42 protein-coding genes and 1 tRNA gene (1 of these 43 cut by a window edge) are annotated in these 57,671 nt (G+C 54.5%); 24 read left to right on the top strand and 19 right to left on the bottom strand.

Annotated features, from left to right (window positions below):
• Positions 1-256, bottom strand: partial view of a hypothetical protein gene (locus LEP6406_RS27630; protein WP_008317070.1) — the 5' portion only. It extends 47 nt beyond the left edge of the window; the window shows 256 of its 303 coding nt (coding positions 1-256); the start codon lies at positions 254-256; its stop codon lies off the left edge, out of view.
• Between the two features lie 526 nt (positions 257-782).
• On the opposite strand from LEP6406_RS27630, the gene LEP6406_RS0211250 reads away from it, so the two are divergent.
• The 3 genes from LEP6406_RS0211250 (at position 783) to LEP6406_RS0211240 (ending at position 5,778) form a co-directional block, all read left to right on the top strand.
• Positions 783-2,249, top strand: coding sequence for an aminotransferase-like domain-containing protein (locus LEP6406_RS0211250; RefSeq protein WP_008317068.1), 1,467 nt, complete (start codon positions 783-785; stop codon positions 2,247-2,249).
• 218 nt (positions 2,250-2,467) lie between these two features.
• Positions 2,468-5,653 carry an efflux RND transporter permease subunit gene (locus tag LEP6406_RS0211245; protein WP_008317066.1) on the top strand — a complete coding sequence of 1,062 codons (3,186 nt, stop codon included), beginning with the start codon at positions 2,468-2,470 and terminating at the stop codon, positions 5,651-5,653.
• A 53-nt stretch (positions 5,654-5,706) separates the two neighbouring features.
• Positions 5,707-5,778: transfer RNA gene (locus LEP6406_RS0211240), tRNA-Gly, on the top strand.
• A 553-nt stretch (positions 5,779-6,331) separates the two neighbouring features.
• On the opposite strand, the gene LEP6406_RS0211235 is transcribed toward LEP6406_RS0211240, so the two are convergent.
• The 3 genes from LEP6406_RS0211235 to LEP6406_RS0211225 are packed head-to-tail and all read right to left on the bottom strand — an operon-like array spanning position 6,332 to position 8,470.
• Complete coding sequence (locus LEP6406_RS0211235) at positions 6,332-6,982, bottom strand: SDR family NAD(P)-dependent oxidoreductase (protein ID WP_008310504.1); 651 nt, start codon at positions 6,980-6,982, stop codon at positions 6,332-6,334.
• 35 nt (positions 6,983-7,017) lie between these two features.
• Positions 7,018-7,569 carry an antibiotic biosynthesis monooxygenase gene (locus LEP6406_RS0211230; protein WP_008310503.1) on the bottom strand — a complete coding sequence of 184 codons (552 nt, stop codon included), beginning with the start codon at positions 7,567-7,569 and terminating at the stop codon, positions 7,018-7,020.
• Between the two features lie 4 nt (positions 7,570-7,573).
• Positions 7,574-8,470 (bottom strand): SMP-30/gluconolactonase/LRE family protein, encoded by an 897-nt coding sequence (locus LEP6406_RS0211225; RefSeq protein ID WP_008310502.1) that lies wholly within the window; start codon positions 8,468-8,470, stop codon positions 7,574-7,576.
• A 257-nt stretch (positions 8,471-8,727) separates the two neighbouring features.
• On the opposite strand from LEP6406_RS0211225, the gene LEP6406_RS0211220 reads away from it, so the two are divergent.
• From LEP6406_RS0211220 to LEP6406_RS0211200, 5 genes are all read left to right on the top strand, one after another.
• Positions 8,728-9,654, top strand: coding sequence for a LysR family transcriptional regulator (locus tag LEP6406_RS0211220; protein WP_008310501.1), 927 nt, complete (start codon positions 8,728-8,730; stop codon positions 9,652-9,654).
• A gap of 858 nt (positions 9,655-10,512) precedes the next feature.
• On the top strand, positions 10,513-11,937 hold the full coding sequence (locus LEP6406_RS0211215; RefSeq protein ID WP_008310500.1) for an ABC transporter substrate-binding protein: 1,425 nt from the start codon (positions 10,513-10,515) through the stop codon (positions 11,935-11,937).
• Complete coding sequence (locus LEP6406_RS30255) at positions 11,934-14,564, top strand: hybrid sensor histidine kinase/response regulator (protein ID WP_008310499.1); 2,631 nt, start codon at positions 11,934-11,936, stop codon at positions 14,562-14,564. The genes LEP6406_RS0211215 and LEP6406_RS30255 overlap by 4 nt, the downstream gene beginning before the upstream one ends.
• Entirely contained in the window at positions 14,554-15,846 is a 1,293-nt protein-coding gene (locus tag LEP6406_RS0211205) for a sensor histidine kinase (RefSeq protein ID WP_008310497.1), read from the top strand. Before LEP6406_RS30255 ends, LEP6406_RS0211205 begins: the two co-directional genes overlap by 11 nt.
• 361 nt (positions 15,847-16,207) lie before the next feature.
• The gene (locus tag LEP6406_RS0211200) at positions 16,208-16,777 is read left to right on the top strand and encodes an RNA 2'-phosphotransferase (protein WP_008310495.1); all 570 of its coding nucleotides are present in this window, start codon (positions 16,208-16,210) and stop codon (positions 16,775-16,777) included.
• A 395-nt stretch (positions 16,778-17,172) separates the two neighbouring features.
• On the opposite strand, the gene LEP6406_RS32065 is transcribed toward LEP6406_RS0211200, so the two are convergent.
• From LEP6406_RS32065 to LEP6406_RS33830, 4 genes are all read right to left on the bottom strand, one after another.
• Positions 17,173-19,506 (bottom strand): C39 family peptidase, encoded by a 2,334-nt coding sequence (locus tag LEP6406_RS32065; RefSeq protein WP_008310493.1) that lies wholly within the window; start codon positions 19,504-19,506, stop codon positions 17,173-17,175.
• Between the two features lie 336 nt (positions 19,507-19,842).
• On the bottom strand, positions 19,843-21,279 hold the full coding sequence (locus LEP6406_RS0211185; RefSeq protein ID WP_008310491.1) for a hybrid sensor histidine kinase/response regulator: 1,437 nt from the start codon (positions 21,277-21,279) through the stop codon (positions 19,843-19,845).
• Positions 21,276-22,451 carry an ATP-binding protein gene (locus LEP6406_RS33835; RefSeq protein ID WP_202807523.1) on the bottom strand — a complete coding sequence of 392 codons (1,176 nt, stop codon included), beginning with the start codon at positions 22,449-22,451 and terminating at the stop codon, positions 21,276-21,278. The genes LEP6406_RS0211185 and LEP6406_RS33835 overlap by 4 nt, the downstream gene beginning before the upstream one ends.
• On the bottom strand, positions 22,367-23,800 hold the full coding sequence (locus LEP6406_RS33830; RefSeq protein WP_202807522.1) for a sensor histidine kinase: 1,434 nt from the start codon (positions 23,798-23,800) through the stop codon (positions 22,367-22,369). Before LEP6406_RS33830 ends, LEP6406_RS33835 begins: the two co-directional genes overlap by 85 nt.
• 522 nt (positions 23,801-24,322) lie before the next feature.
• Between LEP6406_RS33830 and LEP6406_RS0211170 the strand changes: the two genes are divergently transcribed.
• The 3 genes from LEP6406_RS0211170 (at position 24,323) to LEP6406_RS0211160 (ending at position 27,286) form a co-directional block, all read left to right on the top strand.
• Positions 24,323-25,117, top strand: a complete 795-nt coding sequence (locus LEP6406_RS0211170) for an IS5 family transposase (protein ID WP_027268711.1) — start codon at positions 24,323-24,325, stop codon at positions 25,115-25,117.
• 647 nt (positions 25,118-25,764) lie between these two features.
• Positions 25,765-25,902, top strand: coding sequence for a hypothetical protein (locus LEP6406_RS32820; RefSeq protein WP_155834676.1), 138 nt, complete (start codon positions 25,765-25,767; stop codon positions 25,900-25,902).
• Positions 25,903-25,978: 76 nt separating this feature from the next.
• Positions 25,979-27,286 (top strand): NF041680 family putative transposase, encoded by a 1,308-nt coding sequence (locus LEP6406_RS0211160; protein WP_008311722.1) that lies wholly within the window; start codon positions 25,979-25,981, stop codon positions 27,284-27,286.
• Positions 27,287-27,525: 239 nt separating this feature from the next.
• Here the strand turns inward: LEP6406_RS0211160 and LEP6406_RS0211155 are convergent, their stop codons facing one another.
• Together LEP6406_RS0211155 and LEP6406_RS27610 are read right to left on the bottom strand one after the other, a co-directional pair.
• The gene (locus LEP6406_RS0211155; protein ID WP_008312627.1) at positions 27,526-30,744 is read right to left on the bottom strand and encodes a UvrD-helicase domain-containing protein; all 3,219 of its coding nucleotides are present in this window, start codon (positions 30,742-30,744) and stop codon (positions 27,526-27,528) included.
• Positions 30,731-33,466, bottom strand: coding sequence for a PD-(D/E)XK nuclease family protein (locus LEP6406_RS27610; protein WP_008312625.1), 2,736 nt, complete (start codon positions 33,464-33,466; stop codon positions 30,731-30,733). The genes LEP6406_RS0211155 and LEP6406_RS27610 overlap by 14 nt, the downstream gene beginning before the upstream one ends.
• A gap of 431 nt (positions 33,467-33,897) precedes the next feature.
• Between LEP6406_RS27610 and LEP6406_RS0211145 the strand changes: the two genes are divergently transcribed.
• Positions 33,898-34,986 carry a Gfo/Idh/MocA family protein gene (locus LEP6406_RS0211145; protein WP_008312623.1) on the top strand — a complete coding sequence of 363 codons (1,089 nt, stop codon included), beginning with the start codon at positions 33,898-33,900 and terminating at the stop codon, positions 34,984-34,986.
• 99 nt (positions 34,987-35,085) lie between these two features.
• Positions 35,086-35,904, top strand: coding sequence for a hypothetical protein (locus LEP6406_RS0211140; RefSeq protein WP_008312621.1), 819 nt, complete (start codon positions 35,086-35,088; stop codon positions 35,902-35,904).
• 135 nt (positions 35,905-36,039) lie between these two features.
• Here LEP6406_RS0211140 and LEP6406_RS0211135 read toward each other — a convergent pair whose 3' ends face one another.
• The 3 genes from LEP6406_RS0211135 to amt form a co-directional block, all read right to left on the bottom strand.
• Positions 36,040-36,492 carry a hypothetical protein gene (locus tag LEP6406_RS0211135; protein ID WP_008312619.1) on the bottom strand — a complete coding sequence of 151 codons (453 nt, stop codon included), beginning with the start codon at positions 36,490-36,492 and terminating at the stop codon, positions 36,040-36,042.
• 19 nt (positions 36,493-36,511) lie between these two features.
• Complete coding sequence (locus LEP6406_RS0211130; RefSeq protein ID WP_008312617.1) at positions 36,512-36,916, bottom strand: NIL domain-containing protein; 405 nt, start codon at positions 36,914-36,916, stop codon at positions 36,512-36,514.
• An 85-nt stretch (positions 36,917-37,001) separates the two neighbouring features.
• Positions 37,002-39,680: an ammonium transporter gene (gene amt, locus LEP6406_RS0211125; protein ID WP_008312615.1), complete on the bottom strand. Its 2,679-nt coding sequence runs from the start codon at positions 39,678-39,680 to the stop codon at positions 37,002-37,004.
• A gap of 1,192 nt (positions 39,681-40,872) precedes the next feature.
• On the opposite strand from amt, the gene LEP6406_RS0211120 reads away from it, so the two are divergent.
• The gene (locus LEP6406_RS0211120) at positions 40,873-42,495 is read left to right on the top strand and encodes a 2-isopropylmalate synthase (protein WP_008312613.1); all 1,623 of its coding nucleotides are present in this window, start codon (positions 40,873-40,875) and stop codon (positions 42,493-42,495) included.
• A 301-nt stretch (positions 42,496-42,796) separates the two neighbouring features.
• Here LEP6406_RS0211120 and LEP6406_RS0211115 read toward each other — a convergent pair whose 3' ends face one another.
• Entirely contained in the window at positions 42,797-43,135 is a 339-nt protein-coding gene (locus LEP6406_RS0211115) for a DUF565 domain-containing protein (protein ID WP_008312611.1), read from the bottom strand.
• Positions 43,136-43,524: 389 nt separating this feature from the next.
• Between LEP6406_RS0211115 and cysK the strand changes: the two genes are divergently transcribed.
• From cysK to LEP6406_RS27600, 4 genes are all read left to right on the top strand, one after another.
• Entirely contained in the window at positions 43,525-44,511 is a 987-nt protein-coding gene (gene cysK, locus LEP6406_RS0211110; protein ID WP_008312609.1) for a cysteine synthase A, read from the top strand.
• Between the two features lie 976 nt (positions 44,512-45,487).
• Positions 45,488-46,156 carry a FeoA family protein gene (locus LEP6406_RS27605; protein WP_008312607.1) on the top strand — a complete coding sequence of 223 codons (669 nt, stop codon included), beginning with the start codon at positions 45,488-45,490 and terminating at the stop codon, positions 46,154-46,156.
• Positions 46,157-46,263: 107 nt separating this feature from the next.
• On the top strand, positions 46,264-48,597 hold the full coding sequence (gene feoB / locus LEP6406_RS0211100) for a Fe(2+) transporter permease subunit FeoB (RefSeq protein WP_008312605.1): 2,334 nt from the start codon (positions 46,264-46,266) through the stop codon (positions 48,595-48,597).
• A gap of 38 nt (positions 48,598-48,635) precedes the next feature.
• Complete coding sequence (locus LEP6406_RS27600) at positions 48,636-48,908, top strand: FeoC-like transcriptional regulator (RefSeq protein ID WP_008312603.1); 273 nt, start codon at positions 48,636-48,638, stop codon at positions 48,906-48,908.
• A 190-nt stretch (positions 48,909-49,098) separates the two neighbouring features.
• Here LEP6406_RS27600 and LEP6406_RS27595 read toward each other — a convergent pair whose 3' ends face one another.
• On the bottom strand, positions 49,099-49,944 hold the full coding sequence (locus tag LEP6406_RS27595) for a helix-turn-helix domain-containing protein (protein WP_008312601.1): 846 nt from the start codon (positions 49,942-49,944) through the stop codon (positions 49,099-49,101).
• Between the two features lie 81 nt (positions 49,945-50,025).
• On the opposite strand from LEP6406_RS27595, the gene LEP6406_RS0211085 reads away from it, so the two are divergent.
• From LEP6406_RS0211085 to LEP6406_RS0211065, 5 genes are all read left to right on the top strand, one after another.
• Positions 50,026-50,391, top strand: a complete 366-nt coding sequence (locus LEP6406_RS0211085) for a DUF2834 domain-containing protein (protein WP_008312597.1) — start codon at positions 50,026-50,028, stop codon at positions 50,389-50,391.
• Between the two features lie 107 nt (positions 50,392-50,498).
• On the top strand, positions 50,499-50,939 hold the full coding sequence (locus LEP6406_RS0211080) for an MAPEG family protein (protein ID WP_008312595.1): 441 nt from the start codon (positions 50,499-50,501) through the stop codon (positions 50,937-50,939).
• 37 nt (positions 50,940-50,976) lie between these two features.
• Positions 50,977-51,099 carry a hypothetical protein gene (locus LEP6406_RS34775; RefSeq protein WP_008312593.1) on the top strand — a complete coding sequence of 41 codons (123 nt, stop codon included), beginning with the start codon at positions 50,977-50,979 and terminating at the stop codon, positions 51,097-51,099.
• 223 nt (positions 51,100-51,322) lie between these two features.
• The gene (locus tag LEP6406_RS0211070; protein ID WP_008312591.1) at positions 51,323-53,989 is read left to right on the top strand and encodes a cyclic nucleotide-binding domain-containing protein; all 2,667 of its coding nucleotides are present in this window, start codon (positions 51,323-51,325) and stop codon (positions 53,987-53,989) included.
• Between the two features lie 118 nt (positions 53,990-54,107).
• The gene (locus tag LEP6406_RS0211065) at positions 54,108-54,914 is read left to right on the top strand and encodes a hypothetical protein (RefSeq protein WP_155834675.1); all 807 of its coding nucleotides are present in this window, start codon (positions 54,108-54,110) and stop codon (positions 54,912-54,914) included.
• Between the two features lie 208 nt (positions 54,915-55,122).
• On the opposite strand, the gene LEP6406_RS27590 is transcribed toward LEP6406_RS0211065, so the two are convergent.
• Positions 55,123-55,422, bottom strand: coding sequence for a DUF5615 family PIN-like protein (locus tag LEP6406_RS27590; RefSeq protein ID WP_008315195.1), 300 nt, complete (start codon positions 55,420-55,422; stop codon positions 55,123-55,125).
• Positions 55,423-55,514: 92 nt separating this feature from the next.
• The gene (locus tag LEP6406_RS0211055; RefSeq protein ID WP_008315198.1) at positions 55,515-55,841 is read right to left on the bottom strand and encodes a DUF433 domain-containing protein; all 327 of its coding nucleotides are present in this window, start codon (positions 55,839-55,841) and stop codon (positions 55,515-55,517) included.
• 305 nt (positions 55,842-56,146) lie between these two features.
• Between LEP6406_RS0211055 and LEP6406_RS0211050 the strand changes: the two genes are divergently transcribed.
• Complete coding sequence (locus LEP6406_RS0211050; protein WP_036028345.1) at positions 56,147-56,464, top strand: helix-turn-helix domain-containing transcriptional regulator; 318 nt, start codon at positions 56,147-56,149, stop codon at positions 56,462-56,464.
• Between the two features lie 2 nt (positions 56,465-56,466).
• Here the strand turns inward: LEP6406_RS0211050 and LEP6406_RS27585 are convergent, their stop codons facing one another.
• Entirely contained in the window at positions 56,467-56,841 is a 375-nt protein-coding gene (locus LEP6406_RS27585; protein WP_008315256.1) for a hypothetical protein, read from the bottom strand.
• On the bottom strand, positions 56,838-57,383 hold the full coding sequence (locus LEP6406_RS0211040) for a DUF6036 family nucleotidyltransferase (RefSeq protein WP_027269053.1): 546 nt from the start codon (positions 57,381-57,383) through the stop codon (positions 56,838-56,840). The genes LEP6406_RS27585 and LEP6406_RS0211040 overlap by 4 nt, the downstream gene beginning before the upstream one ends.
• Between the last annotated feature and the right edge of the window lie 288 nt (positions 57,384-57,671).

The raw sequence follows: 57,671 nt of genomic DNA, 5'->3' as shown, positions 1-57,671 counted from the left end.
CGGTGTGAAAGGTGTGCCGGACCTGATCCACAGGATCGTAGGCAATGAATAGGGGCTGTCCCTGGCGATCGCGCCCCACAGAAATGCGCGGTTCTCTAGAGCCACATAGAGAGGTCAGCAGGGATCGGCCTGCTTGGCCCAGCCGTTGCTTGGCAGCATCCCACACCGGATTGACAGAGCGATCGTTACTGTGATCCGGTTGGTCATAATCCGCCGGGATGAGTTCGAGTTGAGCGTAGAGAGCGTTGGGTTTCATGGAGCCATCCTCTGAAAGATAAGGACGGCACGAATCGATTCGGCCTATGGCAATTCTCTCCAATAATTCCCTACCCGAACAGAGGCAGTTAGGGTAAATTGTGTTGGTAACAGTTGGGATTTAATCAACTGTTCTGGTCTTAGGCCCGCTTAACTGTTCTCCTAAGGAAGCAGTTTTAGGGGACAGTTCACCGATTACGCGCCAAATTCGCCCCTGCGGCTCTTCCCTGTCACCTGTCACCCCCTGCATTGGGCGCGGTTTCCGCGCCCCTACGGCGACATCCTGCATTGGGCGCGGAAACCGCGCCCCTACGGGATCAATTCAATTCAAAACGAAACGAAACGACTGGATTACCCGGTACGGGGCAGGGCGGGTTTTGCCAGCCCATTCCTGAACCACCCACCCAATCCCGGCTAAACCCGCCCCTACGAGACATTCCATCCATTCAAAACTCAAAACTCAAAATTCCCCCCACCCCATCACCCCATCACCCCATCACCCCATCACCCCATCACCCCACTCCCCCATGGCCCTCCTCCCCATTACTTTGGCTCCCAATCAAGTCCTCTACGAACAAGTAGCTGAGCGTCTGCAACGGTTGATTCTAGATGGCACGCTGAAACCAGGAGATCGGCTACCTTCGGTGCGGAAACTGCGATCGCAATTATCCGTTAGTACCTCCACCGTGATGGAAGCCTATCGGCTCTTGGAAGACCGGGGGTTAATTTCCGCACGGCCCCAGTCGGGGTATTACGTCAAGGCAACGGCCTTGAGTTTGCCCCAGGAACCCGCCGCCACCGCCCCGCCCCGTCAAGCTTGTGATATCGACATTTCTTTAGCCTTTCAGGTGATCAGCGCCATGCGCGATCGCACCTTAGTTCAACTAGGGGCTGCCTTGCCCGCCCTGGAACTGTTGCCCCTGGCCCAGTTGAATCGACTCATGGGCAAGATAATGCGGGAGCATTCCACCGTAGCCCACTCCTACGGAATGCCCCTGGGTTGCCCAGAACTGCGGACAGAGTTTGCCAAACGTATGTTAGATGCGGGCTGCTCAGTGCCCCCCGACCAGATGGTGATCACCAATGGGGCCACCGAGGCGATTTACCTCTGCCTCAAAGCCTTGACCCAACCAGGGGATACCGTCGTGATCGAATCCCCCACCTACTTTGCAGTTCTAGAAGCCCTGAAATCCTTAGGACTCAAAGCCCTGACCCTGCCCACCCACCCCCGCGACGGAATCAGTTTGTCCCATCTAGCAGAAGCGCTACAAACGGGAGAAGTCAAACTGTGTTTTCTGGTGTCCAACTTTAGTAATCCCCTCGGCAGTTGCATGGACGATACCCAGAAAAAGCGTTTGGTCGCCCTGCTCAATCAGTACGATATTCCCCTGATTGAGGACGATGTGTACGGTGATCTATACTTTGCTGGCCCTCGCCCTAAGGCCATCAAAGCCTTTGACACAGAAAACCGAGTTCTGTACTGCGCTTCGGTCAGTAAAACCCTGTCACCGGGATTACGGGTTGGCTGGTGCATTGGGGGGCGCTACCATGCCGAAGTGTCGCGGATGAAATCGATTTTGAATGGCAGCAATGCCATGGTTCCCCAACTGACGGTGGCAGCCTTTCTCGCCAATGGCGGCTACGATCGCCACCTGCGTCAATTACGACGTGCCTACCAAGACCAAACTGCCCAAATGCTCCAGGCCATTTACGATTATTTTCCCGCCGAAACCTGTGTCACTCGCCCCACAGGAGGGCATGTACTGTGGTTGGAGCTGCCCCAGGGGTTTGATGCCCTCCGGCTATATCACAAAGCCCTTGAACACTACATTGCTATTGCCCCTGGGGTAATGTTCTCGGCATCAGGGCAATGTTATAGCAACTGCTTCCGCCTGAATACAGCTGTAGTCTGTTCAGAGAAGGTGGATCAGGCCATGCAAATCCTGGGCCATTTGAGCAAAAAGCAGCTTGCTGAGAATCTTTTAGGACGTTAAGGACGGGCAATTAAATACCATCCCACTACCGTTAGGGCGGGTTTAGCCGGGATTGGGTGAGTGATTCAGGAATGGGCTGGCAAAACCCACCCCTACGGTCCTTCCCTGTCACCTGTCACCCCCTGCCTTGGGTGCGGAAACCGCGCCCCTACAAGACATGTAATTCAAAACTCAAAACTTTCTGTCACCATCCCCCACCCACCCATCCCCCACCCCTCATGTCCTTGAACATCTCCGGCTGGTCCATCCGTCGTCCGATTCCCACCCTGGTGCTATTCCTGGTCCTGACCCTGGCGGGATTGGTGTCCTTTGGCCAGTTGGGGGTGGATCAAAATCCCAATATCGACATCCCGGCGGTGATTGTGACGGTAAACCAGAGTGGTGCGGGGCCGCAGGAGTTGGAAACCCAGGTTACCAAACCAGTGGAAGATGCGGTGGCGGGATTGGGAAACATTGATGAATTGCGCTCCACTATCACCGACGGCTCCTCGACAACGGTGATTAACTTCACCCTGGGTACGGATACCGACCGGGCTATGAATGATGTGCGAGATGCGATCGCGCGTATCCGGTCCGACCTACCCGCTGGGGCTCAGGATCCAGTAGTGCGTCGCCTCGACTTCGGTGGTGGCCCCATCCTCACCTACGCCGTCACCTCCAATCAGCGATCAGTCGAAGAGCTCAGCGACTTAGTCGATCGCACCATCAGCCGCGCCATCCTGGCCGTCCCCGGCGTAGCCCAAGTCGATCGCATCGGCGGCGTAGATCCAGAGGTGCGGGTGGATCTCGATCCCCGCCAGCTTGACGCCCTAGGCATTACCGCCACCCAAGTCAATGACCAGATCCGCGCCTTTAATATCAACCTGCCCAGTGGCCGTGCCACCGTGGGCCAACAGGAGCAAGGAGTGCGGACCCTGGGCAGTGCCCCCACCGTAGAAGCCCTCGCCAGCTATCCGATTCAGCTTGCCAGTGGCGCTACGGTCCCGCTGAACACCCTGGGCACCGTAGACGGCAGTTTCCGCGAGATCCGCCAAGCCGCCTACTTCAACAATCAGCCCGTAGTGGCCTTTTCGGTGCGGCGCAGTACCGGCAGTGTCCTCGTATCCGTAGAGGAGGGGGTGACGGCAGAGGTGGCGAAATTGGCAGAGTCCCTGCCGGAGGACATTGAATTTCAGCTCATTTTCACCCGCGCCACCGAGATCCGAGACTCCTACCAGTCTTCCATCGATGCGCTGATTCTAGGCTGTGTGCTAGCAGTGGTGGTGGTCGGGGTATTTCTCCGGGACTGGCGCGCCACCTTGATCACGGCGACCGCCCTGCCCCTGTCCATCATCCCCACCTTTTTGGTCCTTGATCGCCTCGGCTACACCCTCAACAGCATGACGCTGCTGGCCCTGACCCTGGCGGTGGGAAACTTGGTGGATGATGCGATCGTAGAAATTGAAAATGTGGAACGCCACATCCGCATGGGCAAGCGCCCCTTCCAGGCGGCCCTAGACTCGACGGCAGAAGTGGGGCTGGCGGTGGTGACCACCACGGCAACCATTGTGGCGGTGTTTATCCCCGTCGCCTTTATGGGAGGGATTCCCGGTCAGTTTTTTCAACCCTTTGGGGTGACGGTGGCCACGGCGACGGTCTTCTCCACGGTAGTGGCCCGCTTGATGACGCCGATGATGTCCGCCTATCTGCTCAAGTCCAAGCCCGCCCTCCAACCTGACTTCGATGGCTATGATCCTGACTACAGCAATGGCAATGGTCACCAGAGTCAGGGGCATAACGGTCAGGGGTACACCTCTACCCGCCCTCGACGATCCTGGCGACCCTATCAAACCCTGCTGAATGCGGGGCTCCGTCACCGTCTCACGACGGTTGCCCTCGCCTTGGTCTTCTTTGTCGGTAGCCTGATGCTGGTGCCTTACCTACCCACCAGCCTCTTTGAGTCAGGGGACACGGGGTTGTCCACGGTGACGGTGGAGCTTCCCCCCGGCTCCACCCTGGCGGACACCCGCCGAGTCACGCAACGCCTTGCCACCAATTTGCAGTCCAATCCAGCGGTGCAGAATATTCTCTCCACGGACGGAGACGACGGCAGTGTCAATGGAGCCACGGTTTACATTCTGCTGAAGCCCGTGGCGGAACGGGACATCTCCCAGCGAGACTTTGAGCAGCAGGCCCGCCAGATCTTTCAGGACATTCCAGGGGCTCGCATTAGTTTTCAGAGTCAAGGGGCATCGGGCTCTGGCAAAGATGTGACCATCATTTTGAAAAGTGAGAATCCCACGGCACTGTTGGGGGCAGCTAATGATCTCACCCGCCAGATGCAGGAGGTACCGGGGTTGGTGGAGGTCTCTTCCAGCGCCAGTTTGGTGCAGCCGGAACTCTTGATTCGCCCCGACCCGCTGCGGGCCTCGGATCTGGGGGTGTCGGTGCAAGCCATTGCCCGCACTGCCTTCCTCGCCACCCTGGGAGACAATGATGCCAATCTGGCGGAATTCACCCTGGGCGACCGCCAAATTCCCATCCGAGTCCAACTGGACCCGGTGTACCGCAACCAGATTGATACCCTAGAGCAACTGAAAGTTCCCAGCCAGGATGGGCGCTTGGTGCCCCTGGTGGCGGTGGCGGATATCAACTTTGGCAGTGGTCCGGCCCAAATTGATCGCTTTGATCGGGCGCGTCAGGTTTCTGTCGGTGCAAATCTCCAGGGCATTACCTTAGGCCAGGGACTGGCGGAGGTGGACACCCTTCCTGCCTTCCAAAACCTACCTGCTGGCGTCACCCAGGAACCCGCTGGTGATGCGGAAATCATGCGGGATATCTTCAGCCGTTTTTTACTGGCCTTGGGCACCGCCGTGTTGATGATCTATGCGGTTCTGGTGTTGCTTTACAACAGTTTTCTCTACCCCCTGACCATCATGGCGGCATTGCCCCTGTCCATCGGCGGTGCTTTGATGGGGCTGCTCATCACCCAGAAGCCCCTGGGCCTCTTTGCCCTGATTGGGATTGTGCTGCTGATGGGGCTGGTGACCAAGAATGCGATTTTGCTGGTGGACTATGCTCTGATTGCTAAGGCAGAGGGCAAGTCTCGACGGCAGGCGGTGATGGAGGCAGGTATTACCCGGCTGCGCCCGATTCTCATGACCTCTATCTCCACCATGGCGGGGATGGTCCCCATTGCCCTGGAACTGGGGGCGGGGGGAGAGACCCGCAGCCCTATGGCGATCGCGGTAATTGGCGGCTTTACCACCTCCACACTGCTGACCCTGGTCGTCGTGCCGGTGTTCTTTACCTATGTTGATCAATTCCAAAGCGCTATCGGCAGGCTGTTTCGGCGCTTTAGGGACGATTCCCCCGACCCGCTGGCGGCAGATCCTGCCTCTTCCCAAACCCCAAGCCTCAAATAGCCGACCGATCCCCCCCTGAGTGCACCTCGAAGACCGTATAATGTGAACTCAATGCGGGTGTAGTTCAGTGGTAGAACGTCAGCTTCCCAAGCTGAATGTCGTCGGTTCGAGTCCGATCACCCGCTTCTAAGTGTTTCAGCCTCAAATGCTCTGCCAGAAAGGGCTTCAGCCATCAAGGTGTTGATTCCTTTTTGGAAAATGACCGTGTGGCGTGGCTGCCCTCAGCTGAGGTGGAGGTGATTGTCGGCGGTGGAACTGCTTACTTTATTCGGCCAGCGAGACCTTTTACCAGTAAGGGACGTGCGTCTAAATAAAGTACCGGAACCGTTGAGCACTGGTAGGGTGCATAGCGCTAATTTGACCCCAAGCAGTTTCAGCCCGTCGCCGAGGCGATTGAGGGGGTCGTGCACAGGTCATCCATCGAGCCTTCGGGTGTGCCCTCAACCCCAGCTACATTCACTCCCTGCTTTACCCCCGAGGGGCACGAAGAGGTGTTTGCTTGAGAGCTGATTTGACTTATAGCGGTTCCCTAATGTATGAGGTACACCTCAACTTAATGACACTTTGGCGAACAAGGGGCTTAAGCCCCTTGCCTGTACTTAACCCGAGTGAGAACCGCTATAAGAAGCCTGAATCCCTTACAAATCGATGGTTTTAGCGAGTGGCAAACTCATTGGATTAGTAAAGGGTTTCATAGTCCAAATCATCACCGATATGGCGTTGCCAATACTGCTCTGCAATGCGATCGCTACTGTACTTTGGGTCATCTCCATTAACAGTGCCGCAGATGGTGACCGTTCCCACTTTGATGGGAGAACCTTTGAGGGCTGCATGGAGAGTATTGACCAGGACGCGAAGTCCAGCTTTGCCGATAGACAGCGACACAAAATCGGGCTGGGGGTACAGGGCAAAGCCACCCCCCGTAAACAGAATGGTGCCTTGTTGCTGGCTTTGCATGGCCGGTAACACCGCTTGGATGCAGGCCATTGCCCCGGCCACATTAGCCCGAAAATCATTCACCAGTGTTTCATAACGGGTCTGCAACACATTTTCCATCCGTGGAACAGCGGCATTATAAACAAGCACTTCGGGGGTTCCCCACTGGTCTTGAATCTGGGTAAATGCGGCGGTTAGCTCCGCCTCATCTCCGGCATCCGCCAGGAAATAGTGGGACGTTATCCCTTCCGTTTGCAGTGTTGATTGGTAACTCTGAAGCTTTTGCTCATTGCGGGCCACCATGATAATGGCAAACCCTTCTTGGGCAAACCGTCGAGCGATTGCCATGCCATTGCCTTCGCCCATACCGACAATAACGCACCATTTAGCCATGATATTCTCTCCGTATTGAGTTATGAATTGAGTCATCAACGTCTGGGATACAACCATCCCGCCAATAGCTTGGTCAGCCTGGGCATCACCACATAGGTCATTAAGGTGGTGGTGATAAACACTAAAATCAGCAGTCGCAGTAAAGGGGGCAACACCGCTAGCCCAGCCAAGGGCAACAGGGCAAGTAGCTGGTTAATGGAAAAAATCGCAATCCCAGAGACCAGCACCATTTTGTAGCGGGGCGGCGGCGGTATCCCTGGCTTGGCAGGCAGGGTAAACCAAGTTTCCAACCCAGTGATAATCGAGAAGTGTCCGGCATCTACCGTCAGTTCCTGTGCCTGGGTCAAAAACCGCTGACGCATCGCTGAATGCTCCCACCGCTTCAGATGCTCTAGCCGATCAAACTTGAAGACAATGCGGTACTCTCCATCTCCTGCTTCACTGGGACGGAACACCGATGCGCCCAAATAGCCCTCGAAGGTGCTGGCAGTGCTGATAATGCGCTCTAGCAAGACCTCAAACTCCCGATCTTTGCCCGGTCTCACCCGCTGTACCACATCCACCGTCACGGGAGGATCAGGCTGCATGATGCTAGCCCTCACTTAACAGCGGTGTACCGCTGACACCAACGGCTAACCGCACCACCTGGGCCGACTCTACTCCCGTTGCTGGGGGCAAGAACATGCCACCGTTGTTGACGACATATAAGTCTGTGCCATGGAAGGCCACGGCGGTGCAGCCCGTTACCCCTTGTTCAGCCTGGGCCACGATGGTGGTATTACCGTCGCGATCAATGCGAATTACGCTGTTGTAAACATGGGTGGCTCCGTACAGATTGCCATCGCGATCAAAGGCAAAGTCATCAATGTTGGTGTCCGTTATCAAGACTTCCGGTTCTTGGGGATTTAGCGCTGCATCCAGAGGAATCTGTAAGAGCAACATCTGTTGGGTGTTAGATGCATAGAGGGTGTGACCCAATCGTTTTAAACCATTCACTGCCGGAAATGTACTCGTCTCATCACTCCGAGCCAGGAGAGGATGTTCTAGCCATAGTTCGACGGCTTTTGTCACAATATCGAACGACCAGATCGCCCCCCGATAGGAATCAGCGATGAGATAGCAATGAGCAGATAACGGTGTGATGCCATTGAGAAAGATGGCATCGGGTAGGGGGGTCAAAAATTCCACCTCGCCGTCTGACAATATCGCCACAAAAGGGATTCCTGCCCCATTCCAGCCGTTGATCAATAATCGATTCGGGGAAACCCAGGCAATGCCGCTGACCTTACCGCTGAGTTGGGCATACAGAGTCAGGTTGCCATCTGGGGCGAGTTTAATGACCTCACCAATTTCGTGATTGGTGATATAAATGTCGCCGGATGGAGCAATCGCTAAATTTTCTAGAAACGTATTGACTGGAAACGTGGCAATGGATTGTGCTGCAACTAGGGCGGTGGGGGTGTTGGCATAGATGGGAGGTAAGGTCATGGGGTTACTCTAGATTGGATGACCATTGGGTTTAAGGCCCTAATCGTTTGGTAGGTTTTCGCTCAATACCTCTTTTGCCAGGTGGGGATGACCCTTGTCGAACAATGCTTCCATTCAGCCATGGGCGGTTTTCACCTTTTGATTGCCTGCGTCAGTCATAGTGGTTTCCTCGTTACCAATCTAAATTTTTTGCCTACAAATTAAGATAGTGGCACAATCGTGATAAATCAAATTGATTGTAGAGATTCAAGTTATCAATGAAATCAATCGACCTGAGTGGGATCGATCTCAATCTCTTGGTGGCCTTTGAAGCGCTCTATGCTGAACGCAGCGTCACGGGGGCGGCCCAACGTGTTCATGTGGGGCAGCCTGCTATGAGTGCGGCTTTGGGGCGATTGCGATCGCTGTTTGCTGATGATCTGTTTGTGCGGGTCAAGCGAGAGATGAAGCCGACCGCAAAGGCTGTGGCAATTGCTCCTCAGGTCGCTATAGCCCTAAATACGATTCGAGCCACTCTGGCAGATCTACAAGCCTTTGATCCTGCCCAATCACAAAAAGCGTTCACCATCGCCACGTCGGATTATTTTGCCAGCTTGGTTTTGCCTGAGCTACTGGTGATTTTGCGTGATCAGGCTTCCCAGGTCGATCTACGTCTGCTTCCCGTAGATAAATCATCCATTGTAGATTTATTGGAGGATGGTCTAGTTGATGTAGCCTTGGGAATATTCACTGATTTGCCACCCTATATTTTGCAGGAAAACTTACTCTTGGAGCGATTTATCGGCATCAGTCGAGCAGGGCATCCGGCCTTGGAAAAGGGTGCAATCAGCCTAGAAAATTTTGTCGCCTTCCCCCATGCCCTGTTTACCTTACGGCGAGATGCCATCGGTGCAATTGACCAGGCCCTAGCGCAACAGGGATTGAAACGCCGCATTGCCCTTACCGTTCCCTATTGGCTTGCTTTACCAAATGCGATCGCAGCGTCTGATCTACTCGTGGCAATTCCCGCTTGTTTGGAGATGCACCTGAGCAGGCACTATCCCCTACAACCTTTTGAAATTCCTCTCAATCTATCCCCTTGGTCAGTGTCCATGGTGTGGAGTCAAATCAGCGATCGCGACTCTGCCAATCTCTGGTTGAGACAGATGATTCGGCAAACTTGCCAGAAGATTCCAACAGCTTAAGATAACGAAATCCAACTTCCGTGGGTCATCCCGCCGCCGCCCAATCAACCCAGCCCCTCACTGCCGTACCAGGATGCATCCTGGTACGGCAGTGAGGGGCTTAGGAGAGCCATGGGAAAACACGCACTCGGTTTCTCCAACGCTAGTACACATAACTTAGACGGTTACAGAGCACCGAGCCCCTTGACCGCTGGCTGAAGGAAATCGTAAGTCTTTCAGGCAGGCTACGCTAAGGCTGGGCTTCTGCCGTTCCCTAGTGGTCTGTCAATTCTAAATTTGTAGGTTGGGTGCAGCGTTAGCGAAACCCAACATGGCCCGCTACTGTTGGGTGACCCTTCGTTCCACCCAACCTACACAGGCTCACTGGGCTTCTGCCGTTCCCTAGTCCCTTTGGGGCGGCAAAGCCAACGAATCTGCCCAGGAAACTGGGTGTCTGCATAGAAACAACGACTTAGCAGGCTTTTCAGGCCGCCCAGTACTCGCTTGGGGTTCGCTCCAGGTTTCGGATGGGCTGCCCATAGAGGAGAGGTCTCAGGGCTCTCACCGCGCCCTAACATCAAGGGTTTGTCCGTCAATCAGCCCTGCCACAAGTTTGTCACATTCTTTTTTTATGGTTGGCTATAGGTGTCTTGCTCCTAAGGCATCTTACTACCAAGCTATTAGAGGTCTAGCGATTAGTCCATATAAAAATAAGAATTAGTTATTGAAAATAGGGTGGCCATCTTTCCCGTCCGTGCAGGTGAGAACCTGCACTACGATTTTCCCTAATTCACGGAGGATCTTTATAGTTTTCTGTGATGGGCTGGGAACACTATAGATACTCAGCTTTTGACATCATCCCCTTTACGATTTTATGCCATGATCACTCGGCGCGATTTCACTCGACTTTCTCTATTCGGAGTTGGGTTAGGGCTAGCGAATTGTACTGCTCCCACCCACAACTCCCCCGTCAACTCAATTACTTCTCAATCCGACGCTGACTTAACAATTTGGTGGGAACAGGGGTTTTTACCTGAAGAAAACGAGGGCGTAGCTCAGGTTGTTCGGGATTGGGAAAAATTGTCTGGCTTGACCGTCAATTTGAAGTTTTTACCCATTCCCATCATCGATCAACAACTGACCCAGTTATTGACAGAGCCGGGTAACCCCCAAATCCCAGATGTCATTTATTCCGTTGGAGTGGATGCCAACCTTGCCCCTAAGCTGGCTTGGCAAGATCAACTACTTGATCTATCAGAGGTGATTCTGCCGATCAAAGACCGTTATACACCTGTCGCCCTTTCCCAGGTGAACTATCGGAATCAGCTACGGGGAGAGCGAGGTTATTACGCAATGCCCCTGTGGCAAGCAGAAGACTACATTCATTACTGGGGTAATTTGGTTGAATCCATTGGCTTTAGTCGAGCTGATGTGCCGATGGCCTGGGATCCCTTCTGGAAGTTTTGGCAGACCGCACAAACCCAATTGCGATCGCAGGGATATCCCGACATTTATGGTGTGGGATTATGCATGTCCTCCATTGGGTTTGACACCTATACTTCGTTGATGATGTTCCTCGACGCCTACAATGTCGAGGTCGTTAGCCCCGATGGCGAATTTTTGCTTGACGTTCCTGAAAATCGCCAGCGCATGATTGCGGCCCTAGACGAATTCACCCGATTTTTCCAAGAAGGCTATGTCCCCCCTGCCGCACTGGAATGGACCGGAGGCGGTAACAACGATAGCTTCATCGATGGCAGCATTTTGATGACGCTGAATCTGACCCTATCGATTCCGCTAACGCAGAAATTATCGGCCAATCAATATAATCAGGATGCCAACGAACGATATCAGCAAATGGTCACTATTGGGCGACCTCAAAAACCTGATGGCACCGACCTTTTGACCAGAAAAGGGATTAAACAAGCCATTGTCCCCAAAAGTTGCCCACACCCAGAGGCCGCCAAAGATTTCCTGGCCTATTTAACTGAGCCCGCAACCATCAATCAGTTAATTACAGTCTTCAAAGGACGAGTTATGCCTGTGATGCCACAGATATTTGAAAACTCCCTTTGGAGTGATACCTCGGATCCACACCTTGAAACTGCCCTCAAAATTTATAATCGCCCCAGTTTGATCCCTTACGAAGTTACCCACTCTGCCTTTAGTGAGGTGCAAGGCCAACAACTTTGGGCCAAAACTGTTCTCAAAGTCTTGCAGGAAAAAGCATCCGCCACCGAAGCCAGTGATTGGGGCATCAATCAAATCAAAAGTATTTGGACAGAATGGGAGAAATCAGCATGAAACGTTGGTTAAATCAAAGTTTATTAACCCAATTAGTTAGCTACTTCTCGTTGCTTTCAATCGTTACAGTTAGCACTGTTGCAGTAGGCTCCTACTTTCAGGCTCGCGCATCCTTAGAAACGGAAGTGATTAACCGACTGACAGTGGCTGCGCAGCTCAAAGGTTATGAACTCGATAAATGGGTCGACAATCAATTGCGCGATATTGTATGGGTTGGCCGAGAACAAAAAGTTCAAACAGCAATTAATACGTTGCTCACGACCGAGCCCGAGCAGCCAGCCTATCAAGAAGCTTACACGGTGCTCACCCAATATGTAGCTGAGTTAACGGAAATCAAACCCAACCTGCGCAGTATTCGGATTACCCGTAACAGTGGGTTTGTGGTCTTTGCCTCCGATGATCCAAGCCTCGAAGGTCGTTACCGCCCCCTGGGTGATCCTGCCACCTACTTTACCCGTGACCGCCTGAATGTGGTGGTTCCCAATTTCTATATCTCTTCCAAGACCCAAAAAGCAGCCGTGACTGTGGCTACGCCGATTCTGGACAGCCAAGGTGAGCGCATGGCGGCTCTTGTGGTTGATTTAGATCTCGAAGAAGTAGATGCCCTGATTCGAGATAATACGGGTTTAGGTGAAACCGCAGAAACCTATCTGGTGAGTCGTGCGAGAGGCAAAACAGTCTTTGTCTCAAAGCAAACAGCACCAGAGACAGAGGAAACCGTAGCCATCGAGAACATCGATAGTGATGGCATCGAGCGCGCTATTAACCAACAAAGTGGATTTGGTCGCTATACCAATTATCAAGGGGTTCCTGTAGTGGGCGTTTATCGCTGGCTACCCGAACAAAACTTGGCCTTGATGGCTGAAATTAGTCAAGCTCAAGCCTTCTTGCCCGCACAAAAACTGGCTGGCAATATTCTACTGATTGGGTTTCTATCTTCCGGGTTGCTTTTGGTTGCAGTTTATGTACTATCTCGGCGTATTACTCGTCCGATTTTGGCCATTGGAACTGCCGCGACCCGTCTGGCCGCAGGGGATTTAACCCAAACCGTACCCGTGCTAACAGAAGATGAGGTAGGCAAGTTAGCGCAAACCTTTAATCAAATGGCAAGTCAACTCAATTCGTCGTTTGCGACCTTGGAGCACCGTGTAGCAGAGCGCACGGCTGAACTAGCTACAGCTAAGGAGCAAGCTGATGCGGCAAACCAGGCAAAAAGTGATTTTTTGGCCAATATGAGCCACGAATTGCGCACCCCACTGAATGGAATTTTGGGCTATGCTCAAATTCTAGGACGTTCTAAAGTAATCCCTGATAAAGAGCGTCATGGGGCCAATATTATCCACCAATGTGGTTCTCATCTACTGACGCTCATTAATGACATTTTGGATCTGTCTAAAATTGAAGCTCGTAAACTGGATCTAGATCCAACTTCACTTCACCTGCCATCTTTGCTTCAAAGTGTGGTGGAAATGTGCAAGATTCGGGCTGAGCAAAAAGGGATTGAGTTCATCTACCAGCCCAGCTCCCGTTTGCCTGATGGTGTTAAAAGCGATGAAAAACGGTTGCGCCAAGTGCTCATTAATTTATTGGGCAACGCCATTAAGTTTACTGATCACGGTGCAGTGACTTTACGGGTTGATGTGCTGGACTGCTCGGATACCCAGGCTTCTTTGATTTTTCAGGTGATTGATACAGGGGTCGGTATTGATGAGACCGATTGCGCCAAGCTATTTCAAGCCTTTGAACAGGTAGGCGATCGCCAAAAGCAATCTGAGGGTACGGGCCTTGGCCTTGCCATTAGCCAGCGGATTGTTCAGCTCATGGGGGGGCAGATTCAGGTCAAGAGCCAGTTGGGGGTTGGCAGTGAGTTTTTCTTTACGATCAATCTACCGCTAGTCGTGGATTGGGCAGAGGAACAAAGGGGATTGGAAGGGTGCGATCGCATTATCGGCTACACCGGAGCCCAACGGACAATTTTAGTCGTAGATGATCGCTGGGAGAATCGGGCGGTCTTGCAGAACCTCTTAGAACCTCTTGGCTTTAGAGTGATCGAAGCGCAACAAGGCCAAGAAGGATTAGACTGTCTCCAATCCGAGCATCCCGATCTGGTCGTGACCGATCTATCCATGCCCGTGATGGATGGATTTGAATTCTTAAACCAAGTTCGAGGCAGCGAGACCTTGAAGCAGACTAAGGTCATTGTCTCCTCTGCGTCAGTTGCCCAGCTCGATCAACAAATGGCGATTAATAGTGGGGGTGACGACTTCTTGGCCAAGCCTGTCGATGTTCAGGAGTTGTTTCAGTTGTTGTCTAAGCACTTAAGCATAGAGTGGATTTATGAACCCCAGAGCAAGGCATCAGAACTGGTGATCTCCCCATCCCAGGCGTGGGTTGATCCTCCTCGTGAAACGCTAGCCACATTGTTGAAACTTGCCCAACAAGCCAATCTCAAAACTCTACGCGAGCAGTTGGAGAATTTAGTCCAAGCCGATCAAATGTATACCCCCTTTGCCGAACCCCTCCTCCAGCTTGCCAAACGCTTTCAGGCAGAAGAAATTGAGGACTTGCTGCAACAAAATTTGGACAAACTAGATAATGCAAACGGAGGCACGACCCATGCCGGATAGTGCCAAAATTTTAGTGGTGGATGATACCCCCGCTAATTTAGAGATCGTCACAGAAACACTGGCTGATGCAGGGTATCTCATCTCTACAGCAATCAGTGGCGATCGCGCTTTGAAGCGTCTACAAACCTACATTCCAGACTTAATTTTGCTGGATGTACAAATGCCGGGAATCGATGGATTTGAAACCTGCCAGCGATTGAAGGCCGATCCGGCAACCGCCTATATCCCTGTTATTTTCATGACGGCCATGGCGGATACAGCCAGCAAGGTTAAAGGTTTTTCGATTGGTGCCGTCGATTACATCACCAAACCATTTCAAGAAGCAGAGCTTTTAGCACGGGTGAATACCCATCTGCAACTCAGCTTATTAACCCAACAACTCGAAGATAGGATCCAAGAACGAACTGCCGAGTTGCAAGCTGCCCTAGACCAGCTCTCACAATCTCAGCTACAGCTTATCCAAAGTGAAAAAATGGTCTCTCTGGGAAATCTGGTCGCCGGAGTTGCCCACGAGATTAATAATCCAATTGGCTTTTTGAGTGGCAGCATCAAAAATGTCAAAGACTATGTCGAAGACCTACTGGGACATTTGCACTTATACCAACAGTGTGATTCCCAAATGGCACCGCTCATTCAAGAACATGCCGACGAGATTGATTTAGACTTTCTCTGTGAGGACTTACCAAAAATATTGGCTTCGATGCACGGTGCTACAGCTCGAATTCGCTCTATCAGCAACGGTCTAAGGACATTTTCTCGCGCTGACAAGGAATATAAAGTACAGGCTGATCTACACGAAGGAATTGAAAGTGCACTGCTGATCCTTAAGTATCGCATCAAGGCTAATAGTCGTCGTCCAGCCATTCAGATTCTGAAAGACTATGGTGAGTTACCCCCGATTGAATGTTTTCCGGGACAGCTCAATCAGGTCTTTATGAACATCCTAGCGAATGCTATTGATGTGTTCGATGAGGCGGCTCAACATTCCCCCTTTACCGGGTCAAGCGCTAAGCCTCAAAAAATTGAGATCAGTACCGCAGTAGTGCCAAATTCCAACCGAATAGAAATTTGGATTCGTGACAACGGCTCTGGGATGACACCTGAGATCAAGTGCCGTATCTTCGACCACCTCTTTACCACAAAAGATGCAGGCAAAGGCACTGGATTAGGACTGGCTATCGCCCATCAAATTGTGGTGGACAAACACGGTGGAGCATTGGAAGTCCATTCAGAGGTAGGACAAGGTACTGAGTTCTGCATTCGGCTTCCCATCGTAGATTGAGCAGCCAAGTCTTTATAGTAAGGTTGCAGATGGAGAACATCAGACCGTTGCGGTCTGTAACCATTGGGGTATGGGTAACATCTGGGATATTGCCAACATCGCCCCTTCCTTAGCATCGCCAAAGAGCTTGGCTATATAGCAATCCTATTTGATTTCTGAAGACCTTCGTAGCGTGGGTGAAGCGAAGCGTAACCCACGGAGCAAGAGGCTTACTCAAGGCTCATGCAGGATCGCTATATCATGGACTAACATCTGAATATTTATCTTACTAGGGGCTAGGGCACATCCCACTTTCGGCATAGGTGCAAGCCTCGGTTTGCAAACTTACCCAACTACCTTGCGCTAACGAGGCGAGCACAGATTGGACAAGCGACACACGAAAATCAGCAAGTTCCTGAGCTACGTGCTGCGTCATCGGCCTGACGAGATTGGCATCAATTTAGATAGCGCTGGCTGGGTCGCCATCGACTGGCTTCGCGCCGCGAGCGCGGCTCATGGCACCGAATTTACAAGGACAGAGCTCGACTACGTCGTCGAACACAACGACAAGCAACGCTTCGCCATTAGCGACGATGGGTTGCGTATCCGGGCAAGCCAAGGTCACTCGATCGACGTTGCTCTCGGGTATGAGTCCCGAATGCCGCCCGAGCTGCTCTACCATGGCACGGCTGAACGGCACCTGCCGGGAATTAGACTGCACGGGCTGGTGAAAGGCGAGCGACATCATGTGCACCTGTCTGACGACCGTGGAACTGCGCGAAGCGTCGGACAACGGCACGGCAAGGTTATTGTCTTGGAAGTGCGGGCTGGTGAAATGGTGCGTGCAGGCTTCTCATTCTATATCTCTGCAAACGGAGTGTGGCTGACAGAGGCAGTTCCATACGAGTACCTTCTCGAGCCAGACCCAGGTACCCACGGACAGCCGAACTAGCGGTTGCACCGGAGCACGCCACCTGAGACGTTACGTTGCGTTCAATGCCGTCGTGCGTGCCCGGTAAACCTGATCATTGAGCATACAGGAGCAGAACCCGTGAGAACCCTATTAAATTCAGACGTTAAAGATATGGCAGAACGAAGTGTACTCTGCTGGCTGGTCACCGTAAACGAGAGCGGACAGCGGACAGATGAATGTATTACCCAAGGAGATTTTTTCCATGGTGGACGACGATCACATTGTCATAGCAAACATTATCGCGCTGACATTAACTTACCTTACTTAAATGATAAAAAATCACGTGGGCATTCTCAATTCAAGATACCCACGTGATGATCTTTATTTAAATCGGGCTATCGGTTCGCCCCATTGACTCAGAGTTTCGACAGTCCCTACAGTCCCAATGCATTCCAAGTTTGTAGCCCGATAATGCCATCTACTCTCAACTGGTGATTCTGTTGAAAGGCTTTCACCTTACGTTCAGTGTTAGGCCCGAAGATACCATCAATCGTTTCCTCTGGTGAGAAGTAGCCCTTATCTTTCAATGCCTGCTGTACTCGTCGTACATCTTCTCCAGACATATGCGGTGCGACTAGCCTCAGTATTCGGAAACTACTGGGTTCAGCTCGGCCATGACCACCTTTCTCCATCACCGCCTGATCAATCCGACATCCACGCACTGAGAAGGGCAATACTAGATCCCAGTTGCTGACTTGGATGAGTTGGTTAAAAGCATCCATGCGATATACCGTATTTCTGAGCAGTGGATTGCTGTGGTTCCCCAACCAATGGCGACGGGTCTTGATATAGGCTTGAACCCAAGCCTTTTCTCCAATTTGGCTGACAGTGCCATGGCTTTGATTGGTCCGATCGCGCATTGCCCCCCAGGAGCCATGGATAAAGCTATCGTAAACCACTGCTTTGCCCAAGGCTGTTTGGATGCCGATATTTCTGGCAGCATTAACCGCTGGTGTCCAATAGGCGCGATCAAAGAAGTTATCCTGGGTTGATCGCATTACAGGATCAGTCCCTGCTTTTCTGAGAATTACCGTGATTTCTCTGAGATCACTGCTGCCAGAATCACATTTCAGTGTTGCTGATTTTTTGGCTAGCTTCTCAAGATATGGAAGTAGCTCATCTGCAAACGCAGCCCCATCCGCCTCACAATATGCCTTGACTAAGAGGTACAGATTGCCACTGTTGATTGTTGTTTGCGACCGCCCATAGGTTAACCCACCTAGATCATGCCGATGACATACAACAGAGCTATAGTCTCCAAGGGCATTACCTGTCTCAAAAACATTGACAATTGCCTGGGATGCCCGCTTTGAAAGCTCTGCTGGCGTCAAGCTAGAGGCAACAGGCACTTCAGTGGGGACAGTATTGGCTTGGGTCAACACTGGGAGCTGGTAGGTGCGCTTAGGATCGGCAGGTAAGTGTGCCCAGGTGACATCATTACTGCGGCTACAGCGACGACACAATGCGTAGGAGTAATGCAAGTTCTCCCCTGATTTATTTTGATAGCCGTTAGTAAACCACTCGCCCCATGGATCGTTAACCCAAAAACCAGTCTCGTCATACCCTCGTAGGACGATAATATGGCCACTGCTGGTGAAGTATCCACTCATAATGACGGGATTGCCATTGGCAAGATGAGTCTTAATCTCCTGCCAGGAAGTCTGGGTTGAGAACTTGGTACTCAGGCCATAGTCTTTCATCAATTGACTCAATTGTTCGTGTAACAGTCTGTCACCATGGTTACGCCCACCCTCTGTAACTTCTAAGTAAAGCTGGTCTTCAAGTTGCACATCAGATTTTGGTCGAACACCAAAATAGGCCAAAATCATAGCTACACAAGTGACGTTGCAGGTACTTGAGGGGTGATACTTGTTATCTCGCTGACTATACCAAGGGACCGAGAGATTCACCTGCTTAGGAAGGGCATCACCAACTCTATACTGTCCAACAAGTCTGGTACCGTCAGGTTTTAGAATCTCAACGTGTTCCCGATAGGCAACCCAAGTTTTACGGCCACCTAATGTTGTGTTTGCTAAGGTCACCTTGAGATGATCTTTCGAGTCTTCAAATGAGACTAATGGAACTGTTGACTGCGCACTAAAATTGACCTTTTCATCATCAGATAGCTCTGGTGAGGGGATGGAAGAAATCTTTAAGACTGTATTTTGAAGCGCTCGTAAGGTAAAGTTCTCCGGATCGGGAATTCTTTCTGCCTCAACAAAACTTTCCTCGAAATACCCTGGTTGGTCTAGGTCTGATTCCACCTCTAGATCTACGTCTGTGGACTGTTCGGCACTTTCAGAAGGTTGTCCCAAAAATGGAAGATCACCTAAATCATCGCTGGCTTCATTAAATTGAAGATCGGCAAAGGGAACACGTTCTAGACTCCTAAGCATCTCAAAAGCACTGGTGTCTAACACTTTGAGCGGACAAGCGAACTTACCAAGGCTAACATGGGCAGCAGAATCAATCAGATAATGAACCCAAAATGTTAGACTCAATTTTGGCGGCAGCACCGAGTCAATGTTTATGCCAAATCCTTGGAAACAGTAATCTGTATTTCCAGAAATCAATTTTGAGTCTTGCAGTACATAAAAAGCTGGCGGCAACCCCTTTTCTGCACAAGTACGATTGATTTTTCCAATCGTTTCTTTGCAGTCATAAAGGACCGTGATCAAAAAAGAAACGCCTGTAATAGTAGCAACCATGAGATTCTCCTTGAAGCGATGTGGAAAATTGCAGAATTTGTGACTCTATTCTTGATAGAGTCACAAACGCAAACCCCTTACAGTGCTGAGAATAAAGAGCCTGCGCTACCAATTCATATTCCTTACAAAATAATTATACTTAGGTGATGAAATCTGATATTGATAAACAATATTTTTGGGTTGTATTCTTTATGTATCTTTAGTTTTTGAAATGTGCGTTGCGATCGCATTTTTGACTCTTCTATATGGGGCGGTTACAGCCCCTAGCTTGAGTCAGTAGGGCGGGCATGGTCATGCCTAGCTCGCAAAGGTTTCCTGGTTAATCATCCACGCGCCTTAGGGCTGTACAGCAAATGTCCCACCCCGTCGAATGGGCAGCGTCAAGAGAAACGTTGTCCCCTCTCCCTCGACCGACTCACACCGGAGAGTGCCGCAATGGTTCTCCGTTACAATTTGGTGACTGATCGAGAGGCCCATGCCCGTTCCTTTGCCAATGGGTTTTGTTGTGAAAAAGGGATCGAAGATACGCACTTGCAGATGGGGAGGAACCCCTCGTCCATTATCGGTAATGGTGATGTGCACCGTGTCTGCCGACGTCATTGTGCGAATAGTAATGCGCGGCTGGGTTTGGAGGCTCGGGTATGCCTCTTCTACTGCATCGATCGCGTTGCTCAGTAAATTCATAAACACCTGGTTTAGCGGGCCAGGGCAACATTCCACCGGGGGCAGGAGGCCATAGTCCTTCACGATTTCGACTTTGGGGCGATCACCACGACCCTTAATGCGATTCTGCAAAATCATCAGGGTGCTGTCGATGCCGTCATGAATATCAACGGCCTTCTGCTCTGCCTCATCCATACGAGAGAAATTGCGCAGCGCCACCACAATCGCCCGAATGCGCTCCGCTCCAACCTGCATGGAACGCAGAAGTCGTGGTAAATCCTCCGCAACAAATTCCAGGTCGTTCTCCTCTGCCCAAGCGATGATTTCTGGACTGGGCTGGGGGTAATGACGTTGGTAGAGCGTGATGAGTTCTACCAAGCGATCGAGGTACTCCTTCGCAGGGGCCAAGTTGCCGTGAATGAAGTTAACCGGATTATTGATTTCGTGGGCAATTCCCGCAACCAACTGACCCAGACCTGCCATCTTTTCCGCTTGAATCATCTGCATCTGCGTATTCTTCAGGGTTTGAAGGGTGTCACGCAATTGAGCGATGGTGTCTTGCAGTTCGCGGGTGCGCTCTGCCACCGTTTGTTCTAACGCTTGGTTGGCCACGTAGAGCGCCTGTTGGGCCGCCTCGCGATCGCGTACCTCCTGCTGCAACTGCTCATTTTGCTGGGCGAGGGTTTGCGTCAGGTGTTGAATTCGCAGGTGAACAGCAATACGGGCAAGCACCTCCTCCTGTTGAAAGGGTTTGGTCACGTAGTCCACTGCCCCCACCGACAGCCCCTTCACCTTATCGCTCGTGTCCGACAGGGCCGTCATAAAAATGACGGGAATATCTTGGGTCAAAGCATTGGCCTTGAGCCGACGGCAGGTTTCAAACCCATCGATCCCTGGCATCATGACATCCAACAACACCAGATTGGGTACCCGATAGGTCGCCTTTTGCAAGGCGCTTTCTCCATCCTGAGCCACCAGCACTTCAAACCCAGCCTGGTCGAGGCAGTCGAACAGCACACTAAGGTTAGCGGGGTTGTCATCGACGATCAGAATGGCGCTTTGGAAGGGGGTGTTCTGATAGGAAACAGGGGGCTGAGTAGCAAGGATCATAGGGCGTTACGGGCTTGAGACTGCTGAAGGAACACGAGGATTTGTTTTTCCTGGAAACTGCGCGCCAGGGTTTGCAGGTGGTGGGCAAAGGGTTTTAGGTCGGCCTCTTGAGAAGCGAGAGCCTCTGCTTGCTGCATGATTCCTTTTAAGTTGCCCTGCAGGGCCAAGTCATAGAGCATAGCCACTATTTCCTCGGAGGGAAGTGCCCAGTTTTCGGGATCGTTGGCCTTTGCTGCATTGGCTGTGGATACGCTTGCGGCTCCACCGGGTAAAGACTCTGGGGTATCTTCATAGGCCCAAGTTAACCCTAAGAGGCGTTGCAACTGGTCAAATAATGCCTCCGCCTCCACCGGTTTCGGGATAAAGGCATCGGCTCCCGATTCCAGACTTTGCTGCTGGTCGGCATCAAACACGCTAGCTGAGGACACCATCACCGCCAGCGATTTCAGTTCCGGCTGTTGACGAACCCGCTGTACCAGCTCATAGCCGTCCATTTCTGGCATGTCTAAGTCAGTAATCAACAGATTGACCGACGTTGAGAGAATCTTGTCGAAGGCGGCTTTGCCATCGGTGGCTTCAATCACCTGGAAGCCCAAGGGCGTGAGCAGGCTGGCAATGACCGAGCGATTTTCCCATTTGTCGTCTGCGATGAGGATGGTTTTGGGCTCTCCCTGATAGCCCGTGATTAGGCCATATTCGGTGCGTTTGGCGATCGCGCCCCATTCCTTAGCCTCCGGCACCTCCAGATCAAACCAAAAGACACTGCCCATCCCCAGTTGGCTTTGCACCTGGATCTTGCCGCCCATCTTTTCGACGATTTTTTGGCTGATGGCTAGCCCCAGCCCCGTTCCCCCTTTGCGCTGGGTCACAGAACCCACCTGCTCAAAGGGTTGGAAGATTTGCTCCAGTTGGTCGGGCTGAATCCCAACCCCTGTGTCTTGGACGTGGAACCGGATGCGATGGCGAGGCGTGGCATCCATTGCAATCGTCTCCGTGATATCGACGGAGAAGGTGACGCTGCCCGTTTTCGTGAACTTGACTGCATTGCCTAACAGATTGATGAGTATCTGGCGCAGTCGCTTTTCATCTACCAGCACCCCTTGGGGTAGGGTTTCGGAAGGCTGATAGAGAAAGTCAATGCCTTGCCTTTTTCTTCGGCGCGAATGCTGCAAATTTCCACAATACCCTGAAGGAAAGAGGGGAAGTGGATATCTACAGGCAGGATTTCCATACGGCCCGCCTCAATTTTGGAGATGTCGAGGACATCATTGATCAGCGTCAACAGATGTTGCCCACACTGGTAGATAATGTCTACTCCACGCCGCTCTTGACTGTTAAGGGATTTGGAGCGTGCCAGAGTTTGGGCGTAGCCCAAAATACCGTTGAGGGGCGTCCGCAGTTCGTGGCTCATGTTGGCGAGGAATTCGCTCTTTGCCTGGTTGGCGGCATCGGCAGCTAGCTTTGAGCGTTTGAGTTGCGCTTGTTCTGAGGATTGGACATAGACCATCACGCCGATCAGGGCTCCTGCAAGGACAAGAGCAACAATGGCAACTCCATCCAGAAGCCGCAATTGGGATTCAATGTTTTCACGTGGAATAACCAATGCAACCGACCAATCAGCTTCTTTTAATGGCAGAAAAGCAACGTATTTGCTAATGCCTTCAATCTTGATCTTTTGAATTCCTTGTTTCTTCTCCACCATGGATTGGGCAATGAGCGCTAGTCCTGAATCCTCAGACTCTACCAGGCTAGGCGCAGGCTTTTCGATTGTAGACATGAGGGTTGAATTAGGATGTGCGATCGCTTCGCCTTTGGAATTCAGTGCAAATGCATAACTGCCGCGACCGTACTCAAGTCTCTGCACAATCTGCGTAATCTTTTCAATCCCAATTGGAGCATTAATCACACCAATCGGTTTTTGCAATCCATCCTCTCCCGGCTTCGACCAAATCGGTGCAGCGAACACAATAATATGCCTGCCGTTAACCCGTGAAAGCATTGGATCCATGACCGTGGATTTACCAGACATGCCTCGCTTAAAGTGCAGGCGATCCCTTAAGTTAATATCTGTCTGACCTCTCAGCAGGTTGAAGAACTCCCCCTCTTCGTCGATAATTCCAAGTAACGGTTCAAAGCCATCCAGGCGACGATTCTCCTCCTCAAAATAAGGCGCTATAGCTTGCCAATCCATCGTTTGATTAATCGGCAATCGTGCAATTGATTCTGTTTCAGATTTTCTTATCGCAATCCATTTGTCGATCTCATCAGCGCCGCGATTTACCTTTAAGAAAGCGGTTTGCTCTAGGTTTTCGAGCATGGCGTTTCGCCCTACTTGATAGCTAAAGTAAGCGGCAATTCCCACAACTAAAGTGCTTCCTACGACAATCAAGCGTGTCAGCATTCTGGGAGAGAATGGGTGAGTTGGTGACGTGCTCTGTAGGCTCTGATTTAATTGCTTCTTCATGGATTTTGCTGTTTTTCTGGAGTTGAAATTAATGACCCCTGTCATTGTTTCTGCCATCTACGACCCACCATGGATAGTTTGTCTGAACTATTGAACTCTAAAACCTTGTTACACAAGGGCTACGGTTTCCTGGGGCTACGCTTGCTCGGTCTGAGTGGCCAAAACGATGATTAACGCCAAATTAATGCCATTCAAGCAGGTAAGTATTGACGTTAGACAAGGCTTTTTATTGAGGTTTTTATGGGTGGGATCCTTGCAACATTAAAAGGGATCAGTATCGACGGAATTGACGTTGCTTTAGAGGATGCCTTAAAAGTCACATTGGTTATTCCGAAGATGGCGAAGCGGAACGTAGAATCTAGGCTTTGAGCCTCCACGTCGAGATGCTTCACTACGCTATCGCTCCATTACTCCTTCGGAGTCGCTTCGCGAACAGCATGGAATTGGATGCTTCTCAAACAGCCTCTTACTAAGCAGTGTCCACCTGATCTGATTAAGAGGGTGTCTGAGAAGTAGAAAGGCCCTCAAAAACGCTACTCTATCAGTCAGTAAGTACACTTGATAGGGTTTTTGAGGGCAATGCGATTATCCTACCCCACCGATTTGACTGATGAACAATGGGATATTCTCTCTCTCTTGATTCCTCCGGCGAAGCCTGGTGGACGACCTCGGAGCACGGATATGCGAGAAGTGGTCAATGCGATTCTGTACGTTCTGGACAATAGCACCAAGTGGCGGTGCTTACCCCATGATTTCCCGAAGGCCAAAACGGTCTACCATTATTTTCGCCAATGGCGCAATGATGGGGTGTGGGAACACATCAATCACCGATTGCGGGAGTTGGTGCGGTTAACGGAGGGGCGCGAAGCGTCTCCCAGTGCAGCGGTGATGGATAGTCAGTCGGTGAACAGCGATGTCTACATTTCGGAGTCGGTCGGCTTCGATGCAAACAAAAAGGTCAAAGGTCGGAAGCGAAACGTGGTGGTCGACACAATGGGTTTAGTGCTGATGGTTGTGGTTACCGCAGCGAGTCTCCCTGAGCGGGATGGCGCACGAAAGGTGCTAGAAAAAATGCATCAGGTTAGTCAGTGGTTCACTCGCCTGTGTGTCATTTGGGTTGATGGGGGATATAGCGGTAACGATTTCATGAAAGAGATCATGGACCGCTTTCGATGGGTGATTGAGGTGATCAAGCGCCCCGACTGTGCGCAGGGATTTGTGCTGTTACCCAAGCGGTGGGTGGTGGAGCGCACATTTGGCTGGTTTACTTTTTGCCGCCGCTTGAGTAAAGACTATGAGCGCCTACCAGAGACCGCTGAGGCATGGATTTATGTGGCCAATATTCGAGTCATGTTAAGGCGACTAACGTGCTAATTCATACCTACATTCCAGCTTTTCAGACACCCTCTAAGATTCATACTATCATTCATATTTTAGAGTATTCCCAAAGTTGCCAGAAGATCGCAGATCCTTCGCAATCACAGGTTATGAATTATGGGATTCTGGGTCATGAAGACTTCCTCAGTATTAAGTCCAAATTTTAAAGGAAGTGTGAAGAGAAAAGTGATTTTAGAGGCTGGTTGCAAAGGGTGCAGACATCCCTGAGGGCGCACAGCCGTCACTAGTGCCAACTTAAGCGCAAAGTTCTGGCCTGACTACGTTGTAGTCCTGCTCCCACCTTTTCCTGCGGAGCGCTTCGCGAACGGGAAGCGTACTAGACGTGAAGCGGCTTCTCGAAGAGTAGCTCTACATCCCCCAGCCCCTTCTCCTTTTCTGGGAGAAGGGGGCCGCAGCCGAATGCAGGGGGATATTTTCTGGCGATCGGGCTGCCATTACCCGCCCAGGGACTCACAGGAAAATAACGTACCCGCTCCGCTGATCGGGCTTGCTCCCGGAGGGAGACAACCTGGCCACTGGGTACACCGTAGCTAGTAGCCCCAGCTCTGTATCGTCCTAATCATGGGCTTGCCCTTCCAAGCTGGAGATACCGCCGACTCAATGCCAAAGCCCTGAAAACGCTAATGGCAGAAGCCATTGGCTACTTTATCAAGCGATTTATTAGAGAACTTCAGATTAACGACGTTTCTGACAGTATCAAGGTTCTAGATGGCAATTCCCTGCATATTCCTGAGCTACTGGAGTTTAGACTAAAGCCATAGAAAAAAGCGGCAGAGCAAGGCTCGGGCCGCTTTTTAGCCGAAGCTGAGAAAGTACAACCCATCTCGGCACCGGCCTATGACTTACGATAGCTTGTATGGATTCCGGCACCGCGCCCATAAGTATCTGGGCCGGGCACGCGACGCAACCTTTGAACTCGTTGATGCGGTGCTGACCAGCCGTCATCTCTCTAGCTTTGTGGAACTCTCGCAGTCCCCGCTATTTCGACGAAAGTGGCCGAGTGCTTATGAGGCCCTGCAAGATAGTCGCCCGCAACGGCAACGGCTGATGCGCCTCTATCTGGAGCAGCTCCCGAGCGATGGCCCGATTGTGCTAGCGGGAGACCATACCGGATGGCCACGGCCAGAGGCGAAACGGTTACGGGAGCGCACCCATGAGCATCAGGCCAATGGGGGCGGGAGTTTAGGTCCGGTGAGTCTAGGTCAAGGGTATAGCACCTTAGCGTGGGTTCCTGAAGCCGAAGGCAGTTGGGCGCTGCCCCTACGCCATGAGCGGATCACCAGTTGGGAGAGCCCGATTAGCTTAGCCGCCTTTCAACTCAGACAAGTGTGCCAGTCCTTACCCCATCGTCCGCTGAGCCTATGGGATAGCGAATATGGCTGTGCCAGCTTTGTGCTGAAAACAGCGGACATTAAGGCCGACAAGCTGATGCGTCTGCGCTCTAACCGCAATCTCTGGGGTGCCCCGCCCCCCTATTCAGGTCGGGGACGGCCCCGAGTTCATGGCGACTGTTTCAAGCCTAATGACCCCGCAACCTGGCCAGAGCCTAACCAAGACCTGACGGTTGTGGATCCGAAATTGGGTGCTGTGCGGGTGCGCGCTTGGCACCAGATGCATTTTCGCCAAGCCGCCCCGCATCCCATGACCCTGATTCAGGTTCAACGTCTTGGTGAGGACGGCCAGCCCCGCTCGATTCGCCCCTTGTGGTTAGTCTGGGTCGGCGACACGATGCCCGACCTTGAGCACCTCTGGCAACGCTACCTGCGACGCTTTGCCCTAGAGCACTGGTACCGATTCTTGAAGCAGCGCCTTCACTGGATGGTGCCCAAACTCGGTGAACCCAAAGCCGCCGAGCGCTGGAGCGATCTGATGCCCTTGGCCACCTGGCAACTCTGGCTCGCCCGAGACCTTGTGCAGGATGCCCCTCTGCCCTGGCAGAAAAAGCTGCCTATCCTTACCCCCGGACGGGTCGCTGATTCCATTGCCTCACTTTTAGCCCGGTTGGGCTCTCCCGCCCAGGCTCCCAAACCCCGTGGAAAGTCCCCTGGGTGGCCCAAAGGTCAAAACCGTAACCGCAAACCTCGCTATCCCACGGTCAGAAAACGCCCTAGTCGACCCAAAAAAACGTCGCAAACGGTCGCTTAGCTCTCCGATCGCCCTCAAATCGCTATTTCTTCTCTCCCTATCCTCAGGGAGAAAATTTGCCTTAGTCTAAACTCCAATGAGCTAGATAAGATTGCTTAATTCGGGCGAGCTAATTCTAATTTGATAGAAACCCCATGACAGATTCCGCTGCCTCTGTAGGAGAGGACATTAATCAATCAATTAATTGATGAATGCTTGCAAATTTGAGGCTGTGGTTGCTGAAAACGGCACTGTCACAATCAGGGGGTTGCCCTCTCAAATGCCTCGTTGCACACCTCTCTGTAAGGGCAAATCCCGCAGTTGTGCTGGGTAGCTTGGGGGGTAAAGTCGCCGCTCATTAGGCGTTCCACTAGGGCGTTTGCTTCTTGGTCAATGGTCTGTAGGGTACTGGAACTCAGGGAATGCAGATAGTCGTGACGCAGGTAGGCGATATGGGCCTGAGGTTTTCCCGTGGCGCGGCTGTAGGCCCAGAGCTGAAACTGGTGGTGTTCGGGATGCATCACCTGGTCAGTTTTGAAATCCAGCACAAAGTCGTCGCCCACCAAATCCACCACGCCGTTGAGGGTGAGGTCGCCTAGGGTGAGTGAAACCGGGTGTTCCCAATGGGTCGCCCCGGCCCGATGGGCGGCATAGACCGGGGAGTGGCGAAAGGCTTGGGCAAGGGACAGCGCTTCTGCGATCGCAGTTGGCGGTAGGTAGGGGGCGTAGGGGGCCAGGGTTTCGGCCTGGTCAATGGCCAGTTCCAGGGCTTTGTGGGTGAGCTGACCGATTTCCATGGCCAGATTGGGAATACCATCGCCGCTGGTGTAGCCGGGGTGGCCATCCACATAGCGAAACTTAAACCGCAGGGGACAGATGGCGTAGTCGCTGAGAGCGGTAACGGGGAGTTCGGCAAAACCTGCCCTGGCGGGGTAGAGCATGATCTGGTCGGGTAGATCGGGAATGGCTGGATCTACCGGGGCAACGGGCTGGGCCAGTTCTGGCGCAAAGGGGATGGGGGATGGGGTAATCAGCCCCTCTAGCCCAGGTTGCAAAATGTCGAGGCCACCCCCAGCGGGTTTGGCGGCGGTGAGGATGAGGCGATCGCGTGCCCGAGTCAGGGCCACATAGAGCACCCGTTTGCTCTCTTCTCGCTCATCGACCTTTTGGCGTTGCTCTAGCAGGGTGTAGAGGGCCGACTTTTGCCGCTCGCCGTCTTCATCTTCTAGCTTGAGGGCCACCCCCAGGGCTGGATCAAAGCGCACCAGGGGCGAGTCTGGGGGAGACTGGCGGGCCAGGTCGGGCACGATTACCACCGGCCACTCCAGCCCCTTGGCACCGTGGATCGTCATTAGGCTGACGGCATCGCCCCCGGCCAAGGCAGGGCGAGGAATGCTGACTTCCGCCGCCTGAAGGCGCTGGAGGCGACGGATGACGGCCAGCACGTCGAAGCTGCCTGCTTCCAGCGATCGCACCAGTTCCCCAAAGCCCTGCCAGTCCGCCAGTCGGCGATCGGCACCGGGCAGGTTGGCGATGACGGCGGTATAGCCCGTACTGCGATCGCACAGTTGCAGCAACCGGGTCGGCGCTTCGGTGCGGCGGGCCAGCAGCAGCTCAGCCAAAATGTCCCGAGGACGGATCAGAGCAGGATCGGTACTGGTGCCCAGGTATTTCCACCAGGTGATTTTCTCAGGCAAGGACTGGGCCAAGGCGTAGAGGATGGTGTCGCTAACCGCAAAGAAGGGGCTGCGCAGCACCGCCGCTAGGGCCAAGCTATCGGTGGGGTCGGCCAAAAACCGCAGCATCGCCCAGGCATCTTTGGCTTCGCGGGTGTCGAGCAGGTTGCCCCCCCCAGCCTGCAAAATAGGAATGTCTCGGGCTGCGATCGCAGTTCCATACAGCTCCAGTGGCCCCCAGGTACGCGACAGAACCGCGATGTCACCGTAGCGGATCGGTCGCAGACTGTTACTGGGTTTGTCCTGCACCAAAATTTTGTCATCCAGCATCGACTTAACCAGGTCGGCAATTTTCTGGGCCTCTACACGGCGGCAGGGTTCAGCAGTGGTGTCGATGCTTTTATCATCTTTGTAGCCATCATCCACCGTTACGGTGTAGAGCTGAATTTCTGGAGTGGGCGCTAGGGTTTCCTGGCGATGGGCATCCAGGGGCTGGTGGAGGTCAGCGAGAACGGGGGCAAACACCTGGTTGATTTGATTGATCAGGGCTTGATGGGTGCGAAAGCTGGTGCTGAGTTCGATGGGGGCATCGCTGGTGTGAATGCGGGCCTGCCAGTCTTGGAAAACCCGCACATCCGCCCGCCGGAAGCCGTAGATCGACTGTTTGACATCGCCGACGATGGTGAGGGTGGCGTTGGCGGTGAGCTGTGCTAAGAGCTGCCCCTGGGTGGGGTTGGTGTCTTGAAACTCGTCAATCAGAAACACCTGCCAGCGCTGGGCGTAGTAGTGCTGCACCGCTGGGTCTGCCAGAGCTTGCAGGGCGTGGATTTCTAGATCGTTGAAATCCAAAACCCGCTGCTGGTATTTGGCCTCTTGGAGAAAGTCTCGCACCCAGGCAAAGGCTCCGCGCAGGTTGGGGAGCAGGGCATCGGTCTGGTCGTCAAAGTCGTTGGGCTCCAGGGCGATCAGGCCCGTTTTTATGGCCTCCCGCGCTAGGTCGCGCAGGGTTGAGAGCGCCCTTTTTACCTCGGCGAGGGCTTCTTTGCCGCCCCAGTTTTTCTGACTGCCGACGTTGATTTTGAGACCAGTGAGGGCAGCTAGCGCCGGGGCGAGGTCGTGACCTTGCTCTAGGGATGAGATCGCGCCCAATGCCGCCAACCGATGCTCCTCCAGCTTGTCGCCGGGGGCGGCATAGGCTTGCAGGATCTGTTTGCTGCTGAGCCAGATGGGGTCAGACAGAAAGGTCTCTAGGGCTTGTAGACGAATCCGGTCTACCCAAGGCAGCCAATCGTCGCGGCCTTTCTCTAGGGCCTGGGCTGCGCTGAGGGGATCCTTCAGCAAACTCCCCAGCACCTCTCGCATCAGAGAGTAGGGAATGCCCAAGTAGAAGGGGCTGGGCAGTTGGGCTAGGGCATCGGCAAAGACATCGGCCTGCCAGAGAGGACTTTCTAGCTCATCCTGCACGGCAAAGTCGGGGGGCACATGGGCTGTGTCGTAGTGTTCGCGGCAGATACGGGCGGCCAGGGCGTGGAAGGTGCTGATTTGGGCGGCTTCCAGCTCGGCCAGCAGGTCGGGGCTATGGCCCAGGTCGGCAGCGATGGTGGCGCGGATGCGCGATCGCAGTTCCGCTGCCGCTTTTTCGGTAAAGGTGACCGCCACAATTTGTAGGGGCGAAAAGCCCTGCTGCAAAAAGTACCGATAGCGCTCGGAGAGCATGTGGGTTTTGCCGGTGCCCGCTCCGGCGGTGACAGCAACACTGCCAGGACTGTGGGCGGCGCGTTCTTGCTGTTCAGTCAGTCCCATGGGTAATCTCCTTACGACTCAGCCGATCGCCCTGGCGACACAGAGCATCAAAATCGCAGTAGACACAGGCCGATTGGTCGGTGTCAGGCTGTACCGGATAGTGCCCCGTCTCTAAATGGGACTTGCAGCGATCGATGGCATCGGGTAGCTGGTGCTGGGGGGCCTTGGAGGAAAGGGCAATCTTTTGCCTGCCGCGAATGGAATAGTAGTAGGCCGTCGATACAGACTCACCAGGAAATAGGGCTGGCCCAGCGGCTTCCTGGTAAAGCGGTAGCTGGAGGTCGATACAGGCTTTGCCGGTGTGGTCTTTGATCCCGGTGGGGCGACTTTTTCCGGTTTTGTAGTCAATCAGCACCAGCCCCGCCTCGGTGCGGTCAATCCGGTCGATGCGACCCCGCACCTTCAGGTCGTACCACTCCCCGGCAAAATCGCCCTCCAGCAAAACGGGGGCTGCCCCAGTGGGTAAAAAGCTGGGGTCTTGCAGCGTCAGGGCGAGGATCCGCAGGTGCTCGTCGCGGCGTAGCTCCCAGGCGGGCAGGTTAGGGGGGATGATTTCGGATTCTGCGATCGCAAAGGCTTCCTGCAACACCACCGGATCAGCTAGCTCCAGGGCTGGATTCTCCTGAAGCTGGGTCAAAACCAGCTCCAACACACGGTGATAAAGCTGTCCAATCTGGCTGGGGCTGAGATCTTCCTCAATTTCTTCCGGTGGCCCCAGCTTCAGCAGCTTATCGGCAAACCACTTAAAGGGGCATTGGCCCAGGTTCCGCAACTGCGACACGCTAAAAGGCCAGTCAGCATAGTCAAAGGGAATGCCCACCACGCCGTCGTACTCATTGGCAAGGCCAGAGCCTTCTCGATCTTGCTCAACCCTGAGGGCATGGGCGGCATGGGGCAATACCGCATCTTCGGGCGAGGCGGGGTGGCGCAGGCTGACCCGGCGCAGTTCTTCGGGACTCGCGATCGCGGCCCCAGGCGGTTCACTCAGCTCCAGACCCAGTTGATCCAGGTAAGGGCTAGGCAGGCGCTCCTGACGATCTTTGAGCTGCCCATAGGAAAACACCACCGCCACCGTCACCGTTTGCAGCAAAAAGTAGAACCCCAGGGATTCTCGCCGCGCCAGCTCCGCAGCGCTAGGCAGAACCATGCCCTGGCTGCGGAGCTGCTGGCGCTCAAAGAAATCCAGCAGGGGGTGGTTGTCAATGGGGGCGGGCAGCACCCCCTCGGCCATACCAATGACAAAAACGTGGCTGTACCGGGCTCCCGCGACCGCAGCGGGACTGTGCAGCTCAACACCGCCGCGACCAGGCTGGGCGGGTACGGTCAAACGGTCTAGCAAATCCCGCAACTCCTGGCGAAAGTCGTCCCAGGGAAGGATCTCTGCTTCGGGTTTAGCCAGTTCCGCCAAGGCATTGCCGAGGGTGTTAAAGGCGACAATCTCTCTGGCCCAGCGGGCGCAGCGGCGGCGCAGGTCAAACCGTCCCAGAATGCGCTGCCACAGCTCTACCCAGGTGTCGCGGCGGCGGACTTGGTTAATCTGGGCCAGGAGGTCGAGATCCAGATCAAGGTGGTCTTGGGCCAGGGTTTTCCAGGGGGCGAAGCCCTGGGGATGCTGTCGCCGCACCGTGGCCCAAAAGTCGCGATCGGGGTTGCTGGCTAAGGGATGGCTGAGTAACCGGGCTGTTGCCTCAAAGGGAAACTTGGTGTCTAGCACCTCCATCAGCAAGCTCAGCCAGACTCCCAAGCGGGTGCTCAGTAGCGGAGTCTGGTAAAGCGCCCGCAGGGGTAGGCCGTATTCCCAAGCAATATCAATCAGCTTGGGGCCATAGGCAACTTCGTCCCTGGCGACGATGGCGATGTCGCGGGCCGGGGTGCCGCTGTTGAGCAGTGCTTTAACTTGGGCCAGGGTTCCCCGCGCCTCTGCTTCCTGGGTGCTGTAGGCATGGGCGATCGGGGCCACAGAGAGACCGGGTTGCTGGCGGTGGGTGTCGTCGGGTTCGGCAGACATTAGCTTAGAAACCCGGTCTCTGGAAGCTGGGGTTCTGATGGCGCAGAAAACCTGACTCAGGGATTCCCCTAGACTCTGGCTCTGATCGGCTTCATCCATGACTTGCCAACCCTGCTTTACCAGCCATTCCACCGAGGCTTGACTATCCCCAAACAGCGGCAAATTCGCTACGGGCAAGACCAGGGCACTCTCGTCAGCGGCTAGGGCATTGATCCAGGCCAGTTCATCGGGTCGGGGCTGAAAGTAGCCGTAAATGAACACCGGCTGGGGCGTAACGTCCCTATCGGCAGCTCGCCAGTAGAGCTCTGCCCCATCGATGAACCCTTCCTCAAGCAAGGCATTTTGATAGGCTCTGGCTACGTCGAGAAGCTGGGCAGTGCGGGGAGATCCCCCAGTCACCCCAGAGAGATTGGGGCTGCTTTGCAGGTGCGATCGCACCCCCGACAGCCAAACCCTCGCCGTACCCAGCCCATCCACCGGCTGCATAATCTCTTGCACCACCTGACGAAACAGCCGTTGAACGGTGCGGTCAGAGGCGATTTTCTGCCCCCCAGATTCTACGGCCTTGATCGCCAACCGATGAAGCGCCTGGTGGGGCGCATGCAGTGCCCTAGCCGCCATCTGGGATGGGGTAACGATGTGATGGCCAAAGCGCTTTGACCAGTCCAGGGCGGTGGCATAGCCATTGCTATGGGTTAGAACAAATCTTGCCATGCCCGTTTCTCCCTCATTTTTCCAGTCTGCGGCTGTAACCCGGTCAGACCACCGCTGTGCTAGCCGTACACCCCAATACCTGCATGATCCCCCTTAATCCCCCCTTGCCAAGGGGAGAGATCGGCACGCCCTTTTCTTTCCGGCCCCATCTCCCGTTGGCTGAGCGGAGTCGAAGCCAACGGGAGACGGGGATAGCCTAACGGCATTCAAGAAAGGGGGATGTAAAGCTACTCTTCGAGAAGCCGCTTCGCGTCTACTGCGCGTCCCGTTCACGAAGCACTCCGCAGGAAAGGGTGAGGCAAGCCCTGTCCGCAAGGGTTTCAGGACTTATGTATACAAGGTAGATACATGGTAGTCCCTTGGGTAGTTGTGGGCGGTTCTCTTAACCCATTACCCTGGGAGGGCATGGGCATAGCAAAGGAGGATCGGCCATGGCAGCTTCATCGCTGGGCGTCGCCGTCGTGGGTACGGGGTTTGGGCAAAAGATACATATTCCAGGGTTGCAAGCCCACCACCGTACTGACGTGGTGGCGGTCTACCATCGCCATTTAGAGAAAGCCCGTGCGATCGCATCTGCCCACCAGATTCCCCATGCCTGCGATAGTCTGGAAGCACTCTTGGCTCTACCAGAGGTAGATGCCGTTACTCTGGCCACCCCCCCCTTCACCCACCAGACGATGGCTACCGCCATCCTCCAGGCCGATAAACACCTGCTGCTAGAAAAGCCCACCGCCCTTTCCCTAACAGAGGCCCAGCAGATTCAAACCCTGGCCACGCAGCAGCAGCGCATCGTCACCCTAGACTTTGAATTTCGCTTTGTCCCCCCCTGGCAGCACCTTGCCGCCCTACTGGACCAAGGTTATGTGGGCCAAAAGCGTCTGATTAAAGTGGATTGGATGGTGCCGGGTCGAGCCGATCCCCAGCGGCCCTGGAGTTGGTATTCCGTGAAGGCCCAAGGGGGGGGAGCTTTAGGAGCCTTTGCCTCCCATACCTTCGACTACATCGCCTGGTTGTTTGGCCCCGTAAAGCGCCTCTGTGCCCAGCTCACCACCGCCATTCCCCAGCGGCCCGACCCAGAGACTGGGGGACTCAAGCCCGTGGATGCGGATGACACCTGTACCCTGATGCTGGAACTGCTGGACGGGACCCCCTGCCAGATCACCATTAGTTCTGTTGCCTATGGTGGTCGAGGGCATTGGGTGGAAGTCTATGGCGATCGCGGCACACTGGTCCTAGGTAGCGATAACCTCAAGGACTACGTCCATGGCTTTCAGCTCTATGGCACTGAAGCGGGGAAAGACCTTAGTGTCTTGGAGATCCCCGCCGACCTTGCCTTTCCCAAAACCTACGAGGATGGTCGCTTGGCCCCCTTCATTCGAGTCGTTGATCACTGGCTCAGTGATATTGACCGGGGTAAGGCCACTGCCCCCAGTATTAGGGAAGGAGTCTATTCCCAAGGACTCATGGACCTTGCCCACCAATCCCATCAGCAGGGAGGCTGGGTAAACGGTATTCTTTAGACCCGGTTCCTTACTTTACGGAACGAAAACAAATGCTATCCAATCCACAACCGGGGGATTACTAAGAAATAGATCCGCCCTCACCGTTGCCCCTATCCCATGGCTCTGCAAACGTTCTCCCTAGATGCGGTTCAAAAGGTTAGTCAGCATATTCGCAAGAAATTAGTGCTGCCCCTATCGGAACAGCAGCCCGCAGCAGACAACAATGGTGCGATTGCGGGGGAACCACCGGAGCCCGACTCTCTAGATACCCTAGGGGATCTCTTTCGCGCCGGTAGTTTTGCCGAAGAAACCATTCCAGCCCCCAACAGCGAAGGGCGGTGGTTTATCAGCACCATGGATCCCGCTGCCGTTCTGTATAAACTGCCGGGACTCAGTATCAAGCCGGGAATCCGCTTGGTGACCTACCTCCAGCGCCGCCCCGAGGGGGGGCTGGGCGTAACCTGGGCGCTCCCGGAACTGCTCAGCACCACCGCCCACCTAGAAGCGGCCCTAGAGGATATTGGCAGCAGCACCCCGCCCCACCCCAAGGGAGCCCTGGGTCACGTGATGGACGGTATCGTGGGCAACGGTAGCCCTGCCTCTTACATTGCCACCTCACTGCTCATCCGAGAGTTCAAAGAACTGGGCCGTACTGGGAACCTACGTCGCTGGAGTCAGCACCGCCTGATCGATCGTGTCCCCAGTCGGCAAACTTGGCAGTGGCGTAGTAAAGTTCCCCAGGATTTATCCCCCAAGGTCAAAGTATTAGAGGATGAATCGGTTCTGGTGGAGTTCTTTAGCTGCCGGGTTGTGGCTCCGGTGGCCCTCTTTCGGCACCTTGACCAGTACCATCGGGGTGGCTATCGCCCCAAGCCCAATGACCAAGTCATTGCCCTCATGGAAGCCACTGCTGTTCCTACAGAGATGGCTTCATAGCCCGTGGATGGCTGATACTTCAGGCATCCACGGGGCAGAACGGTGCTTAAGGTAGGTCTCAACTCAAAGCGGGACAAAGCTCCTGGCTCCTGAATTCCTCGGAACCAATTTCCTCGGAACCAATATTGTCTCGGCTTACGTTGAGACCTCAATAATCAGTTGGTTTAAAAGCCAACTTAGCCCCATCCCCACCAGGGGAAGACCCAATAGGGCCAGAAAGGTGAGGCGGTCCCCCAATTGCTTGGTTAGACAGTCGATCCGCACCAGGATTGTGGTAGCCACCAGCACCACAACATAGATAAAGGCTCGAAACTGCACCACCGCCAGCACCACCAGGGATGCCAGCATTAGGGCCATGACCAAATAACCGATGTCGGACTGAAAGCCCAGTAGAACAAACCGACGAGTGGGATGCCAGAGGAGGGTAAAGATGCCCGCCTTCACCACGACAAAGATCAGACTCACGACCCACACAAGTTGCTCGGCCCCAACCCCGTGCAGAAGCTGGCCATAGGTGCCATAGGCCAGGATCAGCAAACTCCAAGACAGCCAAAAGGATCGGATTTTGTCCCGATTTACCCGTTGCATGGAAGTCTCCCGCGTTCCTTCAAAGGTTGGTGGAAATGGCCTGTACGGGGCAGGTGGGAATGCACTGCTCACAGACAATGCAGCGCGATCGCGCAAAGGTAAGGCGAAAGCTCTCTGGGTCTAGACTCAGGGCCTGCGAGGGGCAGACTCCGGTGCAGAGACCGCAGTGCACACAGACCTCCTCATCGATCAAAATTTCTCGACTGGCTTGGGAGACATTGATGTCTTGGTCTTGTAACCACTCTATCGCCTCCCCTAACTGGTCAATATCCCCCGACAGTTCCACCACCAGCTTACCGATCTGATTGGGGGCTACCTGGGCGCGGATAATATTGGCCGCTACATTAAAATCCTTGGCCAGCCGATAGGTGATGGGTTGGTGAATGGAGCGTTTAGGGAAAGTAAGGGTGACACGTTTCTTCATGGGGAAAGGGGGGAAGACCGGGCGCATCTAGCCTAGCCCCTAGGCCGACGTAAATGCTCTGCGCAGATCTGCTCTCTATCTCCTTTTAAGCCATGGCCGGGGCCGTGACCGGCTGTTCCACCGGAATCTCGATGACAAACCGGGTGCCCTGCCCCGGCGTAGAGAGGCACTGGAGGTGACCTTGATGGCGATCGACAACGATTTGGTAGCTGATGGCCATCCCCAAGCCCGTGCCCTTGCCCACTGGCTTGGTGGTAAAGAAAGGGTCTAGCATTCGCCGCTGCACATGATCGGGAATACCAACACCATTATCCGTCACATGAATGCGGACTCGCTCCTCCTCCAGCGTTTCCGTCCGCAGAATAATTTGGGGAACAAAGACCTTGCCCGCTTCATCCACCAGTTCCCCATCGGGGCGGCTGGGGTAAGACTCCATCTTTTCCTCTAGGGCGTCGATGGCATTGGTCAGTAGGTTCATAAACACTTGGTTGAGTTGTCCCACATAACAGTCCACCTTGGGCAAATCACCATAGTCTCGCAGCACTTGAATCTCCACCTGTTTGCCCTTGGCCTTGAGCCGCCCCCCAAGGATGGTGAGGGTGCTGTCTAATCCTTGATGGATATCGACCTGTTTGAGATCTGCGCCCCCCACGTGGGAGAAGTCCCGTAGGGATTTGACAATTTCGGTAATCCGCTCAGCCCCACCCCGCATCGATGTCAGGATTTTCGGCAAGTCCTGCAATAGATATTCCACATCCACTGCCTTGGTTTTGGATTGCAACCGGGGGGGGACGTTCACCAGTTCGGCGCGGTAGCCATTGACCAGATCTATCAAGTCCTTGAAGTAGTCCTCTACATAGCTGAGGTTGCCATAGATAAAGTTGATGGGGTTATTGATCTCGTGGGCAACCCCCGCTACCAACTGCCCCAGGCTGGACATCTTTTCGCTGTGGATGAGCTGAATTTGGGTTTGTTGCAGTTCCTTCAGAGTCTTTTCTAACTGGCGGGTTTTGAGATCCTTGGCCTCTGCCTCTTGCAGGGCTTCCTCTGCCTGTTTCCGTAGGGTAATGTCCCGCAGAATCAGGGTGTAGCAGTTTTCCCGCCCCGTGCGTAGGCGGGCCACTGTGACTTCAATAGGAAAGGTGCTGCCGCTGCGGCGACGTCCCAAAATTTCATAGGGACTACCGTCGGTACTGGCCTGGATCAGGAAATCGCGCAGCATCGATGCCTCCTCCTCCTCTCCATCGGCGAATTCTAGGCCGATTAGGGTGATTAAGGGCTGGTTTTGCACCTGTTGATCCGACTGGCCAAAGATCTTGGCGACGGCGGGGTTAGCGGAACGAATCCGTAGATCTTGCTGGGAGACGGTGACGATGGCCTCAATCGCCTTTTCCACGATCACGTCGGTACGGGCTAGGGCCTGCTCTAGGGCGGCAATGACGCGGTTGTAGCGGGCCGCAATCTGGCCTACCGGGGTAAACAATTCCACGGGTACTCGCAGGCTCAGATCCCCCGTGCGCTCTTGGCGACGCATGGTATTGAACAGATCCACTAGGTCACTAACAGCTCCGTGCTCCGCTATGTTCAGGCCGATGTGCTCATGTTTGCGACGGACTCGCAGGGGCCAGCGCCGGTTGACCTGCCATAGCACCAGGTAGGTGAAGCCAAAGGCCCAGACTCCACACATACCGATGCCTAGAATCTGTGTCCCGAGTTGGGCAGGACGGCTGAGCCCAGTGCCGATCAGGTCGAGATCGCCAAAGATGGCCACTGCCAAGGTGCCCCAGATGCCGGCGCTGAGGTGGACGGGAATGGCTCCCACGGCATCGTCAATGTGGAGGCGTTCTAGTAGCCGTTCTGCGGCCAACATCCACAGGCTGCCAATGGCTCCAATCAGGATGGATGCTCCTGCTGTCACGACATGGCAGTTGGCGGTGATGGCCACTAACCCTGCTAGTGAACCGTTCATGACGGCGGTGACGGGCACCAGTCGATGCCGTCCAAGGTTCAGCACAATTGGTGTCACCAACCCCGCTGACCCTGCGAGGAGGGTGTTGACGATGATTCCTGGTACTTGGTCATTGAGGGCGAGGACGCTGCCACCGTTGAAACCGAACCAGCCCACCCATAGCAGTAGGGCTCCCAGTAGAGCTAAGGGGAGGTCGTAGCCCACCATGAGGGGCCGTCGCCGTTTGGGGGAAAAGCGGCCAATGCGGGGACCGACGATGATCACGGCGGCTAGGGACACCCAGCCCCCCACGCTGTGGACTACGGTGGATCCGGCAAAGTCCACGAAGCCTATGGCCCCTAACCAGCCGAAACTATGGCTGCTGTCGAGACCGTTCCAGGCCCAATGGCCAAAGATGGGATAGATTAGGCCCGATACCAAAAGCGCGATCGCGAGATACATGTTGAACCGCATCCGCTCTGCGACGGCTCCCGACACGATGGTGACGGCGGTGCTGCAAAACATGGCCTGGAATAGGAAAAAGGCCACGGGCCAGACCTCCCCCTGCCCCACTTCTGGAGCCATTCTGGTGGTGCCCCACCAGCCCAGGTGGGTAGCGCCAAACATGAGGCCATAGCCAAAGAGCCAGAAGAAGAGAACTGACACTCCGGCATCGGAGATATTTTTGATGACGACGTTAATGGTGTTTTTACTGCGGGTGGAGCCTGCCTCTAGGCACAGAAACCCAGCTTGCATCAGGAACACTAGGCTGGCGCAAACAATGACCCATAGAATATCTACTGACGATTTATCCATGCCGATAGCGGTGGCGCTCTACAGGCCCCCAGTCCTCCCCAAAAACACGACAATTAACCCGCAAAACTAACCCGCAAAACTGAGGTCGCCCGAGACATTTAGGATCGATACTGCCCAGGGAGCACGGTGCATCTTCTGACCCCTCACCGCAGATCAGGGGAAGATTTTCCCCTGAAGCCTGCCACCGCAGTTACAGAACTCTGCCTAAACTGGCATCAGATCCCGCCCCCTAGTGACAATGACAAGCGCTGCGATCGCGAAAAAATCGCGAAAAACCTGACTCAGCCCAAAATCAACTAGTACTCTGCGGCGTCAATATCCTAACCGTTCTATCGTGGTACACCTCGGCCCCTCACCCTAGCCCTCTCCCAATGGGAGAGGGGACCAGAAAATGTTGGGCTGACGCGACAATAGTGAGCCGATTTACGCCCTACTGTACTAGTACTTGCTGGCAGAAATAACGCACCCTGTTGGCCCTCACCGTTCGGTTGAGGGTTCGACTGAGCTCACGCCGAACTCTCACGCCGAACTCTCACGCCCTGGGCTACCCTCAAGCCGGGGCTAATGGGGGTAGATACAAGACAGACCAGCGGGGGTATTTCAGTCCAAAAGCGTCGCTGCACAGTTCGTTGCTCAATGGGGATGGCCGGGGTAGATGGCCCTGCCCAAATGCCAGAGAATTCCTGGGGTCTGGGGAATAAATCTTGCGATTCTCTAGTGTTAACCATGAATCCTAAAAGGGTTGACCCGGTCTTGGTGTTCAGTCTGTACAGTTTGGGAGACACATAACCTTTAAGGCTGGGCGTTCCCCACGTTAAGGGCAGGTCAAAGATATTTTTCTTTCTTCAGTGATCTCATCCCAGAATCCGTAGGATTTTTATCGGGCTTGGATCCAGATACAGTCTGGATCCGAGTGGGGAGTGCTGATTACACCCGGCATCACCCCCTTAGTCTCCCCTTGCCAAGGGGGGAGATCGGAATTGCTCTTCTCCTGGGCGACACTGCCTGAATTGCCCTCAGGTGGGCCTGTTTCTCAGGCTGGGGCGTTTCTGAAGGGGATTTTCTAACCTTAGGTCACCAAACCCTCAAGTATCTGGTGCCCTAATCCGTACCAACACCGGGTTAGGCAACTAGAATGGTTGCTGTCGATACAATTTTGTCTTCCTCAGTTCTTTATTCCATGTGAATTCCGATGAGTAACCTGTCGCAGCCAGACCGCATCCTAATCTTTGACACCACATTGCGTGATGGGGAACAGTCCCCCGGTGCCACCCTAAATGTGGATGAAAAGCTCACGATCGCACGGCAACTGGCTCGACTTGGGGTAGACATCATTGAAGCGGGTTTTCCCTTCGCGAGCCCTGGTGACTTCGAGGCGGTGCAGAAAATCGCCGACCAGGTGGGGACTGAAGATGGCCCAGTAATCTGTGGTCTTGCCCGCGCCACCAAGCAGGATATTGAAGCCGCTGGAAATGCGATCGCACCGGCTGCCAAGGGCCGCATCCATACCTTCATCGCCACCTCTGACATTCACATGCAGTACAAACTGCGCAAGAATCGGGAAGAGGTGTTGGCCATTACGAAGGAAATGGTGGCCTATGCCAAGACCTTCACCGACGATGTGGAATTCTCCCCTGAGGATGCGGGCCGATCCGATCCTGCCTTTATGCATCAGGTGCTAGAGGCCGCGATCGCGGCAGGAGCCACCACCGTCAACATCCCCGACACCGTCGGCTACCTCACCCCCAGCGAATTTGGCACCATGATTCGCGGCATTCGCGACAACGTGCCCAACATTGACCAAGCCATCATCTCCGTCCACGGCCACAATGATCTGGGTTTAGCCGTCGCCAACTTCCTAGAGGCGGTGAAAAACGGTGCCCGACAGTTGGAATGCACCATCAACGGCATCGGCGAACGGGCCGGAAATGCCGCCCTAGAAGAGTTGGTCATGGCCATGCATGTGCGCCGCAGCTACTACAACCCCTTCCTCGGGCGTCCCGTAGAATCAGACGCCCCCTTGACCCACATCAATACCCAGGAGATCTACCAAACCTCCCGCCTGGTGTCCAACCTGACCGGGATGTTTGTCCAGCCCAACAAGGCCATCGTCGGAGCCAACGCCTTTGCCCACGAGTCCGGCATTCACCAAGACGGGGTGCTGAAGAACAAACTCACCTACGAGATCATGGATGCCGAGTCCATTGGCCTCAATAAAAACCAGATTGTGCTGGGCAAACACTCGGGCCGCAATGCCTTCCGCAGCCGCCTGAAGGAATTGGGTCATGACCTGGGGGACCAGGATCTCAATCGCGCCTTTGTCCGGTTCAAAGATTTGGCGGATAAGAAAAAGACTGTCACTGACTGGGACATTTTGGCCCTTGTCAACGATGAAACCCAACAGGCTCCCGAGCATTTCCATCTAGAGCTGGTCCAGGTTTCCTGTGGTGATCATTCCTGCCCGACGGCCACGGTCACCCTCCGTACCCCCGAGGGCCAGGAGTTGACCGACGCCGCCACCGGGACTGGTCCCGTGGATGCGGTGTATAAGGCAGTGAACCGGGTGGTGAATATTCCCAATGAGCTGATCGAGTTTTCGGTACAGTCCGTCACCGCAGGCATTGATGCCATGGGCGAGGTGACCATTCGGGTGCGCCACGAAAATCAGGTCTTCTCCGGCCATGCCGCCAATACTGACATCGTCGTGGCCTCTACCCAGGCGTACTTGAATGCGCTGAACCGCCTCTACACGACCCTGCAATCGGGTCAAGCCCTCCACCCCCAGCGAGATGAGTTGGCCACCGCCACCCTATAGCGTCAGGGAGCCTAGGGACTGGGAGTAACTGGCCACTAGTATCGGGCGGCGCAAATACTCTGACTGTTTCATCGTGGTACACCTCGGCCCCTCACCGTTCGGCTGAGCTCACGCCGAAGCCCTAGCCCTCTCCCAGGGGGCTAGGGCTTCGGAAAAGGTTGGGCTGGTGCCACGATAGTGGGCTGATTTACGCCCTGCGGTACTAGTGTTCCGGCAGGAAAATTTTGACGGGTCGAAGACCCTCAAAATTCAACCCCAGCCCACTGGGCAAACATCCTACGGCTTTCTGCTTCCAACTCACCTAACTACCCAGTTTGAAGGCTTCTACAAACAGGGCGTAGGTGATGCCAATCTTGAAGGCATTCAAAACCTCCAGAAGCAAACTCGATTGGCCTTCCTTAGGTCGAGGGCGGCGATAGACGATCCAGCTTGTGATTTCCACTGCCGCTAGTAAAAAGGCTGATACGACTACGTCTAGGTCTGCTGTTTGGCCCGCAATAGATGCGATCGCAATGCCAAAAAAGTTGCCAAACAGCAGACCAATAATCACCAACGACAGCCGCCGCCAGGGATTAAACACCCACCGCCCAAATTGGTTGGCTAGGGTGTCCACGAGGGTAGCCAGACGAGTCCGCTGCATAGGATTGTCCCCAAATCTAATCCTGGGTTAATAACCATAGCCCGAGTCCCCCAGAATGGGGGATTTAGGAAGCTAGATCGCTGACAAGGCGCTATCGGACTCAGAGTAGTGAATCAGGGTACCGGGTTGATGGGTCATGGGACCAGCTCCTGAACCCGTTGATGTGGCTTCACTTTAACATTGGGCCAAGGGTCATTGAGCCGAGGGTCATTAGGCCGATCCATAGCTGTGGCCAGCGCGCATAGGACAATAGTGATCGCCATAGCCAAAACTGGAGTGGCGCACTGGCATCTTAAAATTGCCGATCTCTACGAAAGCCTTGAGATTTTCAAACTCTGATTTAACGCACCTGAGATGATAAGAAACTGCCAAGTAAAAGGCTGAACCTTATGCCCATCCATAGTGACATTACTGAAGTTATAGGTCACACCCCGCTAGTCAAGCTGCAACGCTTGCCCCAGCAGTGTGGCTGTATCGCCGAAATTGTGCTGAAGCTAGAAGGCATGAATCCGGCTAAGTCTGTGAAAGATCGAATCGCCGTCAGTATGATGCTCGAAGCCGAACAGGCAGGCTTGGTTCAACCGGGAACCTCGACGATCGTGGAGGCAACCTCCGGCAATACAGGTATTGGGTTAGCCATGGTGTGTGCTGCCAAGGGCTATCGCCTGATTCTAACCATGCCCGACAATATGAGTCAGGAACGACAGCAAATCGTGCAAGCCTATGGAGCGGAGGTGATCTTGACTCCCGCCGCAGACGATATGCCAGGGGCGATCGCCCACGCCAATTACCTCCTCACCACGCTGCCGAATGCCTTCTCACCCCACCAATTCAGCAATCCCGCCAATCCTAAAATTCACTATGAAACCACCGGCCCTGAAATCTGGCAGGATACCGATGGGGATCTGGCGGTTTTAGTGGTGGGTGTGGGAACAGGAGGCACCCTCACAGGGGCTGGACAGTACCTCAAGCAGCAAAATCCTAACCTTCAGATTGTGGCAGTTGAACCGGCCCACAGTGCCGTACTGAGCGGTCAACCGGCAGGGGCGCATGATCTCCAAGGCATTGGGGCCGGATTTATTCCCGATGTCTTACGAGCAGATTTGATCGATGAAATTGTTACGGTCACCGAGGCCCAAGCCTACGAAACTGGACGACAATTGGCCCAACAAGAAGGCATTATGGGCGGTATTTCAACCGGGGCGGCGGTCTATGCCGGGTTACAGATCGGCCAACACGATCGCTACCGCAACCAGCGCATTGTGATCATCCAACCCAGCGCGGGGGAGCGCTACCTCAGCACAGCCCTGTGGCAGGGGGTGCCACCTGATCATTCGCTAGCCACACCGCCTGCGGCCCTAAGTCATCAACCCTAACCAAAGGCTCTACGGACTTATCGCTCAGCTCGATCCAGCTACCCCGCCAGCTTTGGCCACCGCCGCCTATCTCGCCAATTCAACTGGCACTCACCAATTACTCCAGCAGGACTCCAGCAGTTAACCTGCTTGCAATGTCGAGCGGTGATCCTAGAGTGGTAAGTAGGTGGACATAATTAAATGCTGTAAATGCTGTCATTCCGACGCAAGTAGGAATCTCGGACTCCACCACCAACCGAGATGTCTCGACTTCGCTTCGCTCCGTTACTCCGTTGGAGTCGTCTCCAGACTAGTACCGCAGGGCGTAAATCAGCCTACTATTGTCGCGCCAGCTTAACCTTTTCCGGTCCCCTCTTCCCTTGGGCTACGGTGTACACACATTTCTGATGGGTACTTCTGCTCTTTGGAAACCCCCCTTAGTCCCCCCTTGGAAAGGGGGGAGACCGAAATTGCTCTTGTCCTCCCCCTTTCCAAAGGGGAGTTAGAGGGGGTCAGGCCGGGATGCACATCAAACAGTGACTTATGTGTACACGGTAGCTTCCCTTGGGAGAGGGCTAGGGCTTCGGCGTGATCGGCGTGAGATCAGTCGAACGCTCAGCCGAACGGCGATAAGTGTACCACGATAGAACGGTTAGGGTATTTACGCCGCAGAGGACTAGAGGGAGCCCGCCGGTAGCTGGATGATTACAGTCAGTAAAGTTGGTGCGGCGCTTCATCAAGCTTGGCAACGGTTTGTTCCAAGGTAAAAATACTCAGGAAAAAATCTGGTATTTATTGAGAGTGAATCTTATTTGGGATGGCGCTAGGCAACGGTAACATCGGCGTCAGACTTATCAAGGCAACTCCCTGATCCCTCCATAAATCCTTTCTGTCCTAAGAGTTGATCAGCTTTGTTTGATGATCTATTGTCATCAGTCCTTGAATTAAATGATAAGTTTTCCTATCAATTTTGCTCGATTTAGCATTGGAGCTACCCATGGATTCGTTTTCTGCTGAGGCCGCAACTGACGCTACTGGAAAAGCCCCGCTGGGGCCAATGACTTTTGCGGGCAGCACGGCTGACCTACCTGATGTGCCGCTTCTATCGGTAGACGGTGAGTCTGCCAAAGCCGCTGGTGGCCGTTTGCCCTTGGCCATGGCATCGATGGGCGATCGCCTTTGGGTCTGGCAAATTCAGGGCGGTCACCGTATGGTGCGCCGTCTCACAGATCTAGGTATTGTTCAGGGGGCCGAGATTACCCTGGTGAGCCGCACGGCGAGCGGTGCGGTGGTTGTCGGGCTGCAAGGCTGCCGCTTGGGCCTGGGGGCCGGCATGGCCCACCGGGTCATCGTAACCACTGCTCATCTGGCGATTGATCCCACCTTTGCCCCTTCACAGGCTGCAACGGGTGCCGCCGTTATGACCGCTCCCCTGCACTTGGGTGCCTTGGCCGTGGGTCAATCGGGCCACATTCTGGGCTACGAAAAAGGGCCACGCCCCTATCGGGAAAAGCTGTTGTCGATGGGGCTCACCCCCGGCACCCAGTTCACCGTCACCCGTCAGGCCCCTATGGGCGACCCAATTGAAATTGAAGTCCGGGGCTTTAAACTCAGCCTGCGCAAAGGTGAGGCATCTGCCCTGAAAGTCAAGGTGACGACCGATTAGAGCAGGGCTCAAAGCTGGCCCTGCGCCTCACCTCACCTGCCCACCCAGCGCCGCTTGCACCCTTGAACCTGACACCTGCAACCCATTCCTTTTCCCGGAGGATCCCTATGGCAGACTGGACAATCGCCCTGATTGGCAACCCCAACTGTGGCAAAACAACGCTTTTTAACGGCTTAACAGGGGCTAACCAGCGGGTGGGCAACTGGCCTGGGGTCACTGTCGATCGCAAGGAAGGCAGCTACCGCTACTGCGATCGCACTATCACCGTTGTAGACCTGCCTGGTATCTACGCCATTGACTCAGAGGACGAGGGCAGCGTGGATGAAGCGATCGCCCGTGACTATCTGCTTTCTGAGACTGCCCAGGTGGTGGTGGATATCGTCGATGCCTCGAACCTAGAGCGCAACCTCTACCTCACCACCCAAATTCTAGAGATGGGGCTGCCCCTGGTGGTGGTACTCAATATGATCGATGTGGCACAGGAGCACGGCATCCGTGTCAATCCGCAGTTGTTATCGGCGCGGTTGGGCTGTCCGGTGGTGCCGATAGTGGCCTCTCGGGGGCAGGGCTTGGACGCACTGAAGGCCGTACTGAACGAATTTTTGGTGAGCCCCTATCGCCCCGCCGCCCGAGTGGTATACCCCGCGCTGATTGAAGAGGCGTTGGCAGTACTCACCCCGGCGATCGCTGGCACAGGCGACCCTACTCCCCGAGATCGCTGGAGAGCGCTGAAGCTACTGGAATACGACGACAGCCATGGTCCCCACCCGTCTAATGACCTACTGCCCCTGGTAGCCGAACAGCGCCACCGCATTCACCGGGTGCTGGGAGACGATATTGACATCGCCGTGGCCGACAGTCGCTATGGCTACGCCCACCGCCTGGTGAGCGACGTGGCGACCCGTCCGCGCCAGGTCAGCCTGACGCGCTCCGACCAGATCGATCAGATCGTGCTAAATCGCTGGCTAGGCATTCCCATCTTTTTGGGAGTGATGTACCTGCTGTTTATGTTTGCCATTAACGTGGGCAGCGCCTTTATCGACTTTTTCGACATTCTCTTTAGCACCGTTTTTGTCGAGGGCTTTGGCCACCTGCTAGCGACGATCGGAGTACCCGACATTGTCCAGGTGGTGCTTGCTAACGGCATGGGTGGCGGGATTCAGATCGTGGCTACCTTTATCCCCGTGATTGCCTGTCTGTTTTTATTTATGGCCCTGTTAGAAGACAGCGGCTATATGGCTCGCGCTGCCTTTGTGATGGATCGCTTTATGCGTTTTGTGGGGCTACCGGGGAAATCCTTTGTGCCGATGCTGGTGGGTTTTGGCTGCAACGTGCCCGCCATTATGGCGACCCGGACCCTGGAGAGTCGGCGCGATCGCATTCTCACTATCTTGATGAACCCGTTCATGTCCTGCGGTGCCCGCCTGCCGGTCTATGCCCTGTTCGCCGCCGCCTTCTTTCCCAGGGCCGGACAAAATGTGGTGTTCGCGCTGTATCTCATCGGTATGGGGGTCGCCATCGTCACTGGACTGATTATGAAATACACCCTGCTCAGCGGGGAGGCCGCCCCCTTTGTGATGGAGCTACCCACCTACCATCGACCCACGCTCAAAGGCGTACTGCTCCGCACCTGGGAACGACTGCAAGCCTTTATTCTCAGAGCGGGACGGGTGATCGTGGTGATGGTGATGGTACTCAGCCTACTGAATTCCATCGGTACCGATGGTTCTATTGGCAATGAAGACAGCGAAAACTCTGTGCTCAGCGCCCTTAGCCAGAGCATTACCCCCGCCTTTGTCCCCATGGGCCTCACCCAGGACAATTGGCCCGCCACCGTCGGCATCTTTACGGGAGGCTTTGCCAAAGAAGCCGTAGTGGGAACCCTGGACGCTCTCTATGGCCAACTGGCCAGAGATGAGGCCGCTGCTGGGGGCGTGGACCAGGGCGACGAGACCTTTGATTTCTTCGGCAATATTGGTGCCGCCTTTGCCACCATCCCCACCAACCTAGCTACCCTCTCCGGTACGGTGCTCGACCCCCTTGGCCTCTCGGTCGGCTCCATTAGCGATATCGAAACCGCCGCCGCCGAACAAGCCGTTGCCCACACCACCTTTGGCCAAATGGCCCTGCGCTTTGACGGGCGGACTGGGGCCTTTGCCTACCTGCTGTTCGTGCTGATGTACTTTCCCTGCGTAGCCGCCATGGGGGCTGTCTACCGCGAAACCAATACCGGATGGACCGTCTTTGTTGGCCTCTGGACCACCTGCATCGCCTACTGGAGTGCGGTCATGTACTACCAGGTGATGACCTTTTCTCAACACCCCGGCAGCTCAGCCGCCTGGATCCTGGGATTGATCGGCGTTGCCATCACCACTATCGTCGCCATGCGCTACTCTCGACCCGCCCAGCGACGGCGGATGGTAGTGCTAGACGGGCGATAAGGGCAGAGAAACGGTCCTCCCCATACCAACATCCCACCATGCTTTTTGACGTTCAAACCTACATCGCCAACCACGGCATTGTTTCTATTACCGACCTGTCTCTGCACTTTCATACCGACAGTCAGGCACTCAGACCGATGCTGACCAAACTCAGCCGCAAGGGACGTATTCGCCCTTTGCCCCTTCCCGAGAAGTGTGCCGACTGTACCGGCTGTGATTTGTTGAGCTTAGAGTGCTATGAGTGGGTGGGGGTAAAGACAACCCATATTCTGAGGAGATCGGCCTGCAAAGACTATATGGTCGGGATATAGCGCGTTTGCGGTGGCCTTTGAAATCCCAGTCAGGGGCTGGTTCGGGGGCATCAATGTAAGCCGAGACAATATTGGTTCCGAGGAACTCAGGAGTCAGGAGTCAGTACTCTCCTGGATTCTGGCTCCTAACTCCTGACTCCTCCCCAGGAGATTTGTCCCGCTTTGAGTTGATACCCCTGGGTCGGCACGGTCATGCCGTCGTAGCAGCAGACGAGAAGCGAAGACTCTGCATCATGGCAGCGGTCGCGGCATCAGTGGGGAACAGGGTTTCTATCCGCAGCTCTTGCAGGGTGATATCTCGCGGCGTGCCCAGAGTAGAAATAATGGTGAAAAAGCTGAGCCGCTGGTGGGCTTTACCATCAGGTTTGACAAAGGTGATCGGCAGCACCGGCAACGGGCCGCTGGCGATTGGGGTAGCAAGGGAGATATCTTGCAATTCTCCCCTGAGATCTTGCAGCAACCGGGCTGTGGGGCCAGATGGCCCTTCGCTCTGGGCCTCTTGCTGAAGACGTTGGACAAGAGGGACGGCAACGGTGTTCCAATCTTCTACGTAGGGCCGTAGTCCCTGGGGATGGATCATCAGCCACATCATATTGAGCGGCTGTTCTAGGGTGCTGAGGCGATCACCCAGCAGCCAGCCCATTAGCCGCAGGGCACCCTGGTTGGCTTGCAGTAGCGTCCAGTAGCGATCAATGACTAGGGCGGGATAGGGGTCTTGCTGGTGCAGCATAAAATCGATGGCTTGCTGAATGGGGGCCAGCTCTGGGGCAGACAGATCGTGCTCTGAATACAGGGGCGCAAAGCCCGCCGCCGTGAGCATTACGTTTTGCTGCCGTAAGGGAACGGCCAGCACCGTGGCCAAGTGCAGCACCATGTCGCGGCTGGGCTGCGATCGCCCAGACTCCAAAAAGCTGATGTGGCGCTGCGAGACCTCGCTCTGGCAGGCCAGATCTAACTGGCTCCAACTCTGCTGACCACGCCAATGCTTGAGCAGAGTGCCAAAGGCTTGAACCTGGACTCCAGATGGGATGCTCATAGTTTCTATAACCTCCTAGGTAATTGAGTCAATTATCTCAATTGACCACAATAGGGGCGTTCTGCCACGGAGGCTATGTTTATGTCTAATCTATCTGCGTCCCAACTAGCTCGGCCTGCTCAACCCTGGTTGCAGTGGGTTTACCTGGGGCTGCTAGGGATTGGTTCGGTTTTGCCCTGGTGGTTTTTGGCACCCTTTTTTCAACAATTTGGGTTTGATCTGGGCGAATTTTTGCGGCAAGCGTTAGCGAATCGGGTGGCGATCGATCTGGCCGTTGATCTGGTGATCTCGGCGCTGGTGTTTTTGGTCTGGGTCTGGGTGGAACTGCCCCGCCTAGGTTTGTCGCGGTGGTGGTGGTGCCTGTGTGCGATCGCAACCTTTAGCGTTGGCCTTTCCTGTGGTTTACCGCTATTTCTACTGCTACGTCAGCGCCACCTGACCGTCTAGACGGAGATGGGGCAGACGTTGGGTCTGCCCCATCTCCCTATCATTTCCAATGCCAATTTTCTCCTAATGCCAATTCTCCACACCCTCACACCCTCACACCCCCACCCATGCCCACCCTCAAACTCTGGCTCCTCTGCACCGTCTTTCTGGCGGCCAAAATGTGGGTCAATGCCCTCGTTCAGGGGTACGTGCGCCTACGCTATCGGCAGTTTGTCAATCCTGAGGATGCCGATGTTGTGGGTCAAGTAATTGGTCATGCGCTACCCCCTGCCCCCCAGGAAAATCCCCTGGTAAAACGAGCGACCCGCTGCTGGCGTAACGATTTAGAAAATATCCCCATATTTCTGCTTTTGGCGCTGGGCTACGGGTTGTTGGGTGGGGAAGCAGTTTGGGGCGCGGTATATATGGGCATATTTGCGATCGCGCGCACATCCCACACCCTGTTCTACCTGGCGAGGCTACAGCCCTGGCGATTTCTGGCCTATTTGCTGGGAGTGGGCATGACCATGGCACTGTCAATCCACAGCCTCTTACTGGCCCTCCGGTAAGAGACTGTGGGCTTCACACTGAACCTGATTCAACCCGATGCATCTGACCACCCTGCGGCGGGAACTGGAGGGACTAGAGTTTAAGCAGGCCCCAGAACGGGAACGGGACATCCAGGAAGGATCCAGCAAGGGCAGTTTCACCAAGGCCATAGCACTGTAGTACAGTTGCTGGGCCTCAAACCCGAGGAAGGCAAAGGCGGGCAAGATATCACGGATACTTAGGGGTAGGGATCAAATAACGTGGGATAACCGTCCCGGCTGTCCACAGTTGGGTATCTTGCCTGACCCGCAAGAATTGCCCACACGGCAAGAATTGCCCCCAAAAGCATCCGGTTTCCTTACTCAATTCAGCCGCTAACCCCTAGGGTCACTACACTGACAGCATGGTTTCTCTCCCTCCCTCACCTCCCCCTGTAGACCTAGATCATCACCCTCTGGGGATGGGCCTGGAGGGGTTGCCCCCCAAGGATTTCGCCCTCATTGAGGCGTGCTTTAACTGGCTGCGGTTTCATCGTCTGTGGGGGCAGCTACCGGAACCGGCCCAACAAGATCTGGCGCGATCGCTCCACCTGCTCAAGGTAGAACCCGGCACACTGATCTATCGAGAAGGGCAACCCTCCTTAGGGCTATATCTGCTGAAGTGGGGAGCCGTTGAGGTTGATCGGCTTTCTCCTATTGGTAAATCACTGATTCGCCAGCGCAGTGCTGGCGAACTTTTTGGCTATGTGTCACTGCTGGCCAACCCCGACAGTGCCAGACACCAAACCCAGGCAATCGCCCTGACAGCCAGCGAAATCTGGTTTTTGCCCCAGCCTCAGTTTCGGCAGCTAATGCAGCAGTACACCGAGCTTGAGCACCTATTTAATGCCCTGCTAGCCCAAGACCTCAATGCCTTCAGTATCCGTATTGCCCAAGAGCAACGCCGCATCCAGGGGTTGCGAGACTACATCCATGCCGTGCCCACCGGAGAAACTATCCTCGGCAGCAGCAAGTTCAGCCAAAAGCTGAAGGAAAGCATTGATCAGGCTACCGCGACGCTCCAACCCGTAGTCCTGCAAGGGCCGTCGGGCACTGGCAAGACCTTTTTAGCCGGTCTGATCCATAGCCGCTCTGGCCTAGCAGACCAACCTTTTGTGGAGATGGATTGTGCCCAGCTCCCGCGCACAGCGGATGGTGGCCTCGACACCGACCGCCTATTTGGCCGACTCGGCAGTGTACTAGGTCTGATTGAACTGCTGGAGCGGGGGACATTGCTACTGAGCAATCTCCAGATGTTGAAGGGGCAAGACCGCGATCGCATAGCTCACTACTGCAACACCAGAAACCTTCTGCCTAATGCCGCATCCAGCGAATCGCCCAAACCAGTTCAGTCTTGGGTGCGCTTAATATTGGCATCTCCTGAAAAGCTCGTGCTACCAGGGGTAGAGCCCATTGCCATCAAACTATTTAGCCTGCCCCAGCGCAAGGCGGACATTCCAGACTTTGCCCACCACTTTCTCACCCAAGTTACCCAAGCCCAAAACCGCCCGCCGCTGACCCTAGATCAGTCGGATCTGCGTCGCCTGATCAGCTACGACTATCCCGGCAACATGACCGAACTAGCAGAAATTTTGCACCGGGCAGTGATCATGACACCACCGGGGCAAACGGTGATTCCTGAGCAGACCCTGTGGTCGGTACAATCGGCCAAAAATGCCTTTCGGGTTGATTTGCTGACCCAGTTGCCCTGGCTGCGGCAGATTTTGCTCAGCCGCTGGTACCCCGAAGGACTGTGGATCGTGATGATGGCGGTTTTTGTGCCCGTCACCTTAGCCGGGTTCCTAGGGCCACAAACCCGAGACAGCAGCATCACACTAAATTTTTTTTGGGCCTGGTGGTGGCCGGGATATCTGCTGCTCTTTGTCTTTATTGGTCGGCTCTGGTGTGCCGTCTGCCCCTTTATGATCACGGCGGAATGGCTGCGCCGGTTCTCCCTCTGGCTGTTTCCACGCCAGCAGCTCCACTGGCCGACTCAGTGGCTCAACCGCTGGGGAGCCTGGATCCTCTTCGGCGGCTTTGTGGTGATTTACCTCTGGGAAAAGCTCTGGGATTTGCCCCACCACGCCTATCTCTCGGCATGGCTACTGCTGGCGATTACGGCGGGGGCGGTAATCTGTAGCCTGATCTATGAGCGGCGACTGTGGTGCCGCTACCTCTGCCCCATCGGCGGCATGAATGGCATGTTTGCCAAGCTGGCCATGGTGGAGTTGCGCTCTACCCAGCAGGTCTGCGGCAGCCAGTGCAGCACCTTTGGCTGCTACAAGGGCAGCAGCGCCACCCCCGTCACCTTTGCCGATGCCCTGCCTAACGAAGGGCAGGCGACTGGGGGGTGCCCGCTCTATTCGCACCCGGCAAAGTTGCAAGATAACCGCGACTGTGTCCTGTGCATGACCTGCCTGAAAGCCTGCCCCCATCGTTCAGTGCAGCTTAATTTACGGTTTCCTACCTCAGATTTGCTGGACAACCACCAGGGATTCTGGGCCGAAGCTGCGCTGTTATGGCTGCTTTTAGGCGGGGTGTTGATGCATCACAGTCAAAGGATCTTAGCTGGATTGGGGTACCCTGCTATCCCCATTGATGCTGACCATCTTCTGAGCAGTACCGCGATCGCACTGGCCCTGCTCAGCCTTCCAGCTATGGCGACCTATTTGACCCACGCGATCGCCCGCCGCCTAGACCCTGGGCAGCCCCCCTACCTAACCGTTATCTACGCCTACCTGCCCTTTGCCCTAGCCGCCAACCTAGCCCACTATATTCCAGCGGCCATGACAGAAGCAGGTCAAATTCTGCCAGTTTTAGCACGAACCCTGGGCTTTAGCGGTACAGGCTTGCCGACCCTCACCTGGAGTACCGATGTGGCAACTTTTCTCCAGGGAGTGACGGTGCTCTCCGCTCTGGTTTTCAGTGTCTATCCGCTGTTACGCATTACCAAACGCACCGTGCTTAGCAATCTGCCCCATCTCATGCTCATGGTTGGATTTACAATTTTCTTGTTCCAACTCATGATGTGAAGCTCGGATGCTCAACTTGGGCGAAAATTCGCTATCCTTTGCAGCATTCGCTATCCTTTGGAACAGCTATTCCAACTGGGAAAAATAGTGGGGTTCGCTCCGTCTTGGGGAATTGGTCATGGACACAACAATGCAAAAAATCGCCACCGCCATTCGTCGTCATCCGGCCCTGGGGTTGGCCGGGGCCGTGGGTCTAGCTGTCCTCGTAGGGGCAGGATTGCGCCTGACCACGGCTAATTCCACCGCTACCGCTCCTCCCGTACCGACAACCCAAAGCACGGACCAAAGCCCAGAAACAGTCACCGCGCCCTTTCCAGCGCCCCTGGTTTCGGCCTCAGGGCGTTTGCAGAACGCAACCCCCAGCAGCCTGCTCCGTTCTACCCGCAAAGACACTCGCGCCGAAACTCTAGTCGCAGGGCGGGCCGATCCCTTTGCACCAATCATTCAAGCCACGACTCCCCTATTGGCTCCGACAGCAGGCGCTGTCCAGCAAACTGAGGGGAATGGGTCTAACCCCACCCCTAACGGAGGCTCCCGCCCTACCCCCACCGCTGTCGTGCCTTTACCTATCTCCGGTACTCTGCCTCCCCTCCCGTCCCTCCCCTCTCTGCCGATAGCAACGACACCTGTGGCGGTGCTACCCACCCCCTCAGCTTCGGCAGTAGAACTACCAAGCACCCCCCCCCCCTTGCAAGGCTTGGAACTCACTGGCGTGGCTCAGGTTGGCGATCGTGTCGCCTTGATCGTGCGAGAGCCGGGAGTCGCCAACAGCCGCTACACCTTTGCCGGAGATTACCTGGCCAATGGGCGAGTTTTAATCAAGCGCATTGATATGTCTGCCCAAGAGCCGCTGATTATTCTGGAATACAATGGCCGCGAACATCCCTATTCTGTTGGGGGCACCGTCCTAGCCAGCCTACCCTAGTACAGAAAGGTAGAAGTCAGTATCGCCGTTGCCACACTGCTCGCTCTCCCTTGCGCGATCGCGATACTGATCGAGGCTGTTGATAAGCGAGCTTGCAGCGGCGGGTGAAATATTGGGTATCAACGTAAGCCGAGACAATATTGGTTCCGAGGAATTCAGGAGTCAGGAGTCAGAATCCAGTACTCTCCTAGATTCTGGCTCCTAACTCCTAACTCCTCCCCCAGAGATTTGTCCCGCTTTGAGTTGGTACCCGAAATATTCTTTGATCAATCTTGCAGACGACGAAGCCTGCATGGGTCGTCGTCTGCTGATGCAGGTGAATAAAGTCGCGGCGATTCAGCGTTAACACGGCTCGATTTTGCTGAGTGGCAAAAGTTAAAACCTGATCGTCAGGAATCCCTTGGTTTGCACTCCCAGCTTCTTGCACTGTTAAAACATCATGCCCCAGTGTTTGGAGATGGCGCGTGGCAGCTAGGGAAAATTGCTCGTCGGCATAGAAACGCGCCATAACTCAATTCAGTGAAGCTGACTGCTTTATGCTGTGTCAGTCGCTATCGGCTGTCTAGGCTAGCCCAAACAAGATGCCGTAGTACACCCAGTTTAAGCAGCTTCATTTTCTAAAATTGTGGCTTCAATTTCCCTAGGATGGGCTGCGGCGTAGAGCCAAGCGTTGGTCAAATCAATCGCGGTAAGCGTGGGGTAATTTTGCAGGATTTCTGCATCACTACTGCCCAGGTTACGGGCCTGCACCAGCACCCAGACCGGAATTCGATTCTTAGCGACCCGCGCGTCGCCACCACAAGTACCCGGTGTTTTTTCAATCCCAGCCCAGACGGTGCCGAGGCTCTGAAGCAGGATCTGCACCGCTTGGGCCTTTTCGGCTGGGTTGAGGGCTAGAAGCTGAGGTTCAATGTCGTGCAGCGCCATAGGACTTTGAGGAGTGCGAGGCTGTTCAAGTTATAGCGATTTGTCGCCAGTACCGTAGTTGACCCAGCAACCGGGGTGTCGCCCTTGAAAGATGCTGGGTCGGCGTTCCTTGACCCAGCAACCGGGGTGGCTGGCGGGAAATCTAAAGAGACTGGGGGTGAATAAGTGCGCGGGGCGGGGAAATAGGTACCTTTACGGAGAATACCTGAGGGCAAACCAATGGGACGGCAACGGTGGGACGCAACATTCCCCACAATGCCCGTAACTCCCAGCCAGCGCTGTCGTCTGTATGCGACAATCCAATTATGGAAAGCAAGCCCAGGCAAACTGAAAATTATGACGACCTGTTAATTGAGGAATTACAGGATGTGGAGGTGGCGGCGGAATATCTCTCGACCGCGATCGCGGGGGGATCGGTTGAGGAGTTTTTGACGGCACTGCGCTATGTGACGGCGGCCCATGGTGGCATTGGGGTACTGGCTGAGATTACCCATCTCAATCGCCAGAGTCTTTACAAGATGTTGTCGGATCAGGGGAACCCGACGCTGGTTAATTTGATGGCTGTCCTGAAGTCGGTGGGGTTGACCCTTACGGTTAAGCCCATTGAGTCGGATGCGGCTTAGTTTTAGGGGGGCTGATCTGCCTGAACGGGTCGGGCCGCTTGGGAAAGCAAACTAACGGCTGCCATAGAGTCTCTATCCATCCACGGTTGGAAATCCAGTTTTGGACTGCACTCAAGACTGTTACAGAAACTATTGAGACGATTGATCAGGGCATTATAGGTACCATAGGCATCCTCCCAATCCTGCTGGAGATGGGCATATAATCTTAGCTCTGGTTCTGGGGCCAAATGGTCTTTAGGAATGACTAACCCGGCTTGGGTCAGGCGTGTGTAGGCGATCGCGACCAACAATGCCCCCACAGTATGATTCTGGCCATGGCGCAGATCTGCCAATCCTGGCAAGATGAGTTCTGCACCAGGCAACTCGTTTAAGTTCATCGCGTATTATCCTGACCTTCAGCGCCTTGGATAAAGGCTTCAATGCGAGATTTGATCACGTCAGGATTAACCGCTGGAAATCGAATCAAGTCAGACTCAATTGCCTGAAAGCCGTCCTGTAAATCTGGCAAAGAAAAGAGTTTCTGCGCATACATAGCTCGAACATCATTGAGATCCCTGTCAAATCCCCTTGATAGCTTGGCTAGGGCTTGGGCAGTGAAGTCATAGTGATAAAACAAGATTTGACCCCGTTTTCCAATGAATACGCTTCTATCTCGCCAGCCCGGTAATGGGGGTAAAAAGTCTTGGGGGGAAGCTAGTTCGATGTTGATGCCCAGGGTTTGCTTTAGTTTTGCGATCGCCTGAAAGATCCCTGGAGGTTCAGGATCAAGCCGAATATCAATATCCACTGTGGAACTGCGCCAGCCCACCAGCAGGGCACTTGCTCCTCCCGTAAAGTAAATGCAGCCGGAGCCTTTGGCTTCTTGGCCCAAAGCTTGCATAAGCTGCTCAATCTTTTGCGGGTCTACAGGCGATCTCATGTCGATATCCTGAGGGTCGGGAAATCTTTGGGTGTGGCGGTTTCTGTCTCGTGTTTTGGGAATGGATGGGTGGGTACATTCTACCGCTGCCCCCAATGACGAGGGCAGCGGCTCGGTGGAAATCTGAAGAGATGGGGGGTGAATAAGTGGGTGGGGCGGGGAAATAAGTACCTTTACGGAGAGTACCTGGGGACAAACCAATGGGACGGCAACGGTGGGACGCAACATTCCCCACAATGCCCGTAACTCCCAGCCAGCGCTGTCGTCTGTATGCGACAATCCAATTAT

It is taken from the genome of Leptolyngbya sp. PCC 6406, from assembly GCF_000332095.2.
Taxonomy (GTDB): Bacteria; Cyanobacteriota; Cyanobacteriia; order Phormidesmidales; family Phormidesmidaceae; genus PCC-6406.
Note: the sequence above shows the minus strand (reverse complement) of the source record. Positions and strands in the feature narration are given on the sequence as shown.

Excerpts from the sequence above, each read along its gene's own strand:
- LEP6406_RS0211250 (WP_008317068.1), top strand. The coding sequence starts at position 783 with ATGGCCCTCCTCCCCATTACTTTGGCTCCCAATCAAGTCCTCTACGAA.
- LEP6406_RS0211245 (WP_008317066.1), top strand. The coding sequence starts at position 2,468 with ATGTCCTTGAACATCTCCGGCTGGTCCATCCGTCGTCCGATTCCCACC.
- LEP6406_RS0211235 (WP_008310504.1), bottom strand. The coding sequence starts at position 6,982 with ATGGCTAAATGGTGCGTTATTGTCGGTATGGGCGAAGGCAATGGCATG.
- LEP6406_RS0211230 (WP_008310503.1), bottom strand. The coding sequence starts at position 7,569 with ATGCAGCCTGATCCTCCCGTGACGGTGGATGTGGTACAGCGGGTGAGA.
- LEP6406_RS0211225 (WP_008310502.1), bottom strand. The coding sequence starts at position 8,470 with ATGACCTTACCTCCCATCTATGCCAACACCCCCACCGCCCTAGTTGCA.
- LEP6406_RS0211220 (WP_008310501.1), top strand. The coding sequence starts at position 8,728 with ATGAAATCAATCGACCTGAGTGGGATCGATCTCAATCTCTTGGTGGCC.
- LEP6406_RS0211215 (WP_008310500.1), top strand. The coding sequence starts at position 10,513 with ATGATCACTCGGCGCGATTTCACTCGACTTTCTCTATTCGGAGTTGGG.
- LEP6406_RS30255 (WP_008310499.1), top strand. The coding sequence starts at position 11,934 with ATGAAACGTTGGTTAAATCAAAGTTTATTAACCCAATTAGTTAGCTAC.
- LEP6406_RS0211205 (WP_008310497.1), top strand. The coding sequence starts at position 14,554 with ATGCCGGATAGTGCCAAAATTTTAGTGGTGGATGATACCCCCGCTAAT.
- LEP6406_RS32065 (WP_008310493.1), bottom strand. The coding sequence starts at position 19,506 with ATGGTTGCTACTATTACAGGCGTTTCTTTTTTGATCACGGTCCTTTAT.
- LEP6406_RS0211185 (WP_008310491.1), bottom strand. The coding sequence starts at position 21,279 with ATGATCCTTGCTACTCAGCCCCCTGTTTCCTATCAGAACACCCCCTTC.
- LEP6406_RS33830 (WP_202807522.1), bottom strand. The coding sequence starts at position 23,800 with ATGGCAGAAACAATGACAGGGGTCATTAATTTCAACTCCAGAAAAACA.
- LEP6406_RS0211170 (WP_027268711.1), top strand. The coding sequence starts at position 24,323 with ATGCGATTATCCTACCCCACCGATTTGACTGATGAACAATGGGATATT.
- LEP6406_RS32820 (WP_155834676.1), top strand. The coding sequence starts at position 25,765 with ATGGCAGAAGCCATTGGCTACTTTATCAAGCGATTTATTAGAGAACTT.
- LEP6406_RS0211160 (WP_008311722.1), top strand. The coding sequence starts at position 25,979 with ATGACTTACGATAGCTTGTATGGATTCCGGCACCGCGCCCATAAGTAT.
- LEP6406_RS0211155 (WP_008312627.1), bottom strand. The coding sequence starts at position 30,744 with ATGGGACTGACTGAACAGCAAGAACGCGCCGCCCACAGTCCTGGCAGT.
- LEP6406_RS27610 (WP_008312625.1), bottom strand. The coding sequence starts at position 33,466 with ATGGCAAGATTTGTTCTAACCCATAGCAATGGCTATGCCACCGCCCTG.
- LEP6406_RS0211145 (WP_008312623.1), top strand. The coding sequence starts at position 33,898 with ATGGCAGCTTCATCGCTGGGCGTCGCCGTCGTGGGTACGGGGTTTGGG.
- LEP6406_RS0211140 (WP_008312621.1), top strand. The coding sequence starts at position 35,086 with ATGGCTCTGCAAACGTTCTCCCTAGATGCGGTTCAAAAGGTTAGTCAG.
- LEP6406_RS0211135 (WP_008312619.1), bottom strand. The coding sequence starts at position 36,492 with ATGCAACGGGTAAATCGGGACAAAATCCGATCCTTTTGGCTGTCTTGG.
- LEP6406_RS0211130 (WP_008312617.1), bottom strand. The coding sequence starts at position 36,916 with ATGAAGAAACGTGTCACCCTTACTTTCCCTAAACGCTCCATTCACCAA.
- amt (WP_008312615.1), bottom strand. The coding sequence starts at position 39,680 with ATGGATAAATCGTCAGTAGATATTCTATGGGTCATTGTTTGCGCCAGC.
- LEP6406_RS0211120 (WP_008312613.1), top strand. The coding sequence starts at position 40,873 with ATGAGTAACCTGTCGCAGCCAGACCGCATCCTAATCTTTGACACCACA.
- LEP6406_RS0211115 (WP_008312611.1), bottom strand. The coding sequence starts at position 43,135 with ATGCAGCGGACTCGTCTGGCTACCCTCGTGGACACCCTAGCCAACCAA.
- cysK (WP_008312609.1), top strand. The coding sequence starts at position 43,525 with ATGCCCATCCATAGTGACATTACTGAAGTTATAGGTCACACCCCGCTA.
- LEP6406_RS27605 (WP_008312607.1), top strand. The coding sequence starts at position 45,488 with ATGGATTCGTTTTCTGCTGAGGCCGCAACTGACGCTACTGGAAAAGCC.
- feoB (WP_008312605.1), top strand. The coding sequence starts at position 46,264 with ATGGCAGACTGGACAATCGCCCTGATTGGCAACCCCAACTGTGGCAAA.
- LEP6406_RS27600 (WP_008312603.1), top strand. The coding sequence starts at position 48,636 with ATGCTTTTTGACGTTCAAACCTACATCGCCAACCACGGCATTGTTTCT.
- LEP6406_RS27595 (WP_008312601.1), bottom strand. The coding sequence starts at position 49,944 with ATGAGCATCCCATCTGGAGTCCAGGTTCAAGCCTTTGGCACTCTGCTC.
- LEP6406_RS0211085 (WP_008312597.1), top strand. The coding sequence starts at position 50,026 with ATGTCTAATCTATCTGCGTCCCAACTAGCTCGGCCTGCTCAACCCTGG.
- LEP6406_RS0211080 (WP_008312595.1), top strand. The coding sequence starts at position 50,499 with ATGCCCACCCTCAAACTCTGGCTCCTCTGCACCGTCTTTCTGGCGGCC.
- LEP6406_RS34775 (WP_008312593.1), top strand. The coding sequence starts at position 50,977 with ATGCATCTGACCACCCTGCGGCGGGAACTGGAGGGACTAGAGTTTAAG.
- LEP6406_RS0211070 (WP_008312591.1), top strand. The coding sequence starts at position 51,323 with ATGGTTTCTCTCCCTCCCTCACCTCCCCCTGTAGACCTAGATCATCAC.
- LEP6406_RS0211065 (WP_155834675.1), top strand. The coding sequence starts at position 54,108 with ATGGACACAACAATGCAAAAAATCGCCACCGCCATTCGTCGTCATCCG.
- LEP6406_RS27590 (WP_008315195.1), bottom strand. The coding sequence starts at position 55,422 with ATGGCGCGTTTCTATGCCGACGAGCAATTTTCCCTAGCTGCCACGCGC.
- LEP6406_RS0211055 (WP_008315198.1), bottom strand. The coding sequence starts at position 55,841 with ATGGCGCTGCACGACATTGAACCTCAGCTTCTAGCCCTCAACCCAGCC.
- LEP6406_RS0211050 (WP_036028345.1), top strand. The coding sequence starts at position 56,147 with ATGGAAAGCAAGCCCAGGCAAACTGAAAATTATGACGACCTGTTAATT.
- LEP6406_RS27585 (WP_008315256.1), bottom strand. The coding sequence starts at position 56,841 with ATGAACTTAAACGAGTTGCCTGGTGCAGAACTCATCTTGCCAGGATTG.
- LEP6406_RS0211040 (WP_027269053.1), bottom strand. The coding sequence starts at position 57,383 with ATGAGATCGCCTGTAGACCCGCAAAAGATTGAGCAGCTTATGCAAGCT.